Genomic DNA, 57,671 nt, shown 5'->3' with positions numbered 1-57,671 from the left:
CGGAGTGGCGCCGACTCGTCCTCGACGAGGGCCTGCCGGCCGAGCTGGAGCTGCGCAGCGAGGACTTCGGGCAACGGCACTTCATCGTGGCCGACCCGAACGGGGTACTGATCGACGTCATCACCCCGATCGCGCCCAGCTCGACCTATGCCGAGCAGTACGTCGGCAGCTGAGCCGGGTCAGGTGGCCTGGGCGAGGGTCACCGCGAAGAGGCCGTCGTCGTCGGTCCACCGGGCCTGCCCGGTGAAGCCGGCGGCGGCCAGCTCCGCGTCGACGTCCGCCGGACGGAACTTCGCCGAGATCTCGGTCCGCATCTCCTCCCCCGCCGCGAAGGTCAGATCGAGGTCGAGCACCCGGACCCGCATCGGCTGCCGGGCGCGCAGCCGCATCTCGATCCACCTCCGGTCCGGGTCCCAGACCGCGACATGGTCGAAGGCGTCCACGTCGAAGTCCGCGCCAAGTTCGCGGTTGAGCACCCGCAGCACGTTGCGGTTGAACTCGGCGGTCACCCCGGCGGCGTCGTCGTACGCCGGCACCAGCACGCCGGGGTCCTTCACCAGGTCGGTGCCGAGCAGCAGCCAGTCGCCCCGTTCCAACGCCGACCGCAGCGCGGCCAGGAAGGTGGCCCGCTCGGCCGGCAGCAGGTTGCCGATGGTGCCGCCGAGGAAGGCGACCAGCCGCCGGCCACCGGTCGGCAGCCGGTCCAGGTGCCGGGTGAAGTCGCCGACGATGCCGCGTACCCGCAGCCCGGGATAGGCGGCGGCGATGTCGGCGGTCGACTGCCGCAGCGCGCTGACCGAGACGTCCAGCGGTACGAAGGTGCCGAGGCTGCCGTGCGCGGTCAGCGCGTCGAGCAGCAGGCGGGTCTTCTCCGACGAGCCCGAGCCCAGCTCGATCAGGGTCTTCGCGTCGGTGAGCCGGGCGATCTCCCCGGCCCGGGCCGCCAGGACGGACCGCTCGGCCCGGGTCGGGTAGTACTCGGGCAGCCGGGTGATCTCCTCGAACAGCTCGCTGCCCCGGGCGTCGTAGAACCACTTGGGCGGCAACCACCGGGGTACGGCGGTGAGCCCGGTACGGACGTCCTCCCGCAGCGCCCGGTCCAGGTCCCGCTCCTCCAGGTATATCTCCAACGGATCCGCGGTCACCCGCACACTCCCCTCGGTCGACACCGCCGCCCCGTGCGGCGGGTCCTGGTTCGGTCCTGCCTCGACCGCCGCTCACGCCCGCCCGGTCGGCTCCGGCCGGACCGGTGACGTCTCACCCTGTGGTTGCATCGGCGTGAGATCGAGCCGGTTGGTGGTCGCCACCACCAGGTGACCGTCCGGGACCGGTCGCCAGCCCGGCCCGTCGTCCAGCGGCTCGGAACTGAGCAGCACCGATCCGTCGGCGGTCCGTACCGACAGCGCGTGCCCGACGGTGGTGGCCACCAGCAGGTGCCCGTCGGTGAACAGCAGGTTCAGCCGGGAACCGGGTGCGGCGGCGGCCACCTCCCGGACGGTCCCGCCGACCGCGTCGGCCGGGGTGGCACCGGCCCGCAGCCGGTGCCGTACCAGCGCCCAGAGCAGGGCCGCGTCGGTCGGGGCGTCCAGGGTCAGCAGGTCCCGGGTCGGCAGCCGGGCGGCGGTGGCCGCGACCGAGTCCGGCCAGCCGGCCACCGCCCCGTTCATGCTGAACAGCCAGGGTCCGTCGGCGAACGGGGCGGCGGCGGTCTCCACCACCGGCATGCCGACGGTGGCCGAGCGGACCGCCGCCAGTACCGCCCCGGAGACCGTCGTCGCGGCCAGCAGCGGCAGGGTGTCGTCGGTCCAGATCGGCACGGCCCGCCGGTAGCGCACCGGCGGGCCGTGCTGCGGGTACCAGCCGACGCCGAAGCCGTCCGCGTTCACCGTCCCGCCGCCACGCATGTCCCGGGGCGCCCAGGACTGCCGGAGCAGCGAGTGCGGCGGATCGACGAGCAGCGCGGACAACGGCAGCGGCGGGCCGAGATAGGCCAGGTGGCGGCACATCAGCCGACCCGGGCCCGCCGGCCGGCCGGTACGTCCCGCCCGGTCACGCGGTCTCGTCCGGCCGGGCGTCCCGGGCACACCGGAAGCCGCTGAAGATCTGCCGACGGATCGGCAGGTCCCAGTTGCGGAAGGTGCCCCGGCAGGCCACCGGGTCGGTGCCGAAGGAGCCGCCCCGGAGCACCCGGTAGTCCGATCCGAAGAAGACCTCGGAGTACTCCCGGTAGGGGAAGGCGGCGAACCCCGGATAGCCGAGGAACGGGCTCGCGGTCCACTCCCAGACGTCCCCGATCAACTGGTGTACGCCGAGCGGTGAGGCGCCCGCCGGGTACGCCCCGACCGGTGCCGGAGCCAGGTGCCGCTGTCCGAGGTTGGCGTGCTCCGGCGTCGGGTCCTCGTCGCCCCACGGATACCGGCGGGACCGGCCGCTGACCGGGTCCCAGCGGGCCGCCTTCTCCCACTCGGCCTCGGTCGGCAGCCGCTTGCCGGCCCAGGCGGCGTACGCCTCGGCCTCGTGATAGCCGACGTGCACCACCGGCTCGTCCGGCACCAGCGGGGCGTACCGGCCGAACCGGGTGCAGCCCCAGCCGGTGCCGTCCCGCCGCCAGTGCATCGGTGCGGTCAGCCCGGCCGACGACCGGTGTTGCCAGCCCGGACCGCTCCACCAGCGCGGATCGGCGTAGCCGCCGTCGTCGACGAAGGCGAGGTACGCCGCGTTGGTCACCGGCGCCGCGTCGATGACGTACGCCGGCAGGTCGACCGGGTGCCCGGGACGCTCGTTGTCCAGCGCCCACGGGTCGGTCGAGGTGCCCATGGTGAACCGGCCGGCCGGCACCAGCACCTCGGCACCGACCGGTCGGACCGAGGGCGGCGGCGGGGGCGCGGAGAGCACCGGCGGACCGGCCCGGAGTTGGTGGGTGGCCAGCATCGTCTCGTCGTGCTGCTGCTCGTGCTGGGCGATCATGCCGAACGCGAACCCGTCGGTGACCAGTCGACGCCCCTCGAACCGGACGCCGTCGAGCAGGTCGAAGACCTTGTCCCGGACGGTGCCGACGTACCGCCGGGCCTCGGTCGGGCCGAGCAGCGGCAGGGCCGGCCGGTCCTTGCGGGGGTGTTTGAACGCGTCGTACAGCTCGTCGATGTCCTGCCGCACCGGCGTACGGCCGCCCACGTCGCGCAGCAGCCACAACTCCTCCTGGTTGCCGATGTGCGCGAGGTCCCAGACGAGCGGGGACATGATCGGCGAGTGCTGCCGGACGAGGTCGTCGTCGTCGACGGCCTCGGTGAGCCGGACACTGCGGTCCCGGGCCCGGCCGAGTTCGGTGGCGATCCGGTCGCGCAGCGACTCGGTCGGCCGGTCGTCAGATCGGACGTCGGTCATCTCGATCCCTCCCGCACGGCGGTCAGCCGCCGCGCCACGATCCGGGTGATCTCCTCGCGGGTCGCCGGGGGCAGACCGGTGCGGTCCAGCGACCGCAGCGCGAGGTCGAGCAGGGTGTCGGCGGCGTTGCCCAGCAGCGGGTCCCGCAGCCCGCTCCGGGCCGCCTCGGCCCACCGGCCGGCGACCGGTTCGCAGGCCGCCCGGGCCTCGTCCCGGGTCCGGTCGTCGCCGAGCAGGGCGGCGAGCACTCCGACCGGGGCGATCCACTCCCCGCCCGGCTGGGCGTCCAGGTAGCGGATCTCCAGGTAGCCACGGGGGCGTACCGGCGGGAACAGGGTGCTGAGGTGGTAGTCGAGGTCGTCGGTTGTCGGCGACCCGGGCAGCGCACCGGCCAGCCAGTCCCGGAAGGTGATCCCGGCCGGCACGGTCCAGTCCCCGCCGTCCCGGCGTACGCAGAGCAGTGGGGCGGCGAGCGCGTACCGGACCCAGGCGTGCACCGGGTCGGCCGAGCCGCTCGGCGGTGACCAGGCCGGACGGGTCCGGGCCGGGTCGATGTGCTGCCAGGCGGCCATCCGGGCGGAGGCCCAGCCGGTGTCCCGGCCGGCGTGCCGGCGGGCGGTGGCGAAGGCGGCGAGCAGGGGCGGGCCGAACGCGTGCGCGGCGGCCCACCGGTCGACGAACTGGTCGGTCGTACCGGCGTCCAGGCAGACCTGGAGCCCGGCGGTGCTGTACATCATGGTCCGGCCGGCGCTGCCGAGCCGGTCGAAGGCGCACCGCATCGCGCGGTACCTGGGGGTGTCGACCACCGGAGTCGGTGGTCGGTGCGGGTCGATGCCGGTGTCGCCGAGAACGAGGCCCTCGGCACCGAGCAGCTCGGTGAGGTGGGCGATGTCCGAGGTGGTGGTCTCGTGCAGTTCGGCGAGGGAGCGGCAGGGGGCGGTGGAGAGTTCCACCTGGCCGCCGGGCTCGACGCTGACCGTGCCCGAGCGGGGCAACGGTAGGGCGGAGCTGGCGGGATCGAGGGTGGTCGGGGCGTGCGGTCCGAGTGCGGAGCGGAGCCGGGCCGGGTCGGCCGGTCGGCTCGGAACGGCCGCGTCGTGCACGGTCCATTCGAGTTCTACACCGCTGAGCGTGGGTGGGCCGGTCTTGAAGCAGATCTTCGCGACGTAACCCTCGGCGTCTTCCACCGCGCGCAGGATCATGCCGCTGTCCAGGTCGGACGGCATAGCTGCGGGCCTCCCTCCGTCGGGAACCGACTCTCCTTACCCCTTTTTCCGGAGCCCAACCTCCGGCGAGTTCCAGGGGCGCACTGTTACATAACTTGCTCGGCATATTACTGAGTTGGTATGTTCGCGGTCATGGCCACTGCGTTCGAGGTGCTCGCCGAGCCGGTCCGGCGACAGATCCTGGACCTGCTCCGGGAGCGCCCACGGTCGGTCGGCGAGCTGACCGAGCAGCTGGGGCTGACCCAACCGGGCACCTCGAAACACCTGCGGGTGCTGCGCGACGCCGGGCTGGTCCGGGTGCGCCCGGAGGCGCAACGTCGCTGGTATGAACTCTGCCCCGAACCGCTCGCCGAACTCGACGCTTGGCTCGCACCGTACCGATGGATGTGGTCCGGTCGGCTCGACGCGCTTGAACGGCATCTGAACACCATGCCATCCGGGTCCGACACTTCCGCCGGTCCCGCCGGCCACCAGCAGATCGACCCCGAATCCGAGGAGTTGCCGTGACCGAGAGCCTGGAGACCGTGCACGGCCGCCAGATGCTGCGCATCGAACGGCGGCTGGCCCATCCGCCGGAGAAGGTCTGGCCCGCTGTCACCGAGCCGGAACACCTGCGCGAATGGTTCCCCGCCGAGGTACGCCTGGAGCCGCGCGTCGACGGGTCCATCACCTTCAGTTTCGGCTCCGGTCCCGACGCGCCGCCGGATTCGGTCGGCCGGATCAGCGCGTACGAGCCGCCCCGGCTCTTCGCCTTCACCTGGGAGGACGATCTGTTCCGGATCGAGTTGCACCCGGACGGACCGGGTTGCCTGCTGGTGTTCAGCCACGTCTTCGACGACCGGGCCGGCGCGGCGAGCTTCGCCTCCGGCTGGAAGCTCTGCCTGGACGCCCTGACCGGCATCCTGGACGGCCGGCCCGTCGACCCGACCCAGCGCCCGTCCGGCCGGCTGCACGAGTCGTACGTCGAGCGGTTCGGGCTGGCCGACGGTGTCGCTGAGGAGACCGGGAACGGCTGGCGGGTGCGCTTCGAGCGGCAACTGACCCGGCCCGCCGAGGCGGTCTGGGCGGCCCTGACCGGCCAGTCGCCCGATCTGCCGGCCCAACTCGGCGCACCGCCACCGGCCGGTTTCACCACCGCCGAGTTCCCGGCCGGGCCGATCACCGCACTCGACCCCCCGACCCTGCTGGAGTACGCCTGGGAAGCCGACGGCGCGTCCGCCGGCCGGGTCCGGTGGGAGCTGACCCGGGGCACCGGGCACGGCGCCCGGCTCGTACTCGAACAGACCGGCCCGGCCGACGCGGACGGCGCGCGGGCGACGGCGCTGGCCGCCTGGCGGGCCCGGATCGAACCGCTGGCCCGGCAACTCGCCGAGGAGGCCGACCGGCTCACCGAACAAGCCGAATGAGCGGGCCGGGCCGGACTCGGCGCGACACCGGTTCGATAACGGGACGGAGGGTAACGGCCCGCTCGGCTTGACACCATGCTTGCAAATATGTGCACTTGTGACACTCCGCTCCAGCCGGCATCGGTGCCCGCTCAGCAGTCCAACCGGGCCGGCCACCACCGTCACGGGGAGGCACGATGGCACGACACGCAGGCAGGCCCGGCACAGATCTCCGGCTCGACCGGCGCCGGCTACTCGGGCTCGGCCTCGCCGCCGGAGCCGCGCCGCTGCTGGGCGCCTGCGGCGGCGCGTCGACCACCGGCTCGGACGAGGAAGGGGCGATCACCTTCCTCTCCACCCAGTTCACCCCGGTGGAGGAGCGGCAGCGCTTCGAGCAGATCCTGCGGGACCGGGTCAAGGGCGGTGCGGTCGCGTACAACACCGTCGAGCCGAACGTCTTCTCCTCGACCATCACCTCGCAGGTGGGTGCCGGCCGGGTCCAGGTCAGCCTGGCCGGCGGGCTGCACGGCGACTTCGCCCCGCACGCCGACAAGTTCGAGAACCTCGACGACCTGGCCGGCAAGCTGGCCGACCGGAGGATCCCGACCGACCTCGCCGACCTCGGCAAGCTGTCCGGCGGCGCCACCACCTACCTGCCGTGGATGCAGGCGTCGTACGTGCTGGCGGTCAACAAGCGGGCGTTGCAGTGGCTGCCCAGCGGCGCCGACGTGCAGAACCTGACGTACGACCAGTTGCTGACCTGGGTCGGCGACGCCCGGCGGGCCAACGGCAACAAGCCGGTCCTCGGCCTGCCCTGCGGGCCGAAGGGGCTCTACCACCGGTTCTTCCAGGGCTACCTGCTGCCGAGCTTCACCGGCGGCCAGATGACCACGTTCCGCAGCCCGGCGGCGGTGCTGGCCTGGCAGTACATGGTGGAGTTGTGGGCGCAGACCGCTCCGGCGTCCACAAACTACGACAACATGCAGGAGCCGCTGCAACGCGGCGAGGTGCTGATCGCCTGGGACCACGTGGCCCGGCTGGTGAACGCCCCGGCCGACAAGCCGGACGACTGGATCATGGCGCCCGCGCCGCGCGGCCCGCAGGGGCTCGGCTACCTGCTGGTGGTGGCCGGCCTGGCGATCCCGAAGGGTGCCCCGGACGCGGACCGGGCCCGCCAGGTGATCGAGACGCTGACCACCCCGGACGTCCAACTCGAGGTGCTGCGCCGGAACGCCTTCTTCCCGGTGGTCGAGGCCGCGCTGCCGACCGACCTGCCGCCGGCCGTGGCGCTGGAGGCCGAGGCGGTACGCCGGCAGCAGGACGCCCAGGGCGCACTGCTCGCGCTGCCGCCGGTCGGGCTGGGCGCCAAGGACGGCGAGGTCTCCCAGATCTTCAAGAACTGCTTCAAGGAGATCTGCCTGGACCGCCGGCCGGTGCAGCAGGTGCTGGACCGGCAGGCCCAGCAGCTCAACGCCATCCTCGACGAGGTGAAGGTGCCGTGCTGGCGGCCGGACCCGGTGGTGGCGGGGCAGACGTGCCGGGTGCAGTGACCACCGCGCCGGACCCGGCGCCCACCGAACCGAAGACGACACCGGCCCGGCCGAGCCGCCGCCGACGGCGAACCCGGGTACCGACGGCGGCGTTGCTGGTCGCCCCCTCGGTGGTGTTCCTGGCCGCGCTCTTCCTCTGGCCGATCGTCGTCGGCGTCGGGCAGGCGGTCACCGGCACCGACGGGCCGACCCTGGCCCACCTGCGCCGGATGGTCGACGACCCGTACTTCTGGACGGCGACCCGGAACACCGCGCTGCTGATCGTCGTACTGATCCCGTTGCAGTTCGCGTTCGCGCTGACCATGGCACTGCTGCTGCGGGAGCGGCCGAGGCTGGCGTCGTTCTACTTCTACGTCTGGTGCGTACCGCTGGCGATCAGTGATCTGGCCGCCGGGCTGGTCTGGCTGTCGATCTTCGCCGACCGGGGGTACCTGAACTCGGCGCTGGCCCACCTCGGGCTCGGCGACGGCTACGCCTGGCTGTCGTACGACAACCAGACGACGATGTTCGTCGCCGTGCTGCTGGCCGAACTGTGGCGGGCCACCTCACTGGTACTCGTGATCGTGGTGGCCGGGTTGCAGAACATCCCGCGGGACTACGACGAGGCGGCGGCGGTCTTCGGCGCGACGTACTGGCAGCGGCTGCGCCACGTCATCCTGCCCCAGTTGCGGCCCAGCCTCCAGGTGGCGCTGATCCTGCGTACCATCCTCGGGTTGCAGACCTTCGCGGTCGCCCAGGCGCTCACCGGCCGGAGCTTCCCGCTGCTGGTCGGCGAGACCTACCAGTGGTACGTGACGTTGCAGAACGAGCGGGTCTCGGCGGCGATCGCCCTGGTGATCATGCTGATGTCGCTCGGCACTGCGGTCGTCTACCTGCGGGTGCTGCGCGATCCGGCAGCCACCGGCGGCGAGCGGTGAGCCGGCTGCGGGCGGCCCGGCGCCGCTCGATCGCGATCCACGTGGCCTGCGTGGCGGTCACCCTCTTCATGGGGCTGCCGATCTACCTGATCGCGCTGGCCGCGCTCTCCAGCCGGGAGTCACTGAACCGGTTCCCGCTCGCCCTGCTGCCCACGGAGCTGTCGACCGAGACGATGCGGGTCTTCCTGGACAGCACCGGAGTGGTCGGCGGCTTCCAGAACTCGGTCGAGGTGGGCCTGATAAGCCTGGCGCTGTCGCTGGCCCTCGGGGTGCCGGCCGGCTACGCCGTGGCCCGGTACGCCTTCCGGGGCCGAGAGCCCTACCAGCTCTTCCTGCTGCTCACCCGGGCGCTGCCGATCGTGGTGCTGTCGGTGCCGCTGGCCCGGGTGTTCCTGGCCACCGGGCTCTACGACACGACCTACGCGGTGGCGCTGCTGCACACCGCACTGGCGCTGCCGACCACCGTACTGATCACGTCGGCGATCTTCGTGGCGGTACCGGTCGAGCACGAGGAGGCGGCGATGGTCTTCGGAGCCAGCGCGCCGAGGGCGTTCACCCGGGTCGTACTGCCGCAGGCGCTGCCCGGGATCGCCGCCGCCGCCATCTTCACCTTCGTCACCTCCTGGAACGAGGTGCTCGGCGCGGCGGTGCTCACGCTCAACCGGCGTACCCTGCCGGCCCAGGTGCTCTCGACGCTGGCCGACTCGCCGTTGGCGTTCCGGTTCGCCGGGGGCTTCGCGCTGGTGGTGCCGGCCCTGGTCTTCATCGCGTTCATGCGCCGCTACCTGTTGAACATGTGGGGAACCACGATCCGCTGAGAGGAACGAGCGTTGGCCGAGATCGTGTTGCGGAACCTGGTGAAGACGTACCCGGGCACCCGCTCCCCCGCCACCGACGACATCAGCCTGGAGGTGCGCGACGGCGAGTTCCTGGTGCTGGTCGGGCCGAGCGGCTGCGGCAAGACCACCCTGCTGCGGATGATCGCCGGGCTGGAGACCCCGGACTCCGGCAGCGTGCAGATCGGCGGCCGGGACGTGACGGAGCTGCCGGCCCGGCTACGCGGGCTGTCGATGGTCTTCCAGTCGTACGCCATCTGGCCGCACATGCGGGTCCGCCAGAACATCGCGTTCGGGCTGGCCATGCGGAAGACGCCGAAGGCGGAGATCGACCGGCGGGTCGGCGAGGCGGCCGAGCTGCTGCACCTCACGGACTACCTGGACCGCTATCCGGCGCAGCTCTCCGGTGGGCAGCGGCAGCGGGTCGCGGTGGCCCGGGCGATCGTCACCGACGCCGACGTGCTGCTGATGGACGAGCCACTGTCCAACCTGGACGCGCTGCTGCGGATGGAGTTCCGCACCGAACTGAAGCGGATCGTCGGCAAGCTCGGCACCACCACCGTCTACGTCACGCACGACCAGGCCGAGGCGCTCTCCCTCGGCGACCGGATCGCGGTGCTCCGGGAGGGCCGGGTCGCACAGGTCGGCCCGCCGCTGGAGGTCTACGACAGCCCGGCCGACGAGTTCGTCGGCGGCTTCCTCGGCGCCCCGCCGATGAACTTCCTGCCGGCCCGGGTCGACCGGGCCGACGGCCGGACCCGGCTGCGGATCGGCGACCGGTCCACCGCCGCGCCCGCGACGCTGGGCGACCACCCCGGCGACGAGGTGACGGTGGGGGTCCGGGCGGAGAACATCGAGGTCTTCGACGCCGACGGTCCGGACCGGCTCGCGGCCCGGGTGGAGGTGGTCGAGCCGACCGGGGCGGCTATCCTGCTCACCGTCGACCTGGCCGGCCGGCAGCTCAAGGTGCAGGCGCCACCGACGTTCCGGATCGGTCCCGGTAGCCCGGTTTGGCTCGCCGTCGACCCCGAGCGGCTGCGCTGTTACGACCCTGCCGACTCGAGCGCGATCACCGTTTCCGGCTGAGCGGGCGGGGCGCGCGGCTGGGCCGCCGGAACGGTCGCGCGAGCCTCCGGGTACGCTGGCCCGCGGCGCCCACCGACCACCGAAACGCTGTCGCCACCACGATTGCGTACGAGGCTCACCGGCTGGGTACGGTGTGCACGTGCTGGAATCCGGAGTCCTGCTGGGCGGGCGCTACCGTCTGGACGAGCGTGTCGCCACCGGTGGAATGGGCGACGTGTGGCGCAGTACCGACGTGGTGCTGGGGCGCCGGGTCGCGGTCAAGGTGCTGCTCCCCTCGCTGCTGGCCGACCCCGACTTCATCGCCCGGTTCCGCGCCGAGGCCCGGATGCTGGCCACCCTGCACCACCCGGGCATCGTGCAGGTCTTCGACTACGGCGAGGACGAACTCCCCTCCGGCCGGACCGACTACCTCGTCATGGAGTACGTCGACGGCGAACCACTGTCGGCACGGATCCGCGAGGACGGACGACTGAGCGTCGTCGACGCGATGCACGTGGTGGCCCAGGTCGCGCAGGCACTGCACGCCGCCCACCTGGGCGGGATCGTGCACCGCGACGTGAAGCCGAGCAACCTGCTGGTGCAGGCCGACGGCACCGTCCGGCTGCTGGACTTCGGGGTCGCCCGCTCGGTGGACATCACCAGCATCACCAGCTCGAACGCGGTGCCGGGCACGGCGCTCTACATGGCGCCGGAGCAGGCCAGCGGCAAGCCCGTCTCGGCCGTCACCGACGTCTACGCGCTGGGCGCGGTGGCGTACCAGTGCGTGTCCGGGCAGCCGCCGTTCACCGGGGACAACCCGCTCCAGGTGGCGGTGAAGCACCTGCACGAGGATCCGGATCCGCTGCCGGCCGACGTACCGGAGCGGGTCACCGAGCTGATCATGCGGGCGCTGGCCAAGGACCCGGCCGACCGGTACGCGGATGCGGCCGCCCTGGCGACGGCGGCCCGGGCCGCCGCGAACGACCCGGAGGTGGTCGCGGCGGGGGCGATCGCCGGGACCACCGGTGGCGTCATCGCCCCGGCGCAGCCGACCGCCGTCACCGGGCTCGGCGTCCGGCCGGCCGGGGCGGCTCCGGCCGGCGGCGCAGGCCCGGCGCGCGGGCCGGACACCCTGACCGACAACCCGGTGGTGGACCCCGGCGACCGGGACCGGGACCCGAGCCTCGGCGTCCTCACCCTGGCCGGGGTCGCGGCCGTGATCGGGGTGGGCGCGGCGGTGGTCGCCGCCGTGATCGCGTTGAACATGGACGACGAGGTTCCGGCGACGAACGGGCCACCCTCACCCACGCCGAGCAGCAGCGTGACGGTGGAGGCGGAGATTTCGGAGCAGCCGTCCGCGAGCGTGCCGAGCGGGCAGCAGACCCCGCCGCCGCGCCCCCGGGACAGCCCTCAGCCGCGCCCCACCGCCTCGGCGACGCCGAGCCGGACCCCCGACACCGACCCGACCACCGAACCTCCGGAGACGTCGGCGCCGACCAACCCGCCGCAGAGCAACCCGCCGACCGGTCCGGGCGAGCCGCCGCCCACCGGCGGACCGGCGGACCCGGGCAGCGGCTGAACCACAGCTCGTACGCACTGTTGGTAGCCTTATCGCTACCTTCGGTGCGGCGATCGACGCTGTTCGGACGACACCAGCAAATACTTCCCTTTATCCCCGTTTCCAAGGTGATCAACGATAAATCATCCTAAGGTGTGCACGACGTCGTCGAGGCACGTGGGAGCCCGGATGAGCAGGGAAAAACTGGTTGTCGTCGGTCAGGGGTACGTCGGTCTGCCCCTTGCGATGGCGGCCGTGGAGTCCGGACTGGACGTCGTCGGACTCGACCTCGACACCGACCGGGTCAAGCGGCTCGGCAGCGGGCAATCCTTCGTCGAGGACATCTCCGACCTCCGGCTCGGCGCGGCCCTGGCCACCGGTCGCTACCTGCCGACCAGCGACTACACCGACGCCCGGGGCTTCGACGTCTGCGTGATCAGCGTGCCGACACCGCTGCGGGACGGCGTACCGGACCTGAGCTGTGTGGAGCAGGCCGGCACGGCACTCGCCCCGTACGTCCGACCCGACTGCACGGTGATCCTGGAGTCGACGACCTATCCCGGTACCACCGAGGAGCTGCTCCGGCCGCTGCTGGAGGAAGGCAGCGGGCTGCGCAGCCCGGACGACTTCCACCTCGGCTACAGTCCCGAGCGGATCGACCCCGGCAACCCGGTCTGGCGACTGGAGAACACCCCGAAGGTGGTCTCCGGGATGGGCCCGGCCGCGCTGGACCGGGTGGACACGTTCTACCGCCGGATCGTGCGGCAGACCGTACCGGTCGACTCGACCCGGGTCGCCGAACTCACCAAGCTGATCGAGAACACCTTCCGTCAGGTCAACATCGGGCTGGTCAACGAGCTGGCGACGTTCAGCAACCAGCTCGGCATCGACATCTGGCAGGCCATCGACGCGGCGGCCACCAAGCCGTTCGGGTTCATGTCGTTCCGCCCCGGCCCGGGGATCGGGGGCCACTGCCTGCCGATCGACCCCTGCTACCTGTCCTGGCAGGTGAAACGCCGCCTCGGCCGACAGTTCCGGTTCGTGGAACTGGCCAGCGACATCAACCACGCCATGCCGGAGTACGTGGCCCAGCGGGTGATGGCCGGGCTGAGTACCCGGGGTCGGCCGCTGCGCGGCGCGCGGCTGCTGATGATCGGGCTCGCGTACAAGAAGAACACCGGTGACCTCCGGGACTCCCCCGCGATCGACCTGGCCGGCCGGTTGCACGCGCTCGGCGCCCGGATCAGGGCGGTCGAGCCGTACGCCGATCCCCGGCACGTGCCGACCGACCTGGCGATGGTCGAGTTGACCGAGGACGAGGTCCGGGACGCCGACGCGGTGCTGGTGGTCACCGACCACGACGGGCTCGACTACGACATGATCGTCAAGACCGCCCGGTACGTCTTCGACAGCCGTGACCGCTGCCGGGGCCCGGTCGTCGAACGCCTGTAGCCGCCTCGCTCGCGGTACGCGGAAAGAACACCTGCCCGGTCGGCGGAGAGGTCAGCGGACCCGGGGTGATACCTGCCCGGTCGGCGGGGAGGTCAGCGGGCCAGGGTGCCGGCGGGTTCGGCGTACTCGGTCGGCCAGCAGCCCCGGGCCATCGCCAGCCGGTGGTAGAGGTCCCGGGTGGCGGCCACCAGTCGGGGCGTGCCGAACGCCTCCCTGGTCTCGGTCAGCGCCGCCCGACCCATCCGGTCGCGCAGCTCGTCGTCGGCCAGCAGCCGCAGCACCGACCGGGCCAGTCCGTCCACGTCCCCGCGGTCGCAGAGCAGCCCGGTCCGGCCGTGCCGGACCACCTCGGCGGTACCGCCGACGTCGGTGGCGACCACCGGCCGGCCGGCGTGCCCGGCCTCGATCAGTGCCAGCGGCGTCCCCTCGTGGTCCGAGGTCTGCAACACCAGGTCGGTCGCGGCGTAGACCGTCTCCAGGTCGGCCCGCCAGCGCAGGAAGGTCACGTCGAGCCGGTCGGCGACGGCCGCCGCGACCGTCTCGGCCAACTGGTCGCCCTCACCGCAGACGACGAAGTGGACGTCGGCGCGGGTACGCCGGACGGCTCTGGCAACCGCGAGCATCTGGTCCGGTCGCTGCACCGGACCGAGCGGACCGACGTACGCCACCACCGGCCCGGCGGCGGGCAGTCCGAGGGCCTGCCGGGCCTGGTCCGGACCGGGTAGCGGCGACAGGCTCGCACCTGGCGGCATCACGGTGTACTGGTCGGGGCGGCCGATCGAGGCGGCCAGGAGTTCGTCGCGGATCCGGGCACCCACCGCGACCAGGGCATGACTGGTACGGGCCAGCGTTCGCTCCGCGCCGACCACCAACTGGCCGGCCACCGGGGGCAGCGACCCGGACACCGGATGGGTGTGGAAGGTGTGCACCCGGATCGGCACCCGGCAGATCACGGCCGCGATCCGGCCCAGCACACCGGCCCGCAGGTCGTGGGTGTGCACCAGATCCGGCTGGAAGTGCCGGGTCTCCGCGATCAGCGCGGCCAACGCCCGGACGTCGTCGACCGGCCGGACCGGACGCCGCAGCGCCGGCAGCATCCGGACCGGTACGTCGCTGGCCCGCAGCCGGCGGTAGTCCCCGGCCCCCGGCTCGACCGGGCCCGCGTAGAGCCGTTGCTCGAAGCGGTCCGGGTCCAGCCCGCGCATCAACGCGCCGACCTGCGGCGCGGCCTCGCCCACCGACATCCGGGAGATGATCCGCAGCACCCGAAGCGCTCGCATGACCAGACCTTTCGCGCATCGCGGCGCGCCGATCCCGGGGGACCGGACACGCCGAAATATCCCTTAAGCCCGTTATACGGCAATATCCGGGTTCAGGCCGATGATCCGGCAGATTGGAACGTCGACTATGGCCGGTCGGTCGAGGCCGGCTCGGCGCCCGGCGTCGGGTGGGACCGGGACGACTCAGACGCGTTCCAGCACCACCACCGGGATCTGCCGGGGCGCCTGCTCGGCGTACGTCCGGTAGGTCGGGAAGATCCCGGCCATCAGCTCCCAGAGCCCGGGGCGTTCGGCGGGATCGGCGACCCGGGCCCGGGCGACGAACCGGTCGGCCCTGACCTGCACCCGCACCTCGGGATCGGCGACCAGGTTCAGGAACCAGTTCGGGTTCTGCACGGCGGCGCCGTTCGAGGCCACCACGACGTACCGGTCGCCGTCCCGCCCGTAGATCAGCGCCGTCCGGCGCAGCTCGCCGCTCTTCCGGCCCCGCGTGGTGAGCAGCAGGGTCGGAAAGCCGTTGAAATCGTGTCCCTGCGCACCGTCGGTCTCCAGGTAACGCCGGATGTGCGCGCCGACCCAGCCAGTCGGATTGTCCCGCACCCCGTCCCGGTCACCCTCTGCCGTGGTCATCTCCGTCCGTCCCTCCGCCGCTGTGCCGAACCGTCGTGGATGGTCAACGTAGTGCACCTTTCTCCGGCTGACCGACCCCTCGGCCCCCGTCGACGGGTACGGGAAGCGGCGCGAAGTCGGCCGCGTGGTCGATCGCCCACTCCCGGAAGCTCCGCGCCGGCACCCCGGTCACCTCCTGCACGGTCCGGGTCACCGGCTCCGGCTCGGTCACCAACCCCGCCCAGTACGCGAGCGCACCGTCCAGGAAACCGGCGTCGCCCCAGCGGTCGCGCAGGTCCTGGCGTACCTGCTCGACCGGGATCTCCACCCACTGCACCGGCCGACCGACCGCCTCGCCGATCAGCCGCACCTGCTCCGCCTGGGTCACCGGCTCCGGCCCGGTCAGCACGTACTTCCGACCGGCGTGCCCCGGCTCGGTCAGCGCCCGTACCGCCACCGCCGCGATGTCGCGCTCGTGGACCAGCGACCGGGCGGCGTCGCCGTACACCCAGCGGACCTCCCCGGTGGCCCGAATCTGGTCCGCCCACTCCAGGGTGTTCGCGGCGAAGCCGCCGGCACGCAGGAAGGTCCAGGTCGAACCGGACCCCTCGATCAGCCGCTCGACCTCGCCCCAGAAGCCGTTGCGGTCCGGCTCCTGGTCGTCCCGGACGTTCATCGCCGACAGGTAGACGACGTGCCTTCCCGGCCCGGCGAGGGCGTCCACCACCGCCGGCGCCCGCTCGGCGTTCACGAACGGCCAGAGCAGGAACACCCCGTCGACCCCGGCCGCCGCCTCGGCCACGGTGTGCGGCTCGGCGAGGTCTCCCCGGTACGGAGTCGCGCCGTCCGGCAGGTCGGCCCGGTCCGGGTTCCGAACCAGGGCCCGGACCTCGGCACCGACGGCCAGCAGCCCGGCGACCACCTCCCGGCCCACGTTGCCGGTGGCACCGACGACCAGGATCGCCCGCTTCTCGCCCATCTCACATCTCCCCTCGGCACGGCACGGCCGGTCGGCTGCCCGCCGCTCCGGCCCGGATCCCGATGCGGGACCGCCGCCCCAAGGCTCGGACTTAAACAAAGGTTCAAGTCAAGCTAGTCTCGGCCGGGTGGACAGACTTTCCCGGCGCGCAGCCGGACGACCACCGCGCTACCAGCGGACAGCCGGACGACCAGTGCGCTACCGTCCGCCCGCCGCACGACCGCTGCGATACCAACGGGCAGCCGGGCGACCACTGCGCTACCGGCGGGCAGCCGGATGAACGCTCCGCCACCCGGGGGCAGCCGGATGACCACGCTGTGCTGGCGGGCGGAGGGATGACGACGGCGCTCCCCTGGCAGGCGGAGGAGCTCACCATCGGCGAGCTGGCCGAGCGCAGCGGCGTACCGGCGTCGGCACTGCGGTTCTACGAGCGGCAGGGGTTGATCGGCAGTCGGCGCACCTCCGGCAACCAGCGGCGCTACCACCGCAGCACGCTGCGCAAGGTCGCCTTCATCCGGGCGTCGCAGAGCGTCGGCATCCCGCTGTCGGTCATCGGCGAGGTGCTCGGCTTCCTGCCGGAGAACGTCGCGCCGACCCGGGAGTTCTGGCTACGCGCCGCCGAGTGCTGGAACGCGGAACTGAACGGTCGGATAGCCCGGCTGGAACGCATGCGCGACCTGTTCACCGAGTGCGTCGGCTGCGGCTGCCTCTCCTTCGAGCAGTGCGGCCTGGTCAACCCGCAGGACGTGCTCGGCAGCCAGGGCCCGGGGCCGCACCGCCTCCGGTGACACACCCGGCCCCGAGGGTCGGGCGCGGCGCGGAGGTGGGGAACGGCGCGGAGGTGGGGAACGGCGCGGAGGTGGGGAACGGCGCGGAGGTGGGGCACGGGGTTGGCGCTGGCCACGCCGCCGTCGACGGGCCTGGCGTTTGCGCCTGAACGGGCGGTGGGTATCAGTGCGGCAACACCCCGGCGGGCCGGGGCCGGCACCGCTTCACCAGCGGCCGGACACCCCCGCCGGGTCGATCCGCATTCCACCCCCGAGGAGGCTCTCATGCGTTACGGATCGATAGGCGGCGTCATCGTACTGATCTGGCTGATCATCGGCGCGCTGGCGGCCGGGCAGCGCGGCTACTTCGACCGGAGCAACGACAACTGTGCGGAGGTCGGCACCACCATCGTGACGGTGATCGCCGGTCCGCTGAACTACATCGGGCTGAACCCCGAGATCGAATGTGACGTGCCCGAGCCCTCCCGGTGACCTCGGCCCGTCAGCGAGCCGGGACGGTCCGGTCGACGGTGTCGACATCCCCCACCGCGTCCGGGTCGGCGGCCACGTCGAGGTCGCCGGCCGTCTCCGGCTCGTCGGCGGCGAGGTCGAGCTGCACCGTGGCGATCTCCCAGGCCCGCAGCGGAAGCCGTACCGTCCCGTCGACCTCGACCGGCAGCACCGCGCCGGGCCGACCCAACAGGTCGGCCCGGCGCGCGGCGCGGATCGGCCGGCCCGCGCCGAGGACGGCCGCCGTGTCGGTCGGATGTTCCGCCACCACCCGCACCTCGACCCGCCCGTCCCGGTCGCGGACGCTGGTCAGCACCACCCCGGCGCCGGTCACCGAGAGGCCGGTCCGGGCCGGCGGCAGCGGGCCGCCGGCCGGGCCGGTGCCGGCGAAGGTCAGAAACCCGTGCCGGTACGCCTCGGCCGCCTCCGGAACCCCCGCCGTGTGCCACTCGCCCCGGAACGGCAACAGGGCGAACTCGGCACTCCGCTCTCCCCGGCACTGCGCCGACGGTGTCGGCACCTGCGGGCCGGCCGGCTCGTCCCGCATCGAGTTCCGGTTCCGGGACAGCATCCCGACCGACCGCAGCAGGGTCAGCGCCAACTCCCGGCCGCCGTCGACCAGCTCGTACTCGCTGGGCTGGGTGAGCAGCACCGCCAGCGAGCCGCCGACACCACCGGCCGCCACGTAACCGGCCGCCGGATAGGTCGGCAGCGGCACCTCGCCGAAACCGCCCTCGCTGGTCAGCCCGCGCGCGACGACCGCGAACTGCCCCTGCGCGTACGACACGTCGGCCCGGGACGGCAGCGGCAGGTGTGCCCGTACCCGATGGTCCTCCGACCGGTTGTCGAAGCCCACCGTGACCCGGACGAACGGCTCGCCAACCCGCAGTTCCAGCCGGGTCGCCACGGTGACCGACTCGGTACGCACCGACCGGACCCCCGCCGTCACGTCCGCGTCGACCGGCCACCGATAGGTACGCAGCACGTCCAGTACCGCCGTCACCGGCCCCCCGTGCACGATCGCGGTCCGCACCGACTGTGGCTTGTCGACGAGGACGTCCGTTGCCGGCGGCGCGTAGTTGTAGCTGTCCCCCACGTCGCCACCGTCCACGATCCGGCCGAGCCCGCCGACCCGCAGCCCGTCCGGGGTGTGCAGCCCCAGCGTTCCGTCGTCGGCCACCTCCACCCGGAGCAGCCCGTTGTCGAGGACCCGTCCTCGGGCGAGGGCCGGCCGGCGCTCAGGCAGCCCGGCGGATGCCGCAGTGTCGGCCGGCACGGGCCGGGCAGCGGGTGCTGCGGTGTCGGCCGGCACCGGTAGGACGGCGGCTGCGGCGGTGACGGTCGGCACCGGTGGGACGGCGGCTACGACGGTGTCGGCCGGTACCGGCCGGACCGTGGTCCAGCCCAGCGCGGGCACCTCGACCAGGGCGGCGACCGTCGCACGGGGCTCGGCGACGATCCGCACCCGCCAACGCCGTTCCGGCCCGGCCGTCGCCTCGGCCAGCGCGACCCGCACGTCGGCGAGGTCGAACGACTCGTCCCCGTGCCGGGCGACCTGGAAGGTGAGCGTTCCCGGCTGGGCGGTACGGCCGCCGGAGCCGGCCGGGCGGGGCGGCGAGACCGACCAGCTCGTGATGTGCTGCCCGTACAGTTCGACGCCGTGCACCCGGGACAGCACGACGGAGAGGTCGATCTCGTCGTACCAGTCGTCGGCGAGCAGGGTCGGGGCGACCGCGAGCCGCTGGGTGGCGACAGCTCCACCGTCGGCGGTACGCAGCGCCACCGGGGCTCCGGCGGCGGGCAGTGACACGTCCAACCGGACCAGGGCGGTCCGGGGACGCGGCGTCGGGTTGAAGACCGCGTAGCCGTCCCGGGGTACGGCGGCGGCGTGCGCGGCACCGACCAGGTCGTACACCGCCCGGCCGAGTTGTTCCGCCTCGGCGATCCGGGTCGCCACCTGATCGGCCGTCTCGTCGCAGCCGCAGCCGGTCACCGAGTCGTGGCAGCTCGCCTCGATCAGCCGGATCCAGGCCATGTCCAGGAAGCGCTGGGCCGAGCGGTCGTACCAGAGGGTGCGCAGCGGTTCGGCGTACCGCTCGACGCAGCGCTCGGCCCGGCCCATCGCCTGCTTCAGGTGCGCCCGTACCGAGTGGACCCCGGGCAGGATGTTGGCCCGGGCGTGCGAGCGGAGTTCGCCGCGTACCTCCGGCAGGCCGGCGACCCCGGTCGGCTGGTCCGCGAAGTACTCGGTCAGGGTGCCGAGCCGCAGTCGCAGGCCGGTCCGCTCGGCCGCCTCGGCCAGCAGGTCGGGGGTGGCGGCGGCCGGGGCGCCGTGGTCGGCGCCGTACATCGCCAGCATCGGGGACGTGTCGCCGGCCGGCCGCCAGGCGGCGAGCCGCTCCGCCAGGTCGGCGGCGCGCCGGGCCACCAGTGCCGGGTTGTCCACCAGGCCGGCGGCGTTGCCGTAGCCGCCGTACAGGTATTCGGTCCGGATCGTCGTGCCGTCCGGTGCCGTCCAGGCAAAGGCGGAGCTACGCACCCGGTCCGGCACGCCCCGCCAGACGCAGGCGTGCGCCAGCCCGGCACCGGCCAGGATCTGCGGCATCTGGGCGACGTGCCCGAACATGTCGGGCAGGTAGCCGACCGGCATCGCCGCACCGAACCCGGCTGCCCGGCGCAACCCCAGCTCCAGGTTGCGGACGATGTTCTCGCCGGAACAGAGGAACTCGTCCAGCAGGATCTGCCAGGGGCCGACCGCGAGCCGGCCGTCCGCGACCAGGGCGGCGACCTGGTCCCGCCGCTCGGGGCGTACCTCCAGGTAGTCGTCGACGGCGGCGAGTTGGCCGTCCAGGGTGAACCGCTGGCGCGGGTCGCGTTCCATCCGCTCGAAGACCTCGTCGAGCAGCGCGACCAGGCGGAGCCGGAAGCGCTGGAAGGGCTCGTACCACTCCCGGTCCCAGTGGGTGTGCGGCACCACCACGATGCTCGCCGGTACGCCCGCCCCGGCCCGCCCACGTCCGTCCGTCGTCATCCGGTCGCCGCCTCTCCGCCCACCGCCGATCCGGTCAGTGCCCCGAACCGGCGGACCACCTGCTGACTGGTTCCGATGTCGGCCGTGCCGCCGGCCAGCCCGGTCCGCGGCGGTGTGCCGGCGGTGACCATGGCGTGGAAGGCGACAAGTTCCCGCTCGAATCCCGAGCCCGTCTCCTGGTACCCGACCCGGCGCTCGACACCGCCGGTCCCGTCGCGCACGGTCAGCGTGCTCGGCAGGTCGAGCCGGTACGGCGTCGGGAAGACCAGCTCCAACGAGCCGTTGGCGTGGTGCACGGTCACCGTCTCCCGGTAGCCGGGGTAGTCCGGGAGGTGGAGCCAGCGGATGCCGTACCGGCCGCCGGCCAGAAGCCCGCCGCTGACCTCCACCGACGGCTCCTGCCCGGCCGGCGGGTCGGCCGGCCAGAGCGCCACGTGCTCCACGGTGGACGGTGCACCGGTGAGCAGCCGGAGCAGGGACAGGTCGTGCGAGACGCTGTTGATCATGATCTGGTAGAGCGCCCGGACCTGCCGATCCGCCCCGACCGCCCGGAGCAGCAGCTCGTCGGAACGGTCCCGCAGCACCCGCACCCGCTCCGGATCCACGTCGGTCGGCGCGGGTCCCAGCCGCTGCGACGCGAGCTGCGACTCGCCGCTCGGATGCAGCACGGTCACCTCGACGGCGTGCACCGCCCCGGCGCCACCGATCCGGTCCAGCCGGCGGGCGAGTTCGGCCACCGCCGGGTCGTACTGCTTCATGTAGCCGACCATCAGCCCCGCGCCGGTCCCGGCTCCGGCGGCGGCCAGCTCGGCGGCCTCCGCCCGGGTGTAGGCGAGCGGCTTCTCGCAGAACACCGGTACGCCCCGACGCAGCGCCGCCGCCGTCAACTCGCCGTGCGAGCCCGAGGTGAGCAGCAGCAGCGCGTCGAAGCCACCGGCGTCGAGCAGCGCGGCGCCGTCGAGGTACCGGTGCCGCTCCGGTACGCCGTACCGCCGGCCCAGCTCGTGCCCACGCTGTGCCGACAGGTCGGCTACGGCGGCCAGTTCGAAGAGGTCACGACGGCGTTCCAGCACCGGCAGGTGCACCGCCTGGGCGATCACGCCCAGCCCGGCCACCGCCACCCGGAGCCGCTCGCCCCGGCTCACCGCACGCCCAACCCGCGCAGGTACGCCCGGTTGGCCCGCTGCTCGGCCAGCATCCCGGCCACGTCGGCGCGACCGGCCGGAGCGTCCTGCTCCACCACCAGCCAACCCTCGTAGCCGATCTCGCGCAGCGCCGCCAGCACTCCGGCGACGTCCACCCCGCCGGCACCCAGCCGGCAGAAACCGCCGGCCGCCACCACCTCGGTCAGCCCGCCGCCGCTCGACCTGACCCGGCGGTGCGCGGCCATGTCGCCGTCCTTGACGTGCACCTGGCGGATCCGGCCGGCCCAGCGACGTACCGCCGCGACCGGGTCACCGCCGGCCAGCCAGAGGTGCCCGGTGTCCAGGCAGACCGAGACGTCGGTCAGCTCCAGCAGCCGGTCCGCCTCCTCCGCCGTCTCCACGTCGGTGCCGAGGTGGTAGTGGAACACCGGTTCGAGCCCCCGGTCCCGGCACCGGTCCGCCGCCCGCTGCACCCGGCCGGCGAAACCCGGCCAGGCTTGCGCCGGCAGGGCCAGCCCGGGATCGTGCGGCACCCCCGGCCGGGCCATCCGGGCCGGGTCGGCCGAGCAGGCCAGAGTCGGCCGGGGCGCGAACCGGGGATCGTCGACCGGTACGGCGGCGAAGACGTCCAGCGCCGCGTCCAGGCCGGGCAGGTCGGCCGTGAACCCGTCCGGGTCGGCGAACCGGAGGTCCACCCAGCCGCCGGCCAGGCCGAACCCGACCCGGTCCAACCGCCGGGCGAGCCGGTCACCGGTACCGAGAAAGCCGATCGGACCACTGTCGATGCCCCGGTAACCGGCCTCGGCCAGCCCGTCGAGCAGCTCGTCCGGGCCGAGTGGCGCCGCCTCCGGGGCGTAGATGCCGAAACTGACCGGTGCGTTCGCCACCCGTACCGCGTCGTCGAGTCCCGGGGTTACGAGGTCAGGGTCGTCCGCCGTCACGCGCACAGCGCGACCACCTCCGTCCGGTACGACTCCAGCAGGTGCAACCCGTCCGCCGCCGGCAGCAGTACCCGGTCGCCCCGGAGCACCTGCCGAGCCCCGTCGGGGCGGACCAGCACGGTGCCGTCGGCGTCCAGGGCGAGCAACTCGTCGCCGAGCCGGAGCAGCAGCGGCGCGTCCGGCCCGCCCGACACAGCGGTACGCCCCGCCGCCAGCCCGGCCAGCAGTGCCTCGCCCGCGCCACCGGCCGGTACGTCCACCGGCTCGGCCAGCACCCAGGTGGTCGGGGTACCCACGGCCACACCGTCCCCGGGCCGGTGGAAGTCACTGCCACCCACCGGTACGACGTCCGGCCGCCACGCCTGCGCCCAGGCCAGCGGTGCACCCCAGGTCCGATCCCACCACCCCGAGTGCCACACCTCGGCCAGCCGGGGCCGTACCCGCAGCGGCTCCCGCCAGGCGCAGTCGGCGGCGAGCGGATGGTTGATCGAGAGCAGGCCACCGGCCTTCTCCGCCGCCGTCACCCACTCGTCGGCGGGTGCCCGGAAGTCGATCCAGCCGGTCGGGCCGAAGACGTTGGCGTGTCCCCGGTCGGTGGTCACCTCCTGGCCCGGCAGCAGGGTGACGCCGTACCGGGCGCTCGCGGCGGGCAGCTCGGCGTGATGGCTCACCGTGTTGTGGTCGGTGACCGCGAGGAAGTCCAGCCCCTGACCGGCGGCGAGGGCGGCGAGTTCGGGCACGGTGCCGGTACCGTCGCTGTGCACGGTGTGCGCGTGCAGGTCACCGGCGAGCCAGCGCAGCCCCTCCACGGTCGGGACGGCGCGTCGGGGACGGGACTCGGGCCGGGCCGGTACGGCGGCCGGTGCCGGTGGCGCCGGCCGGGCGGTGGTGGTGCCGGCGGTCAACACGAAGTCCAGCCCGTCCGGCGGGATCCGGTGCAGCCGGAGCAGCACCTGCCACTCGCCGGGTTCCAACTCGCCGGGCAGGTAGCCGGGGGTCGCCCAGTCGGCGGCGACGGTGAAGCCGTCCCGGGCACCGCCGGACCAGCCCCGGAACCCGGCCGGGCCCTGGCAGCCGAGGTCCAGCACCCCGACGGTACGCGGATAGTCGAGCCGTACGGTCAGCCCCGCCGTGCCGGGCGGCACCATGACCGGCAGCGGCCGGAGGATGCCGGCCGCCCGGTCGTCGAGGGTCCACCGCCCCCGGTGGGTCGTCACCCGCTCGCCCACTGCGCACCCCGATCCGCTCGTCCGTCCTCCCGGGCCGACGATGGCGCCGACCCGCCCGCCGTACCGCTAGGCCGGCCCGCCCGCCGCGCCGCTGCCCGCCGCACTACCGGCAACCGCGCCGCCGGCCGGAACACTGCCGCCGACCGGGCTGTCCGTGACTGAGCTGCCCGTGACTGAGCTGTCCGTGACCGGGCTGTCCGTGACTGGGCTGTCCGTGACCGGGCTGTCCGTGACTGAGCTGTCCGCTGCCGGCCCGACGGCGTGCGCGGGGTCGGTCGTCGCGCCGGCCGGTTCGGTCGCGTGCAGCAGTTCGCCGTTCCGATAGACCAGTGAGCGGCCGTCGCGGGGCACCGCCCAGCCGGTGCTGCCGATCGCCGGCTCCCGACCCTCCGGGACCACCACCTGGAGCCCGGCACCGGCGGCCCCGTCCGGGCCGGGCAGGTCCAGCGAGACCAGCGAGCTGCTGCCGAGGTTCTCCACCACCACTACCCGACCGGCGAGCGCGCCCGGCACCGGCGCCGGATGCAGGTCGAGATATTCGGGGCGTACCCCGTAGACCACCCGGTCGCCGTCGGCGACCAGGGCCCGGACCGGCGCGGGCAGCGGCAGCCGAGCCCCGGCGACCAGCACCGCGTCGCCGGCCACCTCGGCGTCGAGCAGGTTCATCGGGGTCGAGCCGATGAACCCGGCCACGAAGGTGTTGGCCGGCTGCCGGAACACCTCGACCGGGGTACCGACCTGGCGGATCCGGCCGCTCTCCAGTACCGCGATCCGGTCCGCCAGGGCCAGCGCCTCGGCCTGGTCGTGGGTGACGAAGACACAGGTCACGCCCAGCTCCCGCTGAAGCCGCTTGAGGAAGGTCCGGGCCTCCAGCCGGAGCCGGGCGTCCAGGTTGGAGAGCGGCTCGTCGAGCAGGAACACCTGCGGGTGGCAGGCCATCGCCCGGGCCAGCGCCACCCGCTGCTGCTGGCCGCCGGAGAGCTGCCCGGGGCGCCGGTCGAGCAGCCCGGTCAGGCCCAGCTCGGCGGCGGTCTCGGTGGCCTTGTCGTGCCGGGCCGCCCGGGGCACCTTCTTGATCCGCAGCGGATAGCCGATGTTCTCCTCGACGGTCATGTGCGGAAACAGCGCGTAGTCCTGGAAGACCATCGCCACGTCCCGCCGGCCCGGCTGGAGGTCGGTCACGTCCCGGTCGCCGATCCGCACGGTGCCCTCGGTGGCCACCTCCAGCCCGGCGATGGTACGCAGCAGGGTGGTCTTGCCGCAGCCGGACGGGCCGAGCAGGGCGAAGAACTCGCCGTCGGCGATGGCCAGGTCGAGCGCGTCCAGCGCCCGGACACCGCCGGGATAGACCTTGCCGAGCCGGTGCAGGGTGATGGCGGCCATCAGCGCTTGATCCCTCCGTGGAACCGGAAGCCGTACCGGCTGCTGACGAAGACGAACATGAGCACCACCGGCAGCGAGTAGAGCAGCGAGAAGGTGGAGAGCAACGCCAGGTTCGCCTGGCCGCCCTCGGTGTAGAGGGTGTACATGATCACCGCTGCCGGGGCCTTGTCCGGGTTGCGCAGCAGCAGGAACGGCACCAGGAAGTTGCCCCACACGTTCGCCACGGCCCAGACCGCCACCGTGGCCAGACCGGGCCGGACCATCGGCAGCACGATCTGCCAGACGATCTGCACCGGACTCGCCCCGAAGACCCGGGCCGACTCCTCGTAGGAGGTGGGGGTGCCGTCCATGAAGTCCTTCAGGATGAAGATCGCCGCCGGCAGCAGTCCACCGCTGAGGATCAGGATCACGCCGAGCCGGGAGTCGATCAGGTTCAGCCGGAAGGCCAGTTCGTAGAGCGGCACCATGGTGGCGGTACCGGTGACGATCGAGGAGAGCAGCAGCAGGCCGTAGAGCAGCGCGTCCCGGCCGGGCACCCGGACCCGGCTGAGCGCGTACGCGGCCAGCGCCGCGAACGTCACCACCAGGACCGCCGTACCGCCGGAGAGCAGGATCGAGTTCCACAGCGACCGGAGCGCGTACGGGTTGTCCAGCAGGGCCCGGAAGTTGTCCAGGGTGAACTCGGGCAGCGAGGTGGTGATCGTCGGAGTCCGGTCGAACGGTGCGGTGGCCAGCCAGAGCAGCGGAAGCGCGAAGAAGCCGAGCACCAACGAGACGAAGGTGTAGCGGCCGATCTGCGCCAGCCCTCCCCGCCAACCGATCGTGCTTCCAGGGCCGGCCGTTGCCGGACGGGGCGGCGTCGCCGGGCCGGCCGTCATCGCCGGGCCTCCCGCCGCTGTCCCAGGGTACGCAGGTAGACCAGCGCGATGACCAGGTTGATCAGCAGCATCAGGAAGGAGATCGCGGCGCCGAAGCCGAGTTCCCCGCCGGACAGCGCGATCTTGAAGACGTACACCGGCAGGATCTCGGAGCGCTGCTCCGGGCCGCCCGCCGTGATCAGGAACGGGGTGAAGTCGTTGAACGTCCAGAGGCTGATCAGCAGCAGGTTGGTCAGCACGTGCCCCCGGATGCGCGGGAAGACCACGTCCCGCAACTGCTGCCACGTCGACGCACCGGCCAGCCTGGCCGTCTCCAGATGCGACGGCGGCACGTTCTGCAACGCGGCGCCGTAGAGCATCATCGAGAACGCGGTGCCCCGCCAGGTGTTGAACAGGATCACCGCGAGCATCGGGTGGTCGAGCAGCCAGGCCATCCCGGGCGTGCCGAGCAGCGCGTTGAGGGTGCCGGCGTCCCGGTCCAGCAGCGCGATCCAGAGGAACGCCACCACCGAACTCGGCAGGATCCAGGCCAGCAGGACCAGCGCCTCCACCAGCCGGCGTACCGGCCCGTGCCGGTCCCGTAGCGACCAGGCGATCGCGAAACCCAGCCCGGCCTGGCCGAGCACCGCCGACCCGAAGACGAACTGGAGGGTGAGCCAGAGCGAGGTGCGGAACCGCTCGTCGCCGAGCGCGGCGGTGTAGTTGTCCAGCCCGACGAGCTGCGGGTCGGCGGCGGCCAGCCCGGTCAGCCGGTAGTTGGTGACGCCGAGGTAGATGGTCCAGAGCGCCGGTACCACCAGGAAGAGCACGATCAGCACCAGGCCGGGCAGCACGAACCCACCCGCCAGGGCCCGGCCGAGCCCGGCGGCGTCGGCGCGCCGGGCCAGCGGCGTACCCGGATCGCCCGGAGCCGCCGCCGGCCCGCCGGTCGCGGTCTCCGGCTCAGGAGGTGACGTTGTCCGCGCCACCGACCAGCCCCGCCAGCTTCTTCTGGTAGTCCGCCGCCGCCGCGTCCGGCGCCTTCCCGCCGACCACCGCGGCGGTCGCCTCCTGGATCGCCACCGACACCTGCGGATAGACCGCCAGCGGCGGGCGGGCGGCGGTGATCGGCAGGACCTTGCCGGCCACGAACTTCAGCATCGGGTCGCCGGCCAGCACCTCGTCGTTGACGTCGGTCCGGGCGGTGATCCGGGGTACGTCGCCCAGCTCCGCCTTCACCGCCTCCGCCGAGTGCATGAAGCTGAGCAGCTCGAACGCCTGGATCGGGTACTTCGAGTGCGGGTTGAGCGTCCGCACGCTGCCGCCGGACATGCTGACGAAGTCCTGCCCCCGGATGCCGGCGCCGGGGTTCTTCGCCGGGATCAGCGCGTAGCCGACCGCGCTGTCCCGGTCGGCCATCTTCGCGATGCCGGCCTTCGGCTCGACCACGCTGCGCCAGAAGTAGTCGCCCTCGGCGAGGATGCCGATCTTGCCTTCGGCGAACCGCTGGAACGACTTGTCCCGACCCTTCGCCTCCTGTTGCAGCAGCGGATCACCGAGCCCGCCCGCGTAGACCTTGGCGTAGAAGTCGAGCATGTCCCGGGTGGGCTGGGTCGCGCCGGTCCACTTTCCGGCCGTGTAGACCTCGCCACCGGCGCCGGCCAGCAGCGGCAGCGCGCCCTGCATGCTGGTCGCCTCGCCCATCGCCGTACCGGCGTTGAGCTGGATCGGGGTGACGCCGGGCAGGGCCTTGAGTTTGGCACCGGCGTCGAGGATCTCCTGCCAGCTCCGGGGCTGCCAGTCGGCGGGAAGCCCGGCCTGGGCGAAGAGCTTCCGGTTGTAGTAGAGGACCCGGCCGTCGGTGCCGATCGGGATGGCGTACCGCTTCTCCTCGAAGCGGCCGAGTCCCTGCACCGCCTCCGGGATCTGCGCCCAGCCGTCCCAGGAGTCGGTCTCCGCCCCGGCCACCTCGGACAGTGGGTTGAGGTAGCCGGCCTGGGCGAACTCGCCGACCCAGATGCCGTCGATCGAGATCACGTCGCCGCCGGAGCGGGCCCGCAGGTCCAGCGCCAGCTTGGTCTTGTACTGCTCGTCGTCCACCCCGCTCGGCACGAAGGTGACCTTCGCGGTCACTCCCTTGGCCTTCTGCGCCTCGACGAACCTCGGGATCACCCAGTTCTGGATCCACTCGGCACTGCGGGAGTTCTTGCCCCCGGCGATCGCGTTGTCGGTGATGGTCAGCGTGATGTCCTTCGCGTCCCGGCCGGCGGGCTCCGAGGAGTCTCCGCAGGCGGTGGCCGCCAGCACCACCGCCGCCGCCACGGCGAACGCGCACACCGCGCGGCTGCCCGTCGGTCCGGTCCGCCGACCCCACCAGGGTCCGCGCCGTTCTGACATGTCTGCCTCCCTTCGTCGATGATCGATATCGAAGGAGTCCACCTTTGGCAGAATGTCATGACAGCCTGACGACGTAAATAGATCTCCTCGAAATCCACCGGCAACCTGGGTAACGGGCCTGACCTCGCCGCCAGCGCCGCTCGACCGCACGCTGCGGGCCGCACCGGGCGGTGGGGGGGCGGCGTACTCGCCGCGCGCGAGGAACCACCCGGTCGCCGCCCACCCCTCGGCCACGCAACCAGCGCACGGCGCGATCGGCGCGAGGTGTAGTCGGCGCGAGGCGTGGTCGGCTCTGAACCACGACGATCCGCACCGGAGGTCCGTGCGGAATGGTCGGCGCGAGATGTGGTCGGCGCGCGGGACGGTCGGCGCAAGGCGTGGTCGGCGCGCGGGATAGTCGGCGCAAGATGTGGTCGGCGCGAGGCACGACCGGCGGACGATCCGGAACAGATCCCCGCCAACCAGCATTGATTCGTGCATCCGGATATAGCTATATAGATGATTTTCATTTGCCTGTGGGCCCTGACATTTGTCATAGGTACCCGTGCACGACGCACCTTGGGGGATGACTTAACACACTAGTAACACCTCGGAGCCGACCAGGAGACTCGGATGCATCGATGGAGCACGGTCGCCCAGGGACCACCCGAGGAGCCGACGATGGACGAGAGATACGACGCCTACTGCGCGGTCGATCCGCTGTTCTACGACTCCCTCAGCACCACCGCCGCCACCACCGCCAGCGGGTACGCCGCCGCCGACCGGCCGGTGCCGGACGGCTGGCAGCGGGAGCCGAGCGACGACTGGCTGGTCTACGGTCCCGAGGACGGCACGCTCCCCCAGCAGGGCTGGAAGATCCACGTCTCGGCCTGTCTGGACAACGCCGAGCGCATCCTGGACAGCGTCTTCGACTACTGCGTACCCCGGGGCATGTCGTTCAAGTTCCTCCGTGGTCCGCGAATGCTGCTGATGCGCAACTCGAAGTACGCCCGGCGCGGCTCCAGCGGCAAGTTCGTCACCATCTACCCCCGGGACGAGGCCGAACTCGAACTGGCCTGCAAGGAACTCGCCGAGCGGCTGACCGGCGAGGCGGGGCCGTACATCCTCAGTGATCTGCGCTACGGCGCCGGCCCCGTCTACGTCCGGTACGGCGGCTTCGCCGCCCGGTACTGCGTCAGCGCCGACGGACAGGTGGTACCCGCGATCGAGGACGGCACCGGCACCCTGGTACCGGACCGGCGCGACCCGGTCTTCCACGTACCGGACTGGGTGAGCCTGCCCGAGTTCCTCGGCCCGCACCTCGCCGCCCGCAACGCGACCACCACCACCGACCTGCCGTACCGGATCGAACGGGTGATCCACTTCTCCAACGGCGGCGGCCTCTACGTCGGCCGGGACACCCGCACCGACGCCCAGGTGGTGCTGAAGGAAGCCCGCCCGCACGCCGGGCTGGACGCCACCGGCACGGACGCGATCACCCGGCTGCACCGCGAGGCCGAGATGCTCCGCCGACTCGCCGACGTTCCGGGGATCGCCCGGGTGCACGACGAGTTCGTCCTCGGCGACCACCACTTCCTCGCCCTGGAGTTCGTCGAGGGCCGCGCGCTGAACAAGCTGATCGTCGAGCGGTACCCGCTGGTCGACGCCGACGCCACCCCGGCCCAGAAGGCCGACTACACCGACTGGGCACTGCGGATCCACGCGCAGGTGCAGCGGACCGTCGATGCGATCGCGGCAGACGGCGTCGTCTACGGCGACCTGCACCTGTTCAACATCATGGTCGGCCCGGACGACCGGGTGACGCTTGTCGACTTCGAGGTCGCCGCGCCGGTGGCCGAGGCGAGCCGACCCGCGCTGCGCAACCAGGCATTCGCCGCGCCGCGTGACCGGACCGGCCTCGCCGTCGACCGGTACGCCCTGGCCTGTCTCCGGCTCGCTCTGTTCCTGCCGCTGACCCAGATGGTCCGGCTGGCCCCGGCCAAGGCGGCGCACCTCGCCGACGTGGTCGCCGCGCACTTCCCGGTGCCGCGCGACTTCCTGGACGCGGCCGTCGCCGAGATCACCGGCAGCGCCCACCCAGCCGAGACGACGCCGCAACCGGTGCCCGAGACGACGCCGCATCCGGTGCCCGGCACGGCGCCCTATCCGGTATCCGGCACGGTGGCGCATCCGGTACCCGGGGCCGACGACTTCGCCGCCGACCGGACGGCCTGGCCACGGCTGCGCGACCGGATCGCCGGCGCGATCCTGGCCAGTGCGACGCCGGAGCGCGACGACCGGCTCTTCCCCGGCGACATCGACCAGTTCCGCACCGGCGGCCTGAACCTCGGGTACGGCGCCGCCGGCATCGTGCACGCACTGCACGCCACCGGCGCGGGCCGGTTCCCGGAGTACGAGGACTGGCTGGTCAAGCGGGCCCTGCACCCGGAGTCCGGTACCCGGTGCGGCTTCTACGACGGACTGCACGGGGTGGCATACGCCCTGGAGCACCTCGGCCGGCGGCAGGACGCGCTCGACGTACTCGACATCTGCCTCGGAGAGCCCTGGGAAGAACTCGGCGAGGACCTGGTGAGTGGGCTCTCCGGCATAGCGCTCAACCTCGCCGAGATGGCCGGCCGGACCGGTGAACCGACGTTACGGCAGGCTGCCTGGCGCGCCGCCGAACTGGTCACCGACCGGCTGACCGACGGCGCCGGTGCGCCGGCCGGAGGCGATACCGCCGGCAGCACCGGCGCCGGGGCGCAGATCAGCGGCGGGCAGCACCCGTACGCGGGACTGACCCGGGGGCGTACCGGTCCGGCCCTGATGTTCCTCCGGCTCTACGAGCTGACCGGCGACACCGGGCTGCTGGACCGGGCCGGCGACGCGCTGCGGCACGACCTGCGCCGGTGCGTACTGCGGCCGGACGGGGCGCTGGAGGTCAACGAGGGCTGGCGCACCATGCCCTACCTGGCGCACGGCAGCGTCGGCATCGGTTTGGTACTCGACCAGTACCTCCGGCACCGGCCGGACCCGGAACTCGCCGAGTCGGCGGGTGCGGTCCGGCGGGCCGCCCGAGCGCCGTTCTACGCACAGTCCGGACTCTTCGCCGGTCGGGCCGGCATCATCGCCTACCTGGCCGCCAGGTCGGCCGGCGGCAGTGGTCGGACCGGCACGGAGACGGTCGTCCAAGCCGAGGGCGAGGCGGCGGAGCGGGACGACGACCGCGCCGAACTGGACCGCCAGGTGGCACGGCTGGCCTGGCACGCGCTGCCGTACCAGGGCTTCCTCGCCTTCCCCGGCGAGCAACTGCTGCGGCTGTCCATGGACCTGGCCACCGGAAGCGCGGGCGTGCTGCTCGCCACCGGGACGGCCCGGCACGACGAGCCGGTGACGCTGCCCTTCCTCGCGCCGCTGACCGGCGCGACCAGACTCCCCTCGCTGCCGCGAGGGGCACATCGGACCGAACAGTAAGGAGGAGGTGAAACAACCATGGCGCTTCTGGACCTTCAGGGGATGGAGCTTGCCGACCGCACCGGTGGGGGCGGCGGTGGCGGCGGTAGCCGCGCGAGCCTGCTGCTGTGCGGCGACAGCTCGCTGTCCGTGACGACCTGCGACTGATCAGGTCAGCATCGGGGCCCTGGGTGGGCAGACGTCCCCACCCAGGGCAACCCGTGTCGACAGGAGGGTGGAACGCGTGGCCGCCGACGGGAACCGGCTGCTCCGGCAGGCGATCACGTACGGCGGCGGCTGGACCGTCGCCCTCGGCGCCGCCGCACTACTCGGTGCGGCGGCCGAACTGTTGTTGCCGGCCGCCCTGGGACTGGCCGTGGACGCCGCACTCGGCGACGCGGACCCGTGGTGGCCGCTCGCCGCCTGCGGGCTGGTGGTGCTGATCGTCGCCACCGACACGCTGAGCAGCCTGGCCAGCGGTGCCGGCACCGCCCGGACCACCGCCCGAATCCGGCACCGGCTGCTGCGCCACCTGCTCGCGCTCGACCCGCGCCGCGCCGCCCGCCATCCGGTGGGCGACCTGGTCGGCCGGCTCGTCGGGCAGGCCGCCGACGCCGGCCAGGCCGGCAGCACCGTGGTACTCGGGCTGGCCGCCGCGCTGCCCCCGCTGGGCAGCGTGGTGGCGCTGCTGCTGCTCGACTGGCGGCTCGCCGTCACCTTCGGCGCCGGACTGCTGCTGCTCGCCGTCGGCCTGCGCGCCTTCGTCGGCGACGCCTCCGCCGCCGCGGCCGGCTATCTCGGCGTACAGGGGCGAATCGCCGGGCGGCTGGCCGAAGCGTTGCACGGGGCCCGGACCATCGCCGCCGCCGGTACCGTCCGGGCCGAGATCGACCGGGTACTCGCACCGCTGCCGCTGCTGCGCACGCACGGCGACCGCACCTGGACCGCGCTGGCCCGGGCGTCCGGCCGGACCGCCGCGATCGCCCCGCTGCTGCAACTGACGATCGTCGCGGTCGGCGGCTGGTCGGTGGCGGATGGCCGGCTCACCCCGGGACAGCTCTTCGCCGCCGTGCAGTACGCCGCGCTCGGTGCCGGGCTGGGCAGCGTCGTCGCCACCCTGAACCGGCTGGTCCGGACCCGGGCCGGGGCGGAACGCGTCGCCGCCGTACTGGCCGAACCGGTCCGGTCGTACGGGCCGGCGTCGCTGCCGGTCGGCCCCGGCCGGCTCGTACTCGCCGGGGTGACCGTGTACGCCGACGACGGGCGACCGGTGCTGGACGCAATCGACCTGCGGGTACCCCCCGCTGCCACGGTCGCCGTCGTCGGCCCGTCCGGCGCCGGCAAGTCGACCCTGGCCGCCGTCGCCGGCCGGCTGCGGGACCCGGACGCCGGAGAGGTACTGCTGGACGGGGTTCCGCTGCGCCGGCTGAGCCGGTCCGCGCTGCGGCACGCCGTCGGCTACGGCTTCGAGCGTCCGGTGCTGATCGGCGACACGATCGCCGAGGCGGTCGCGCTCGCCGCCGTCGCCGACACGGTCGCGCTGGACACCGTCTCCGCCGCACTCCCACCGGGCTCCGCCACCGACCCCGTCGCGCTGGACACCGTCTCCGACCCGGTCGGGCTGGAGACCGTCGCCGCCACACTCACGCCAGTCTCCGCCAACAACGCCGACGCGCGGCCCGGCCCGGCCACGCCAGGCTTCGCCAGCGTCGCCGACGCGCGGCCGGACGCCGACGCGCCGGACTCCGCTGCCGGCACGGCCGCGCCGGGCCTCGGCGCCGACGGGCGACTCGACGCCGGCCGGCTCGTCGGGCTGGCCCGGGCCGCCGCGATCGACGAGTTCGTCGAGCGGTTGCCGGACGGCTACCACAGTCGGCTGGACGCGACACCGATGTCCGGTGGCGAGGCGCAGCGGCTGGGGCTGGCCCGGGCGCTGCCCGCCAGTCGGCTGCTGATCCTGGACGACGCCACGTCCAGCCTGGACACCGCCACCGAGCACCGGATCGCGGTGGCGGTCGCCGCGCACCCGGATCGGCGTACCCGACTGGTGGTGACCCACCGGATGGCCACCGCCGCCGGCGCCGACCTGGTCGCCTGGCTGGACGGCGGCCGGCTGCGCGGAGTCGGCGCGCACCGGGAACTCTGGCGGGACCCGGAGTACCGGGCGGTCTTCTCCGCGTCGATCCCGCCCCAGCCGGAGCCGACGGACAAGTCGGCGGCGAAGTCGACGGCAAGGTTTATGGACGAACCGCCGGACAAATCGGTGGACGGGTCAGCGGACGGGTCAGCGGACGGGTCAGCGGGGGAACCCGTCGACGAGCCGACGGGGGAACCCGCGGCCGAGCCGGTCGAGGCGCTGCGGTGAGTGCCGTCGTCCGGTACACCGCCGCCGCGCTGCGCCGCCGGGCCCGCCCGCTCGGCCGGCTCGCCGGCTGGTCGGCGGCCGAGGCGCTGCCCGCACTGCTCGCCGGCTACCTCACCGCCCGGGCCGTGGACGACGGCTTCCTGGCCGACCGGCCGGGCACCGGGCTGGCCTGGCTGGGCGTACTGGCCGTCGCGGTCGGGATCGGCGCGGTCGGCACCGCCCGGGCGTACGCCTGCCTCGGCGACGTCGTCGAGCCGTTCCGCGACGAGTTGGCGCGACGTGTCGTCTCCGGTGCACTGAGCCGGTCGACCGCTGCCGGGGCCCGGCCGGAGAGCACGGCGGTGGCCCGGCTGACCCATCAGGTGGAGATCGTCCGGGACACCTTCGCCGGGCTGGTGATGGTGGTCCGGGGATTCCTGTTCACCGCCGGGGCGGCACTGTTGGGGCTCGTCTCGCTGACTCCGGTGGTGGCCGGGGTGGTCGCCGTACCGCTGGTCGCCGGGCTGGTCCTGTTCGCCGTCGCGCTGCCGGCGATGGTCGCCCGGCAGCGCGACTACGTACGCGCCGACGAACGGCTCGGCGAGGCGGCCGGCGGCGCGTTGACCGGGCACCGGGACGTGGTGGCCTGTGGTGCGCAGGAGATCGTCGCCGACCGGGTGGGTCGGCAGGTGGACCGGCAGGCACGGGCCGAACGGGCGCTGGCCCGGATGGCCGCGCTGCGCAGCCTCAGCCTGGCGGTCGGCGGCTGGCTGCCGCTGGCCGTACTCCTGCTGGCCGCGCCGTGGCTGGTCCGGCGCGGCCTGACCGCCGGTGCGGTGCTCGGCGCCCTGGTCTACGTCGCCACCGGGCTCCAGCCGGCATTGCACGCGCTGGTGCAGGGCGTGGCCGGCGGTGGCCTCCGGTTCGCCGTCACCCTGGACCGGATCCTCACTGCCACCACACTCCCGCCGCGCGAATCCACCGCCAGGGCGGGCGCTCCGGGGGACGGACCGGCTCCGGCGGGGACGTCCGGGTGCGGGCCGCCGGGGTCGACGACCGGGGCGGCCGGCTGCCCGCTGGCCGAGCTGCGCGGCGTGACCTTCCGGTACGGCCCACAGGCTCGCCCGGTGCTCGACGACTTCGACCTCACGCTGTCCGAGGGGGCACATCTGGCGGTGGTCGGGCCGAGCGGTGCCGGCAAGTCCACCCTGACCGGACTGCTGGCCGGACTGCTCCCGCCGCAGGCCGGTACCGTGCTGCTCGGCGGCGTACCGGCCGGCGGCGCGGACCCGGCGGCCCTGGCCCGGCACCGGGTGCTGATCCCGCAGGAGGCGTACGTCTTCGCCGGCACACTGCTGGAGAACCTGCGCTATCTCCGGCCGGCCGCGCCGCCGGACGAGGTCGACGCGGCGGTACACCGGCTCGGCCTGGCACCGCTGGTACGTCGGCTCGGCGGTCTGACGGCGACCGTGCACCCCCCGTCGCTCTCCGCCGGTGAACGGCAACTCGTGGCGGCGGTACGCGCCCACCTCTCCTCCGCGCGGCTGGCGATCCTGGACGAGGCGACCTGCCATCTGGACCCGGTGGCCGAGGCGACGGTCGAGGACGCCTTCGCCTCCCGGCCGGGCGCGCTGGTGGTGGTCGCCCACCGGATCAGCTCGGCGCTGCGCGCCCGCGAGGTCCTGATCCTCGACGGCGGTTGCCCGCTGCGGGGACCGCACGACGAGTTGCTGGCCCGGTCGGCGACCTACCGGGAGTTGGTCGGGCACTGGCGCGGGCCGCAGGACCGGACGCATCGGACCGACGCAACAGGCGGTGGACCCGTTCCCGCCGAGGCGGCCAATAGATAGAGTGGCCTCGATGGCAGCCACGCACGTTCTCGGGCTCAGCGCGCTGTCGCACGACGCGGCGGCCTGTGTCGTCCGGGGCGACGAGATCCTCTTCGCCGGTCACGCGGAGCGCTACTCACGCCGCAAGAACGACCCCGAGTTGACCCCCGGGCTGCTCGCCGAGGCCCTCGCCTGGGGCCGCCCGGACCTGATCGCCTGGTACGAGCGTCCGCTGCGGAAGAAGCTCCGACACGTACGGGCCGGGCAGTTCCGGCACGCGGTGGCAGTCGACGACCTGCCCCGCCGGTACCTGTCCCGGCTCGGCCTGCCGGAGCTGCGCGGAGTGCCGATCCGGTACGTGGGACACCATCACTCGCACGCGGCGGCCGGACACTTCACCAGCGGGGAGCGGCACGCCGCCGTACTCACCGCCGACGCGATCGGGGAGTTCGAGACGCTGACCCTCGGCGAATACCGGGACGGCGCCTACCGGGTGCTCGCCCGCTGCCGCTATCCGCACAGCCTCGGGCTGCTCTACAGCGCCTTCACCCGGCGCTGCGGCTTCACCCCGAACGAGGAGGAGTTCATCGTGATGGGACTGGCCGCGCTCGGCCGGCCCCGGTACGTCGAGCAGCTCAAGGCGGACCTGGTCGAACTCACCCCACCCACCTTCCGTCTCCGCCGCAACGTGCACCGGGGCATCGGGGACTGGCAGCCCCGGGCCGATCCGGCGGACCTGGCGGCGAGCATCCAGGCGGTGACCGAGGAGATACTGCTCGGGGCGGCGCGCTGGCTGCGTACCAGGGTCGACGCGGCGACGCTGACCGTGATGGGTGGACTGGGCCTCAACTGCGTCGCCAACGAACTGCTGGCCCGGCGGAGCGGCTTCGACCGGGTGACCCTGCTGCCGAACCCCGGGGACGCCGGGTCGAGCCTCGGCGCGGCGGCAGCGGTCCTAGGTCACCAGCTCAACTGGACCGGACCATACCTCGGCACCCTGATCGACGGCGGGTACCCGGTCGCGGAGTTGGCCGGGGCGCTGGCCTCGGCGGGCGTGGTGGGGGTGGCCCGGGGCCGCGCCGAGTTCGGTCCCCGGGCGCTGGGCAACCGCTCGCTGTTGGCCGACCCGCGCGGCCCGGACAGCCGGGACCGGGTCAACCGGGTGAAGGGGCGGGAGCCGTTCCGGCCGTTCGCCCCCGTGGTCCGCCAGGAGGTCGCCGCACGGTACTTCGACATGCCGGTCGGCGCGTCGCCGTACATGCAGTTCACCGCCCGGTGCCGCGATCCGCTGGCGTTTCCCGGGATCGTGCACGTGGACGGCACGTCCCGGGTGCAGACCGTGACCCGCAAGCAGCATCCGGGGCTGTACGACCTGCTCGGCGAGTACGAGCGGCGGACCGGCTGCCCGATCCTGCTGAACACCAGTCTCAACCTCAAGGGCGAGCCGTTGGTCAACGACGCGACGGACGCCCGCCGGTTCAGCGACCGGACGGGTGTGCCGGTGCTGTAGCCGGGCGGCCGTGATCGTGCTGTAGATCCGGGCGGCGTGCTCGTGCCGTGGCCGGATCGGCGTGGTCGTGCGGTTGCCGGGGGCGAGTTCGGTCAGTTCGGCGTGGACGGTGGGTGGTAGACCCCGTGCCATCAAGGCGTTCGTCCCGGCCCGGACACCGCGCCAGGGCTGACCAGGCGACCACCCCGGGCGGGCCGGCCGGTGACGCTCCGGCCCGCCGCCGGCCTACCCGGAACCGAGGTGGACCCGCCGCGCGGTCAGATCCACCCCCGCTCCCGGGCGATCCGGATCGCCTCGATCCGGGTGCGGGCGCCGGTCTTGCCGACGATCCGCGACAGATGGTTACGTACGGTGCCTGCGGAGAGGGAGAGCTTGCTGGCGATCTCCACCACCGGCCATCCCTCGGCGGCGATCTCCAGCACCTCCACCTCCCGTTCGGTGAGCGGATGATCCCGACTGAGCGCCGCGACCACCAGGTCCGCGTCCACCACCGAACCACCGCAGGCGAGCCTGCGGACCGCCTCGATCACCCGTTCCGGTGCGACGTCGCTGCCGAGGAACCCGAGGCGCTGGCAGTGCAGCCGCAGCGCGTTCCCGAGCACCCTCGGCCGGCGTGGGTCCACCAGTACCAGTACCGGAGGTGGTTCGGACGGCGCGATCCCGTTGGCGAGTGCCCCCGCCCCGAAGAACTTGACGTCCGCGACAGCCACGTCCGGACGCTGCATCCGCATCGCCGCGCCGATGTCCTCGGCCCGGTCGACCTCCGCGACGACCTCGATATCCTCCTGAGTGGTCAACACGAAGGCCAGGGCGCCACGGATGAGAGCGCCGTTCAGCGCGAGCAGCGTTCGGATCACGTTCCCCCCTGCAACTTGTCATCGCTAGATCACCCCGCGTGAACATTCAAACACGAGTGCGTCCGGCACGCCCGCCGAAGCGACCGGGGCCGGCGGTGCGGGTCGGGCATCGGCGACGCCCGCCCGGCCCAGGTACCCGTCGATCGGCGGAAATCACTCAGATCCAGCCCGCACGCTGGGCCTGCCGGACCGCCTCCAACCGGTTACGCGTCCCCGTCTTGCGCAGGATCACCGAGAGGTGGTTACGCACCGTGCCGTGCGCGAGGAAGAGCCGGCTGGCGATCTCCTTCAGCGGCAGCCCTTCGGCGACCACCCGCAGCACCTCCAGTTCCCGGTTGGTCAGCGGACTCTCCGGCGGGTTCAGCGCGGCGACGGCGACGGCCGGGTCGAACACCCGCTCGCCGAACGCCACCGCCCGGACCAGCCGGGCCAGCTCCGCCGGTGGCAGGTTCTTGTCGACGAAGCCCCGCGCACCGGCCCGGATCGCCCGTTGCAGCGCCTCCGGGGTCAACTGGACACTCAACGCCAGCACCGCACTGCCCGGCGCCTCCGCGCCGAGTTGGGCCAGCACGTCGAGCATGTCGGCGCCCGGAAGGTCCATGTCGACCACGACCACGTCCGGTCGGCGCCGTCGGGCGACCTTCACCAACTCGGCGGGCTCGTGGAGGTCGGCCACCACGTCCAGGTCCTCCTCACTCGACAGCATCGCCCGCAACGCCCCCCGTAACAAACCCATCTCCTCCACGATCACAATGCGGATCACGAGGTCACTCCGATCTCGGTACACAGACTCAGCGACAACCCCGGCATCCGGCGGGTGCCACCCGACCGGAGCGGATCACGAGCACGATTGGGTACGGCACCGTCGGTCGGGCCCGGCACCTCGACGGGTACGGCGACGCCCGGTGCACCGACGGTGGCCTCCACCGGGCGCCCACAGGGCACCGGACAGCCACGGCGGAGTGAAAGAGCGACCGTGGATACGGCCGCCGCCCCGGGATCAGCCAGGCAGGGCCGGTACGCCGGGCCAGCGGCCGGTGGGCTCGACATCGCCGTGCGGAGAGATCGACCGAAATCGCGCGGCCGGCTGCCAGCCGGCCGTGGCCGGCAGTGTGGCGACCGGTCCGCTGCCGGACGGTGGCGGTCCGGCCTGCTGGGTGCCCGGACCGGTGTCGACGGGTGAGTACGGGGTGGACGGGGCCGTGGAGTCGGTGACCCCGGCGATCGCACGTACCGCCCCCGGACGGCGCGTACCCGCCGCACCGTCGGCGTCGCCCACCGGCAACTGCCGCAGCGACGCGGGCGACCCGGGCAGCACGGTGAGAACCGAAGCCGACTCGGTGTCCCCGGCCAGGTCCGGTAACGGCACCGGTGGCTGTGCCTCGACGTGTGCCTGGGCCGGGTCGACCGGTTGGCGGGCCAGCACCCGCGGCGACGGCGAGTCGGGATCACGTCCGGACGGCGCCTCACCGACCAACTCCGGCACGGTCCCGACCACGTCCGGCACGGTTCCCATCACGCTCGGCACGGCCCCGATCAGGTCCGGCACGGACCCGACGACGTCCGGCACGGTCCCCACCACACTCGGCACGATCCTGACCACACTGGGCACGGCCCCAACCACATCGGGCACGACCACCTTCGGCACGACACCGACACCCTGCGGCACGATGCCGACCGCCGACGGCAGCCGGTCGACCGCCGCCGGAATCCCGGTCGGCGCGCTCGGAAGCCCGTCCACCACTGTCGCTGCGCCGGCCTGGACGTCCGGCACGGCTCCGGTCACGGCGGAGACCCCGGCCGCCGGCACGACCGGGGACCCGGTTTCCCGGACCGGGATGGTCGGGTTCCGCACCGTTCGGTGCACGGCATCGGGAATCCGAGCCGGCCGGGAGGCCGAGCCGTCGCGGTCCGCGCGGGAGCCAGGGGTACTCCGCTCCGGGGCGGTCGTCGCCCGGCCACGCTCCGGGCGGCCGGCCGGCCTCGTCTCCTCTGGACGCGATGCCGGACGAACCCGGTCTGGGCGGGACGCCGGACGAGCCCGGTCTGAGCGGGTCTCCGCTTGTGTCGCTTTACGAGGCAACTGAACGTGATCGTCGAGCAGTTCGGACAGCCCTGGCGCGACCGGCGCGGCCACCGAGCCGAGCGGCTGCGGCCAGGCACCGGGGGCGGTCCGGTCACCGGCCAGCGCCGGGCCGTCCAGCAGGGTCAGGAGGAGGTATCCAGCCAGCGCAGCGCCGCTGAGCAGGGCGAGTCGGATCAGCAGTCGGACGGCTCGCGTCGCGGGGGCCGGCGGCACCGGACCCGGCACTCGCCGTACTGCTGACACCACGGCCATGTCGCGAAAGCGCTCCTCGGTTAGGCGGACAGGAACGAAAGCGTAACGCAGTGTCTATCACGTCGCACTCGACGACGGCCCGTCGGCTCGCGGACGAGGCGCAGGGAGTACCGGTTCACTCACGCTCCTCACCCGCCGGCAGGCCGCCGGGCCGAGCCCCGTGCACCCCCGCCACCGGCCGACCGCCCGGGACAGCGCCTCCCGGGCGGTCGGCTCGCCGAGCGTGGAGGAGCCAACCACTGGTACCGGTCGCCGAACCGTCGCCGACGACCGGCCGCCGAGCAGCAGTCGAACCGCCGAACGTGAGTCCCGGCCCGTCCGCGCCCACAGCGGACCCTCCTCGGGTCGGCCGGGGCTGGCTATCGTGGGCGGATGACGGCACCCCGCCCACCCGCGCTGCCCGTCGTGCAGTTCCGGAGCCGGGCCGGGAGCATCGACCTCGGCTGGGGACATCCCCATCCGGCGGCGCTGCCGGTCGACGCCTGGGCCGAGGCGACCCGTGCCGCGCTGCGCCGCTACGGCGACGCCGCGCTGACCTACGGCCACGCGACCGGCCCCGGGCCGCTGATCGAGTGGTTGTGCGAGCGGCTGGGCGAGGTGGACGCCGCCGCACCCGAGCCCGGCCAGGTGTTCGTCACCGCGGGCGCGTCGCACGCGCTGGACCTGGTCTCGTCCGTCCTCTGCCGACCGGGCGACGTCGTACTGGTCGACTCCCCCACCTACCATCTCGCGCTGCGGGTGATCGCCGACCACCGGGTCGACACCGTGCCGGCCCCGGCCGACGAGGACGGGATCGATCCGGCCGCCACCGCCGAACTGATCCGGGCGCTCACCCGACAGGGCCGACGGGTGGCCATGCTCTACCTGGTACCGACGTTCAACAACCCGACCGGGCGGTCGCTGCCGGCCGAGCGCCGGGCCGCCCTGCTGGCAGTGGCCGCGCACACCGGGGTACCGGTGGTGGAGGACGACACCTATCGGGAACTCGCCTATCCGGCTCCGGCACCGGCCTCGCTGTTCAGCGGTGCCGAGCCGGGCACCGTGGTCCGGATCGGGTCGGTCGCCAAGAGTGTCGCGCCCGGACTGCGGCTCGGCTGGCTCACCGCCGCACCGCCGGTCGTCCGGGCGGTGACCGAACGGGGCTATGTGGACAGTGGTGGCGGGGTCAACCATGCCAGCGCGCTCGCCCTGGCCGAGTTCGCGGCGTCCGGGGCGTACCGGCGGCATGTGGAGTCGATCCGGGTCCGATACCGCCGGCAACGCGACGCGCTGGTCGCCGCCGTACGCGCGGAGTTGCCGCAGGCCGGCTTCGTGGTACCCGACGGCGGCTGGTTTCTCTGGCTGCGGCTGCCGGACCCGTACGACGGCACCGAACTGCTGCCGTACGCGGAGGCGGCCGGGGTCGGCTACGTACCGGGCCGGGTGTTCTTCGTCGCCGACGGCGGGCACCGCCACCTGCGGCTGTCGTACTCGATGTTCGATCCGGAGACCCTCGCCGAGGGGGTACGCCGGCTGGCCGGCGCGTACCGGACGGCCGGACTGTCGACGCCGCTGCCGGGCTGACCGACCGTCCCGAAGACCGGTCCGGGACTTCTCAGTTCCGGCGGTCGGAGCCGGTGAGTCGACGCAGGGCCGGGCCGACCTTCCACCTCGCCATCCCGGCGAGGTCGCGGGCGTGTTCGAAGACGTCCGGCGGGGCGGCGCCCCGGGCGACGGCGCGGTCCAGGTCGTGGCCGCAGCGCACCAGCAGGGTGTCGAAGTCCCGGCGTACCGGTTCCAGCAGCTCGTAGCCGAACGCCCGGTACTGGCGGGCGAAGAGTGCCCGGTACGGGCGTACCCCGTCGCCCAGTCCCGACCCGGACGCCATCGGCTGTCTCGGCCGGTCCCGGACGTACTCCGGCAGCAGGTCGGCGTAGGCGTGCCGGAGGATCGACGGCCGCCGCCCGTCCCGCGTCTTCAGGTCGGCCGGCAGCCGCAGCGCCAGCTCGACCAGGGCGGGGTCGAGGAACGGCAGCCGGGCCTCGACCCCGTGCCCGAAGCCGGTCCGGTCCAGCCGTTGCAGCCCGGTACGGCCCAGGTTGCGGATCCGGTGCCGGAAGAGCCGACCGACCGCGTCCGGCCCGACCTGTTCCGCCCCCGGGTGGCGGCCGAACAGGTCGTCGGCACCATCGCCGGTGAGTACGACCCGGACGCCGAGGTCGCGGACCCGCCGGAACAGCGGTACCGAGATCACCGCGTCGATCAGGTCGGCGTACTCGGTCAGCTCGGAGATCCGGATGGCCGCCCGGATGTCGTCGAGCCGGATGTCCCGGGGCTGCGCCTCGATCACCTCGTGGTGCACGCCGAGGTCGGCGGCGAGCCGACGGGCGCACTTGACGTCCTCGCTGTCCGGGGTGCCGATGGTGAACGCCACGCAGTCGTGGTGCGACTGCCGGACGTGCAGCAGGGCGAGGGTGCTGGCCAGGCCACCGGAGAGCAGTACCCCGACGGTGAGGTCGGTGTCGGTCCGGACCCGTACGCTGTCCCGGACCGCCGCGCGGACCAGCTCCGCCGCCTCAGCCGGATCGCGCAGCGGCGGCTGCCCGGCACCGACCCGGGCCAGGTCCAGGTAGGACACCACCTGCGGCCCGGTGGCGGCGTCGCCCCAGCCGTGGTGTCCGGGTGGCAGCTCGGAGATTGCCGCGCCGACCGGCACCAGCGCCTTGACCTCCGAGGCGAGGTGTAGCCGGCGCAGGTGGCGGGACCAGTAGAGCGGTCTCGCCCCGAGCGGGTCGCGGGCCAGGTAGAGCCGTCCGGTGGCGGTGTCGACCAGCGCGAACGCGAACTCGCCGCGCAGCCGGGTGACGGCCTCCGGCCCCCAGGCCAGGAACGCCTCCAACACGACTTCGGTGTCGCTGTCGGTGCGCAGCGGCCGGCCGAGCCGGAGCAGCTCGGTGGCGAGTTCCCGGTGGTTGTAGATCTCGCCGTTGTAGCAGAGCAGCCATCGGCCGTCGGCGGAACACCAGGGCTGTACGGCGCGTTCCCGGTCCACGATCCGCAGCCGCTGGACCCCGGCGAGCAGGTCGGGGCCGAGCCGGGTCTCGGCCAGGTCGCCGCGCGGGGTGAGTTCCGCCAGCATCCGGTGGAAGGTGCGGCGGTCGGCGCCGGGGCCGAGAACGAGGACGATGCCGGACATGCCGCTCAACCTCCCAGTGCGGTCAGGAAATCGCGCCGGAGCCGGGTCGCGGCGCGCGGGCTGACACAGAGGTGCCAGGTCTGACCCTCGTCGATCACGTTGACGTCGCCCCAGCCCTGCCGCTCCCGAAGCAGCGCGGCGAGCATGCCGGGCGCGTCGAACCGGCGGAGCCAGGACATCTCGATGTCCATCGCGTACCCGAGGCAGTGCCCGCTGGGCAGCATCGCGGCGTACCCGAGCGCGCGGAGCCGGTGCTGGTGCTCGAGGCTGCGGGCGAGGCTGGTCACCCGCAGCGGGGAGGTCGGTGCGGGGCGACGCCGGGCGAGGTCCACGGCGAGCTGGTTCAGCAGTGCCACCACCTCGGGCCGGGTACGCGTGGTGCGCGGCCCGACGCCGGCCGGTACGACAGCCGGGCCGGCCGGCGGTGTCCGGTGTGGCCGCACCCGGTGCCGTACCGCGCGGGTCGCACGGCCGAGCAGGTGGCCGGCCGGCCGCCGGTAGCGGAACCGGAGCAGGTCGGTGCGGCGCAGCGACTCGAGGTCGACCAGTTCCGCCGAGCTGTGCAGGGCCGCGTCGGTGGGAAATCCGGGCAGGTGTCCCCACCACATGACGTCGATCCTGGAGAGCAGGTAGATCCGGATCAGTCCGGCCAGGTCGCGGGCGGTGCTGCGGTTGTTCGGCCGGTAGTCGCGGATCTCCCGGACGAGCCGGGTGACGGCTTCGGCGGTGCCGCCGGGCAGGGCGCCGAGCACCGGGGTGAAGTCCGGTCCGGTCAGCCGGTCCGCCAGGGTCCGCTCCAGCCCGGGGAGGTCGTCGCGGCCGGTGCGGCCGACCACCTCGGCCAGCAGTTCCGGCACTGCCGCCCGGTATCCGACCAGTTCGGACAGGGATGCGCCGCTGCGGGGACCGGGGCGCCGCAGGCCAGGCCGGATCGGTGATCCGACGTCCCCGGCGACCTCTTGGCTGGGCATGTCCGGTCTCTCCCAGTGCGGCGTGATCCCCCGAATAACACTGCCAGTTTTGACCGTAACACCCGGTAAACCAGAAAAAAGCCCATTACCTCGGACTTGCCGGGCTCAGCGATGACACGTCCTCGCCTTTCGGTCGGCTCGACCATCAGGGTGCCGGCGACCGGGAACGACATCGGGCTGCCCTTCCCGGGTGGCAGGGCACGCACGGCGAGCCGACCTCGAAGTGGCCGAGCGGCACCGGCTCGCCATTCACGCTCTTCTACACCGTCTACCTCTACGACCGGGGTTCGCCGACTTCTGGACGGGGTACGGGTCCGCGCTGGTCTGGATGGGGGCCGAGCCGGGGTACCCGGTGCGGCGGCCCGGGACGGACTGAGTAGGGGTACTCGGGACTCGGCGGAGCCGATGGTGGAGAGTCGGGGCATGACCGAACGGCAGTTGGCACATCCCCGGCACACTCCCCTCTGGATCGTCGGACTCGCCGCCGGCACCGCGCTCGCGTACTGGGCCTTCCTCGGCTGGGACCAGCAGAAGGAGACCGACCCGGTGACGGGCGCGCAGACCGGTCCGTACTCGGCGTGGCAGGTCGTCGGCCTCGTGGTGGTGCTGGCCCTGCTGGTCTTCGAGACCGGGCGCCGGGGCCGGCCGTGGCTGGCCGGTACCGTCGTGCCGGCGGTGCTCACCGTCGCCTTCTCGGTGGACGCGGCGACGGATCCGGACAGCGACGGACTGTGGGTGATCGGTGCGGCGCTGGTGGCGCTCGGTTCGGTGCTCGGCGCCGGGCTGCTCGCGGGGCTCGGCGCCTACCTGGGCCGGCGCTCGCGCCTCCGCTGAACCGGTCCAGGGTCCGGAGATACTCGACGCGGTGACGTACCTGACCTGAACGCAACGGGTCGCGGCGGTGAGTACCGAGGCCGCTGCGGAGATCCGTACCGGGGACGGCGCCGGCCGGCGTACCCCTCCGGTGGTGGGCCCGGTGGTCCGGGCCCACGTGCGTGCTACGGGTAATACGGTCGTGCTACCGGTAATACAGTGTCGTGCGCTAGCGGAGGAGCCCGACCGGCTCGCCGTCGAGCAGCGGGTCCGGCTCGATCCGCCGGATCATGTACTGCGCGGTGAGGGTGTCCACGCCGGTGCCCCGGGCGCTGTTCGGCCGGTACGTGACCGTCGCCGCGAGCGCCGAGGCGGCCTCGACCACACCTGCCCGCCAGGTGCCGGACCGGTAGACCCAGACCGGGTCGGTGGGCCGGTAACTGGCGGTGGAGTCGATCTCGGCCGGGTCCCGTCGGTGCGGATCCACGTTCGGTACTGGCATGTTGTCACTGCCCTCCTGACTCGGCACCGGGTGTCGTCTCGATCAGTTCACGGGGTACGGCCGGCTCGTCGGGGACCGAGCCGGCCGAACTGCTCAGCAGGCCGCGCTGCGCCTGGGCCGGGACGTACCGCGCGAGCGGTCCGGCGCAGCCGGTGGCGTCGGCGTCGGCCGGGGCGAGCCGGGCCCGTTGGGTCTTCACCCGGTACATCGCGGCGTCGGCGAGGTTGAGCACCTCGGCTAACTGCACCCGGCCGTGCACCGGGGCCAGCCCGATCGAGGCGGTGATCCGGAGATCGCGCTCGGCGACCTGGATCGGCGCGGAGAGCAGCTCCGCGAGCCGTCGGGCGGACTGGTGCAGCCAGCGCCCGTCGGCACGGGTGCCGGCGAGCAGGCCGGCGAACTCGTCACCGCCGAGCCGGGCCACCACGTTGTTTCCCGCGTACGCCGCGAACCGCCAGGCCACCGCGATCAGGACCTGGTCCCCCGTGGCGTGCCCGAAGCGGTCGTTTATCTGCTTGAAGTCGTCGAGGTCCAGGACCACCGCGACGAGCGGCGGCCGGCCGGGATCGGCGACCAGCGCGGCACCGATCTGGTAGAAGGCCCGCCGGTTGAGCAGCCCGGTCAGCGGGTCGTGGGTGGCCGCGTGCCGTTCGGACTGGAGCTCCTCGCGGAGCCGGACCACCTCCGCCTGGGCCATCCGGACCCGGCCCCGCATCTTCCAGGCCGCGCCGAGGCCGGCTACCGCGGCGGCGCCGGCCGCGAGGGTGAAGGGATCCACGATGCCGTGTCCCCTCAGGAGGCCTGGCTCGGGAACGGGTCGTGGGCCGGACCGACGCCGTGTCCGAAGCCCGGTAGCCGAGGGTTTCCGGTTACTGTCAGTGATCGAAGTTCGCGTACGCCAGCACGGGCCGAAACCGAGTCGTTGCGATGCGTTGGCGACCATCTGCCCAGGCAGGCAGGCATACCAGCGATCTTGCCTGGTCCCCGACGCTTCGGTTGCGCTGGCAACGGTTCCCCGCCTCCATCACGAAAAGTGAACAAACGGACACACCCTTACCGCGCTATCATGCTCGCTGTCAGGTGCAGACGCAAGAGCGAATGCACGTGCAGATGGTCATGCAGTGATGACCTGACGCGGTGCCACGCACCGTCACGGCTGAGGACGCGTCCACGGGGAGGAATCAGTACGCAGTCGGGCCTACGCGACGCCCACCGCCCCCAGCCCTCCGGGAACTCCAGAAAGACTGGCGATGATTCAGACGTACAACGGCATGTCCACCGGTGAGTTGCCGGCCCTCGCCTGGCAGAAGAGCCGGCGCAGCAACCCGAGCGGGAACTGCGTCGAGATGGCCCAGTTGCCGGGCGGCGCCGGGATCGCCGTCCGCAACTCCCGGGACCCCGACGGGCCGGCGTTGATTTACACCATGGACGAGATCACCGCCTTCATCCTCGGTGCCCAGGACGGCGACTTCGACAACCTGATCCGCTAGCCGGCGGCGCCACCTCCGGCGTGCGGTACGCCGGCACACCCGTTCGCCACCATCCCGACCCGCTTCCGCGATCCCGGCTCCGACGACGGTCGAGAAAAATAGCGCGTTGGGTCTACCCTCCTCACCGTCAAGCCATGGCATGCTTACCGACGGATTTGGGCCCAGCCCTGGATGGGCTGTGTCGAGCATGTGGAGGCAGCACGTGACGATGGCTCCATCCGGCCATGGTTCCGTCCCGGACGGCGAGGTCGCCGACGGCGCACCCATCGTCGACGACGGGCCGGTCTTTGCGGGTGGAGTCGCCGACCCAGGCATGGCCGGCGGCCCCACGGTGCTGCGAATCCTGCTCGGCAGTCAGTTGCGCCGGTTGCGCGAGGCCAGAGGCGTCAGCCGCGACGACGCGGGCTGGGAGATCAGGTCGTCCGGATCCAAGATCAGCCGGATGGAGCTGGGCCGGGTGGGATTCAAGGAACGCGACGTCGCCGATCTACTGACCCTCTACCAGGTGACCGACGAGACGGAACGGGACGCACTGCTCGCCCTGGCCCGACAGGCCAACAACCCCGGCTGGTGGCACCGGTACGGCGACGTGCTGCCCAACTGGTTCCAGTCCTACCTCGGGCTGGAGGCCGCCGCCGCGCTGATCCGGGCGTACGAGGTGCAGTACATTCCCGGCCTGTTGCAGACCCGGGACTACGCCCGTGCCGTCGTGCTGCTCGCCCACGACGGGGCACCGCCGGACGAGATCGAACGCCGGGTCGAGCTGCGGATGGACCGGCAGAAGGTACTGACCCGGCCCGGCGCACCCCAACTGTGGGCCGTGGTCGACGAGGCGGCGCTACGCCGGCCGATCGGCGGGATCGACGTGATGCGCGGCCAGATCGAGCACCTGATCGAGGCCGGCCGGCTGCCCAACGTCACCGTCCAGGTGATCCCGTTCCGGGCCGGCGGGCACGCCGCCGCCGGGGGTGCGTTCAGCCTGCTCCGCTTCCCCGACCAGGAACTCCCCGACGTCGTCTACATGGAACAGCTCACCAGCGCGCTCTACCTCGACAAGCGCGACGACGTGGACTACTACGCCGCGGCGATGGAACGGCTCTGCGTCGAGGCCGTCTCGCCGACCGACACCCCGGCATTCCTCCGCGCGGCCCTGCACGACCTCCACTCCTGACATCCATTAGGAGCATCCCACCTACCCCGGCAACCTCGCCAGGTTCGGCGCTCCGACCGGCCTGCCGGCGCGGGATGGGCCACACTACCGGTATGAGTTCCCGCCGCCTCGCTGGCGCCGTCGCCCTGGTCACCGGGGCGTCGTCGGGCATCGGCGCGGCCGCCGCCCGCCGGCTGGCCGGCGCCGGGGCACGGGTCTTCCTCAGTGGTCGTGACCCCGACCGGCTCGCCGCCGTCGCCGCCCAGTCCGGCGGTACGGCGATCCCGTGCGACCTCACCGACCCGGACCTGACGACCGAGCTGGCAGGACGGGTACTCGACGTCGCCGGGCGGGTCGACATCCTGGTCAACAACGCCGGTCAGGGCTTCGCCGGTCCGCTCACCGAGATGACCGACGCCCAGATCCAGGCGCTGGTGGCGGCAAACCTGACCGCCCCGATGCTGCTCGCCCGGGCGGTGCTGCCCGGAATGCTGGCCCGGGGCAGCGGCCGGCTCGGCTTCGTCGGCTCCATCGCCGGCCGGCTCGGCGTACGCGAGGAGGCGGTCTACGCGGGTACCAAGGCCGGGCTGAGCGTCTTCGCCGACAGCCTGCGCAAGGAGACCACGGGTCGGGGCATCGTGGTCACCGAACTCGTCCCCGCCGTGGTGGACACCCCGTTCTTCGCCCGCCGTGGCCGGCCGTACCCGCGCCGCCGTCCCCGGCCGGTGCCGGCGGAGCGAGCCGCCGACGCCCTGCTCACCGGCATGCTCGCCGGCCGGCACGAGGTGTGCCTGCCACGCTGGATGGTGCTGCCGATCGCGGTCCGGGCCACCCTGCCGGCCACCTACCGCCGGCTCTCCGACCGGTTCGGCTGACCCGCCGCACCGACCGGCCCGACACCGGGACCACGCCCGGCCCGATCCCGCACCGCTCAGTTGGCCCGGACCGCGCGGATCGACTCGCGCAGCGAGGACATGGTGGCGAGTACCGCTGTCGGCTCGTACCCACAGTGCGCCATGCAGTTGGCGCAGCGGTCATCCCGCCCCCGGCCGTACGCCGACCAGTCGGTGGTCTCGACCAACTCCCGGTACGTCTGCGCGTAGCCGTCGCCGAGCAGATAGCAGGGGCGCTGCCAGCCGAAGAGCGAGTACGACGGGATGGCCCAGGCGGTGCAGGGGAAGTCGACCTTGCCCTCCAGGAAGTCCAGGAAGAGCGGCGAGTGGTTCAGTCGCCACTTCTTCCGACGTCCCTCCCCGAACGCCTTCCGGAACATCGCCCGGGTCTCCGCCACGCCGAGGAAGTGCTCCTGGTCCGGCGCCTTGTCGTAGGCGTACGCCGGGGAGAGCATCATCTGGTCGACGCCCAGGTCGTCGTTGAGGTAGTCGAGCACCTCGATCACCGTCTGCGGGGTGTCGGTGGAGAAGAACGTCGTGTTGCTGGTGACCCGGAAGCCGCGTCGCTTCGCCTCCCGCACCGCCTCGACCGCCTCGTCGAAGACGCCCTCCTTGCAGACCGAGGCGTCGTGCCGCTCCCGCAGCCCGTCGATGTGCACCGCGAAGGAGAAGTAGCGGGACGGGGTGAACTTGTCCAGCTTCTTGCGCAGCAGCGCCGCGTTGGTGCAGAGGAAGACGTACTTGCGGCGCTTGACGAGTTCGTCGACGAGCTGGTCGATCTGCGGATGCATCAGCGGCTCGCCACCGGCGATGGAGACCATCGGCGCCCCGCACTCCTCCATGGCGGCCAGCGCCTGCTCCACCGGCATCCGCCGCTTCAGCACGTCCGCCGGATGCTGGATCTTGCCGCAGCCGGCGCAGGCGAGGTTGCAGGCGAAGAGCGGCTCCAACTCGACCAGCAGCGGGAAGTAGGTACGCCGACGAAGCTTCTGCTCCATCAGGTAACGGCCGACCCGCAGGCTCTGGCGCAGTGGCATCCCCATGGTCAGCACCCCGTTCCGGTCGGCCGGTCGATCGGCGCGCGGCGATCCCGCGCGACACTGCGCGAACTGGTCCCCGTCATGGTGTTCGGATCTCCTTGGGAAGGGTGAAATGCACGTCCTCGGTCCGGGTGGTGTGCTCCCGTACCGCGCCGGCACCGAGCCCGGCCAGCGCCGCCACGGTCTGGTCGACCAGCCGGGGCGGCGCCGAGGCACCGGCGGTCACGCCGATCGTCCGAGCCCCGGCGAGCCAGCGCAGGTCGACCTCCTCGACGTCGTCGACCAGGTACGCCGGGGTGCCCCCGCGCTCGGTGACCTCCACCAGGCGCCGGGAGTTCGAGGAGTTGGCCGAGCCGAGCACCAGTACCACGTCGGCGACGGCGGCCACCTCGCGCAACGCCGCCTGCCGGTTGGTGGTGGCGTAGCAGATGTCGTCCGAGGCCGGTCCGGTCAGGGCGGGAAACCGCCGCCGGAGTACGTCGAGGACGCCGGCCACCTCGTCCACGGCCAGGGTGGTCTGCACCAGGTACGACACCCGGTCCGGGTCGGCGACCTCGATCCGCTCCGCGTCCCGTACCGACTCCACCAGGGCGATCCGGCCGGGCGCCTCGCCGAGGGTGCCCTCGGTCTCCTCGTGCCCGGCGTGCCCGATCAGCAGCACGGTGTTGCCCCGGCCGGCGAACCGGCGGGCCTCGCTGTGCACCTTGGTCACCAGCGGGCAGGTCGCGTCGATCACCGGCAGTCCCCGGTCGGCGGCGGCGGCCCGGACCGCGGGCGCCACCCCGTGCGCGGAGAAGACCGTCGTCGCGCCGTCCGGGATCTCGGTCAACTCGTCGACGAAGACCGCGCCACGGGCCTGTAGGTCGTTGATGACGTGCAGGTTGTGCACGATCTGCTTGCGCACGTAGACCGGTGGGCCGTGCCGGTCCAGCGCCTGCTCCACCGCGCTGATCGCCCGTTCCACCCCGGCGCAGAACGACCGGGGCGACGCCAGCACCACCTGGCGGGCGGTGGTCGCCGCCGCCCACTCCCGCAGGGCCGGACCGAGCTGTGGCAGTACCCGCAGCGCCGCGATCACCCGGCCGAGCGTCGCCGGACGGTACAGCGGATGCGGCGGCACGTCGGCGACCACCCGGACGCAGGCGGCGGGGCGACCGGCGGCACCGGCCAGCAGCGCCGCCGACTCGGTGTCCACCGCGATCGCCCCGGTGGCGGCCAGCCTGGTCCGGTCGGCGCCGTCGACGATCCGCCGGCTGGTCACCACCGGTCCGAGGTGGACGGTCAGGCCGCGTCGGCGCAGTGCCGCCGCGATCATCGGGGCGGCCGGGCAGGGCAGCGGGGCGCCGCCGACCACACCGGCCCGACGTACCTCGGTGGCCACCACCACGTCCCCGGTGCGCAGGCTCGGCACCAGGCCACCGGCGATGCCGGCCACCGCAAGCGCGGCGGTGTCGCGGTAGCCGGCGGCGACCCGGGTGGCCCGGGCCGGTCCCCGACCGGTACGCCGCAGCGGTGCGCCCGGCGGCAGCCCGCGCCGCAGCGCGAGGGCCTCCGCTCGCATCGGTGCGAACAGCACCCAGTTCCCGACGCTCAACTCGACCCTCCCGGGTCACGCGACACCCGACCGGCGTGCTCCGGGTCGCGGGACAGCCCTTCGGTGTGCTCCGACCCACCAACGTGCTCCGGGTCGTGCAGCAAAGCCTCGGCGTTCTCCGACCCACCGGCGTGCGCCTGGTCGTACAGCAGCCCTTCGGCATGCTCCTCCGACCCACCGGCGTGCTCCGGGTCGTGCAGCAGTCGGCCGAGGGCGCTGACCGGGAACACCAGGCGGTAGAGGTGGTAGTTGATGTAGAAGTCGCCGGGAAAGCCGGTACCGGTGAACTGCGGTTCGTCCCAACCCCCGTCCGGGCGCTGGGTACGCACCAGCCAGTCCACCCCGCGCCGGACCGACGCCGTGTCGTCGGAGCGGGCGGCGTGCAGGGCCAGCAGCGCCCACGCCGTCTGCGAGGCGGTGGAGTCGCCCTGCCCGCGCCAGGCCGGATCGCGGTACGAGCGCATGTCCTCGCCCCAGCCGCCGTCGGCGTTCTGCCGCCGGTGCAGCCAGCAGACCGCCCGGATGATCCTCGGGTCGTCCCGGCGTACCCCGGCGGCGACCAGCGCCGGCACGACCGCGCCGGTTCCGTAGACGTGGTTGGCCCCCCAGCGGCCGAACCAGGAACCGTCCGCCTCCTGGTGGCGCAGCAGCCACGCCACGCCCCGGCGGACCGGGATCGAGCCGGCCAGGCCCTCCGCGCAGAGCGCCTCCACCACGTGCGCGGTGACATCGGCGCTGGGCGGGTCGATCACCTCGCCGAAGTCGCAGAACGGCAGGTCCCGGGCGATCGCCCGGGTGTTGTCGGCGTCGAACGCGGCCCACCCGCCGTCGGCGGACTGCATGCCCAGCAGCCAGCCGACGCCACGTTCCATCGCCGGCCGCAGCGCCGGATGCGCGCCGGCCCGGCGCAGCGCCAGCAGTACCTCGGCGGTGTCGTCGGTGTCCGGGTAGAGATCGTTGTCGAACTCGAACGCCCAGCCGCCGGGAGCGAGCCGGGGCCGGCGGACCGACCAGTCGCCGGGGACCCGGATCTCCTCGGCCAGCAGCCAGTCGGCGGCGGTGGTCAGTGCCGGATGGTCGGCCGGTACCCCGGCGTCGGCTAGCGCCACCATCGCCAGTGCGGTGTCCCAGACCGGGGACTGGCACGCCTCCAGCCGGCGTACCGGGCCGTCCGGGGTCTCCTCCCGGACGGTGAACCGCTCCAGCCCGGCCAGCCCGCTGCGCAGCACCGGATGGGAGAGCGGATAACCGAGCAGGTGCAGCGCGATCAGCGAGTACACCCACGGTGGCTGGATGCCGCCCCAGGATCCGTCGGCCTCCTGCCGGGCGATGATCCACTCTGCTGCGCGGCGCAGCGCGTTGCGGCGTACCGGGCCGATCGGGCGGCGCTCGTAGCCGCGTAGCGCCCCGTCGAGGCGGTGCATCCAGCGCGCCTTGCGACCCGGCGTCGCCGACTCCGGCGCCAGTCCGGTACGCAGTTCGCCGAGCGAGAAGCCGAGCGGGCGTACCGGGCGCAGCGCGCGTACCACCGACAGTGGCACGATGGTCTGCCGGGCCCAGCAGGCGAAGTCGTAGACGTTGAGCGGAAACCACGACGGCAGCAGCACCATCTCGGGCGGGATCGCCGGCAGCCGCTGCCACGGCCACTCGCCGAACAGCGCCAGCCAGAGGCGGGTGAAGACCCGGCTCCGCTCGATACCGCCGCCCGCGAGGACGAACTCCCGCGCCCGGCACATGTGCTCGGCCTCCGGCAGGTCGCCGGCCAGCCGCAGTGCCGCGTACGCCTCGATGGTGGTGGAGAGGTCCCCGGGCCCGCCGTGGAAGGTCGCCCAGGCGCCGTCCGCGCCCTGCTTCGACCGGATCCACCGGGCCGTCGGCTCGGTCTCCACCTCGGTACGGATGCCCAGGAACTCCCGCAGCAGCAGGTCCTCGGCCTCCATCGTGACGTTGGTCTCCAGCTCGCCCTGCCACCAGCCGCCCTGCTCCTGTCGGGACAGCAGCAGGTCCCGGGCCCGGCCCAGCGCCGCCTCGGCGGTGTCCGGGGCGTCCTGTCCACCGTCGCCGGTGTTCGTCCCACCGTGTCGGCCGCCCGTCCCACGGTCCCGGGTGCCCGTCCCACCGGCTCGGGTGCCCGTCCCGACCTCCGTGGTGCCGGTGCGGACGCCGCCACGCGGCTCGGTCGGCGCGGCGTCCGCCGTGCCGCCGGCCGGACTTCCACCGCTGGTGGAGACCGTCGAACCCATCAGTGGTCCCGCCCCGTCATGAAGTGTGCGATCGCCACCAGGTCGGCGTGCACGTCGGAGCGTTCGACCGCCACCCCGGGCTCGCCCAACTGGTCCAACTCGGCCAGCGCCTCGGTGAGCAGCCGGTCGGCCTGCTTCTCGGTCCAGTCCCGGGCGCCGGTCTCCTCGATCAGCTCGGCGGCCAGGCCCAGGTCGGCGGCGGAGAGTTCGCCGGGGCGGGCGTACAGCTCGGCGAGCTGCGCGCCGGCCGGACCGCCCGAGGTGAGCGCCCGGACCACCGGTACCGACTTCTTCCGGGCCCGCAGGTCGGACAGCACCGGCTTGCCGGTGACCGCCGGCTCGCCCCAGATGCCGAGCAGGTCGTCGACGAGCTGGAAGGCCAGGCCGAGCCGTTCGCCGTACCGGGCCAGGCCGTCGACCAGCGCCGCCGGGGCGCCGCAGAGCACCGCGCCGAGCGTCGCCGAACAGGACAGCAGCGCCGCCGTCTTGTCCCGGGCCATCCCCAGGCACTCGTCGAGGGAGACGTCCGGGCGGGACTCGAACGCCACGTCGGCCGCCTGCCCGGCGATCAGCCGGCGGATCGCCGTGTGCAGGGTCGCCAGCCCGCCGCGTACGTCCAGTTCGGAGTCCTCGGCCAGCACCTCGTCGGCGAGGCTGAGCAGGGCGTCGCCGGCCAGGATCGCCGGCCCCACGCCGAACGCCGCCCAGGCCGTCGGCCGGTGCCGACGCTCCAGGTCACCGTCGATGACGTCGTCGTGCAGCAGCGAGAAGTTGTGCACCAGTTCCACCGCGACCGCCGCCGGCAGTCCCCGGCGTACCGGCTGACCGGCGGCCTGGGCGGAGAGCAGCGCCAGTGCCGGACGCAGCCCCTTGCCGCCCCGTCCGACGGGCTCGCCGTCGGCGTCCCAGTAGCCCAACTGGTAGCCGGCGACCAGTCGGGTACGCCCGTCGATCCGATCCAGCGCCGCCCGGATCTCGGGCTGGACGAGTTCGTCCACCTGGGCGAGAACGCTGGGCAGCATCACCGTCATGTCGTCTCCTCGCTGCGCTCGTCGTCACCACGACGTGGACGACCGAGCCGCTCGATGCCCACGCTGCGCTCGGTCCTGCCGGTGCCTCCGTCGGCCGGCGCCGCCGACCCGAGGTGGGCGAGTACCACGTCGGCGGCCCGGTGGCCGCTGCGTACCGCGCCCTCCATCGTGTCCGGCCAGCCGGTGTCGGTCCACGCGCCGGCCAGGGCCAGTCCGGGCGAGCGGGTCCGGGCCGGCGGGCGGGCGCTGCGGGTACCCGGCCCCTGCCGAAACGTCGCCCGTGGTTCGCGGGTCACGAACGCGTCCCGGACCCGGGCCTGCCGGGCCGCCGGGAAGAGTTCGCCCAGCGCGCCGAGGTAGGTCCGGACCAGCTCGCTCGCCCGGATGCCCAACACCTGCTCGGCGGCGGAGATGGAGACCACCAGGTACTGGCCGGAGCCGCCGGCCGGAGTCCGGTCGAAGACCCACTGCACCGGCGTGTCCAGCCCGGCGGCGAACTCCAACTCGGTGACCCGCTGCTGGTAGTGCACGTGCACGTTGACGATCGGCGCGGCACCCAGCCGGGCCCAGCGCGCCCGGTCCGGAGCGGCCTCGGCCGGCACCAGCCTGGCCGCCTGCGGATGCGGCACCGCTAGTACCACCGCGTCGGCCGTCAACTCGACACCGTCGCCGGAAACCTGGTATCGCCCCTGGTCGGTACGGATCTGCTGGACGCGTACCCCGGTGCGGACCGTCGCCCCACGCTGCCGCAGCAGTACGGCGGCCGGCGCACCGTGCAGTTCGGCCAGTGGTGCGGTCGGCCGGCCGAGGTCGGCGGCGTCGGCCCGGTCGAGCAGCCCGGTCCGGAAGACCCGGGCGGCCAGCGCCAGCGAGGCCCGTTCCGGCGGGGCGTTCAGCGCGGCGGTGCAGATCAGTTCCCAGAGCCGGGTCACGGTCGGCTCGTCCTGCCCGTGCGCGGCGAGCCAGGCGCCGAAGCTGACCCGGTCGGCGGCCGGGTCGTCCGGCTCGACCCGGCGCAGCGCCGCGGCGGCCCGGACCGCCGCCAGCCGTTGCCCGACCCGCAGCGGGCGGTAGTTCAGCAGCGCCGGCAGCAGGTGGGCCGGGGCCGGCAGCCGGCGGTTGCGGGCCAGCACGTGCGGCGGTCCGCCGACCCGGACGATCGGCACCGAGAACCCGTTCTGCACGGCGGCCCGGTCGGTGCTGCCGAGCCGGGCGAGCAGGTCGCGGTATTCCTGGTAGCAGCGGAGGAAGACGTGCTGCCCGGTGTCCACGGTGAGGTCGCCGCGCCGGAACGAGTAGGTGGCCCCGCCGAGTGCCGGACGGGCCTCCAGCAGGGTCACCCGGTGTCCGGCGTCGAGCAGCCGCACCGCCGAGGCGATGCCGGCCAACCCACCGCCGACCACGCAGACACCTCCGTCGGTCACGGTGCGCTCCGGGTCATCGCCCGCGCCGCGACGTACGCCTTCTCCCAGCCGGGCAACGAGACCCGGTGCCGGGTCACCGCCAACGGGTCGGCGACCATCCGGGACAGCAGCCGGTGGTAGATACCGGCCATCGCGGCGACGCAGGCGGCGCTGCGCCGGTCGAGCAGCGGCAGCAGCCGCAGCCCGGTCTGGTAGTAACGCTCGGCCCGGTGCGCCTGCCAGCGCACCAGCGCGGCCAGCCGGTCCGGTGCGTCGGTGAGCCCGCCGTCCGGGCCGAGGTCCAGGGTGCAGCCGAACCGTTCCAGGTCCCGGCGGGGCAGGTAGATCCGGCCGGCGGCCCGGTCCTCCACGACGTCCCGCAGGATGTTGGTCAGTTGCAGCGCGATGCCGAGGGTGTCGGCGAGTTCGGCCGCCGCCGCCCGATCCACCGACGGCCGGAGCGCGAAGACGCCGAGCGAGAGCCGCCCGATCGACCCGGCCACGCAGCGGCAGTAGCCGACCAGTTCCTCGAAGGTCTCGTACCGGGCACCCCGG

The 57,671-nt window shown here is 73.2% G+C and carries 48 protein-coding genes and 2 pseudogenes (2 of these 50 cut by a window edge); 21 read left to right on the top strand and 29 right to left on the bottom strand.

Annotated elements, in window-relative coordinates; all coding sequences use genetic code 11:
* Positions 1–173, top strand: the 3' end of a protein-coding gene (locus tag Pen02_RS11085; RefSeq protein WP_203865879.1) for a VOC family protein. Its footprint begins 262 nt before the window's first position; only the last 173 of its 435 coding nucleotides appear in the window; its start codon lies off the left edge, out of view; the stop codon is at positions 171–173.
* Between the two features lie 6 nt (positions 174–179).
* Here Pen02_RS11085 and egtD read toward each other — a convergent pair whose 3' ends face one another.
* The 4 genes from egtD to egtA form a co-directional block, all read right to left on the bottom strand.
* Positions 180–1,145: an L-histidine N(alpha)-methyltransferase gene (gene egtD / locus Pen02_RS11080; RefSeq protein WP_203865878.1), complete on the bottom strand. Its 966-nt coding sequence runs from the start codon at positions 1,143–1,145 to the stop codon at positions 180–182.
* A 72-nt stretch (positions 1,146–1,217) separates the two neighbouring features.
* A complete protein-coding gene (gene egtC, locus Pen02_RS11075; protein ID WP_203865877.1) occupies positions 1,218–2,006 on the bottom strand; it encodes an ergothioneine biosynthesis protein EgtC in 789 nt (262 codons plus the stop codon).
* Positions 2,007–2,049: 43 nt separating this feature from the next.
* The gene (gene egtB, locus Pen02_RS11070; protein ID WP_203865876.1) at positions 2,050–3,384 is read right to left on the bottom strand and encodes an ergothioneine biosynthesis protein EgtB; all 1,335 of its coding nucleotides are present in this window, start codon (positions 3,382–3,384) and stop codon (positions 2,050–2,052) included.
* On the bottom strand, positions 3,381–4,610 hold the full coding sequence (gene egtA / locus Pen02_RS11065) for an ergothioneine biosynthesis glutamate--cysteine ligase EgtA (RefSeq protein ID WP_203865875.1): 1,230 nt from the start codon (positions 4,608–4,610) through the stop codon (positions 3,381–3,383). The genes egtB and egtA overlap by 4 nt, the downstream gene beginning before the upstream one ends.
* Positions 4,611–4,742: 132 nt before the next feature.
* Between egtA and Pen02_RS11060 the strand changes: the two genes are divergently transcribed.
* The 8 genes from Pen02_RS11060 to Pen02_RS11025 all read left to right on the top strand — a co-directional run bounded on the left by Pen02_RS11060 (position 4,743) and on the right by Pen02_RS11025 (position 13,373).
* The gene (locus Pen02_RS11060) at positions 4,743–5,117 is read left to right on the top strand and encodes an ArsR/SmtB family transcription factor (protein ID WP_203865874.1); all 375 of its coding nucleotides are present in this window, start codon (positions 4,743–4,745) and stop codon (positions 5,115–5,117) included.
* Complete coding sequence (locus Pen02_RS11055) at positions 5,114–6,016, top strand: SRPBCC family protein (protein WP_203865873.1); 903 nt, start codon at positions 5,114–5,116, stop codon at positions 6,014–6,016. Before Pen02_RS11060 ends, Pen02_RS11055 begins: the two co-directional genes overlap by 4 nt.
* Positions 6,017–6,192: 176 nt before the next feature.
* Complete coding sequence (locus tag Pen02_RS11050) at positions 6,193–7,545, top strand: ABC transporter substrate-binding protein (protein ID WP_203865872.1); 1,353 nt, start codon at positions 6,193–6,195, stop codon at positions 7,543–7,545.
* Complete coding sequence (locus Pen02_RS11045) at positions 7,530–8,462, top strand: carbohydrate ABC transporter permease (protein ID WP_239140462.1); 933 nt, start codon at positions 7,530–7,532, stop codon at positions 8,460–8,462. The genes Pen02_RS11050 and Pen02_RS11045 overlap by 16 nt, the downstream gene beginning before the upstream one ends.
* On the top strand, positions 8,459–9,280 hold the full coding sequence (locus Pen02_RS11040) for a carbohydrate ABC transporter permease (RefSeq protein ID WP_239140461.1): 822 nt from the start codon (positions 8,459–8,461) through the stop codon (positions 9,278–9,280). Before Pen02_RS11045 ends, Pen02_RS11040 begins: the two co-directional genes overlap by 4 nt.
* Positions 9,281–9,292: 12 nt before the next feature.
* Positions 9,293–10,384: an ABC transporter ATP-binding protein gene (locus Pen02_RS11035; protein WP_203865871.1), complete on the top strand. Its 1,092-nt coding sequence runs from the start codon at positions 9,293–9,295 to the stop codon at positions 10,382–10,384.
* A 139-nt stretch (positions 10,385–10,523) separates the two neighbouring features.
* The gene (locus tag Pen02_RS11030) at positions 10,524–11,942 is read left to right on the top strand and encodes a serine/threonine-protein kinase (RefSeq protein WP_203865870.1); all 1,419 of its coding nucleotides are present in this window, start codon (positions 10,524–10,526) and stop codon (positions 11,940–11,942) included.
* Between the two features lie 168 nt (positions 11,943–12,110).
* Positions 12,111–13,373 (top strand): nucleotide sugar dehydrogenase, encoded by a 1,263-nt coding sequence (locus tag Pen02_RS11025; protein ID WP_203865869.1) that lies wholly within the window; start codon positions 12,111–12,113, stop codon positions 13,371–13,373.
* Between the two features lie 92 nt (positions 13,374–13,465).
* Here Pen02_RS11025 and Pen02_RS11020 read toward each other — a convergent pair whose 3' ends face one another.
* From Pen02_RS11020 to Pen02_RS11010, 3 genes are all read right to left on the bottom strand, one after another.
* The gene (locus tag Pen02_RS11020; protein ID WP_203865868.1) at positions 13,466–14,653 is read right to left on the bottom strand and encodes a glycosyltransferase; all 1,188 of its coding nucleotides are present in this window, start codon (positions 14,651–14,653) and stop codon (positions 13,466–13,468) included.
* Positions 14,654–14,836: 183 nt separating this feature from the next.
* Entirely contained in the window at positions 14,837–15,283 is a 447-nt protein-coding gene (locus tag Pen02_RS11015) for a nitroreductase family deazaflavin-dependent oxidoreductase (protein WP_203865867.1), read from the bottom strand.
* Between the two features lie 43 nt (positions 15,284–15,326).
* Positions 15,327–16,241 carry an NAD(P)H-binding protein gene (locus Pen02_RS11010; RefSeq protein WP_203865866.1) on the bottom strand — a complete coding sequence of 305 codons (915 nt, stop codon included), beginning with the start codon at positions 16,239–16,241 and terminating at the stop codon, positions 15,327–15,329.
* 335 nt (positions 16,242–16,576) lie between these two features.
* Between Pen02_RS11010 and soxR the strand changes: the two genes are divergently transcribed.
* Both soxR and Pen02_RS10995 read left to right on the top strand, forming a co-directional pair.
* Entirely contained in the window at positions 16,577–17,029 is a 453-nt protein-coding gene (soxR, locus tag Pen02_RS11005) for a redox-sensitive transcriptional activator SoxR (RefSeq protein WP_203865865.1), read from the top strand.
* Positions 17,030–17,293: 264 nt separating this feature from the next.
* On the top strand, positions 17,294–17,500 hold the full coding sequence (locus Pen02_RS10995) for a hypothetical protein (RefSeq protein ID WP_203865863.1): 207 nt from the start codon (positions 17,294–17,296) through the stop codon (positions 17,498–17,500).
* A gap of 10 nt (positions 17,501–17,510) precedes the next feature.
* Here the strand turns inward: Pen02_RS10995 and Pen02_RS10990 are convergent, their stop codons facing one another.
* The 8 genes from Pen02_RS10990 to Pen02_RS10955 form a co-directional block, all read right to left on the bottom strand.
* Positions 17,511–20,549: a glycoside hydrolase family 38 N-terminal domain-containing protein gene (locus tag Pen02_RS10990; RefSeq protein ID WP_203865862.1), complete on the bottom strand. Its 3,039-nt coding sequence runs from the start codon at positions 20,547–20,549 to the stop codon at positions 17,511–17,513.
* Complete coding sequence (locus Pen02_RS10985; RefSeq protein WP_203865861.1) at positions 20,546–21,694, bottom strand: Gfo/Idh/MocA family protein; 1,149 nt, start codon at positions 21,692–21,694, stop codon at positions 20,546–20,548. The genes Pen02_RS10990 and Pen02_RS10985 overlap by 4 nt, the downstream gene beginning before the upstream one ends.
* Entirely contained in the window at positions 21,691–22,641 is a 951-nt protein-coding gene (locus Pen02_RS10980; protein WP_203865860.1) for a sugar phosphate isomerase/epimerase family protein, read from the bottom strand. Before Pen02_RS10980 ends, Pen02_RS10985 begins: the two co-directional genes overlap by 4 nt.
* Positions 22,632–23,864 (bottom strand): CehA/McbA family metallohydrolase, encoded by a 1,233-nt coding sequence (locus Pen02_RS10975; protein WP_203865859.1) that lies wholly within the window; start codon positions 23,862–23,864, stop codon positions 22,632–22,634. Before Pen02_RS10975 ends, Pen02_RS10980 begins: the two co-directional genes overlap by 10 nt.
* Before the next feature lie 66 nt (positions 23,865–23,930).
* Positions 23,931–25,247: an ATP-binding cassette domain-containing protein gene (locus tag Pen02_RS10970; protein WP_203865858.1), complete on the bottom strand. Its 1,317-nt coding sequence runs from the start codon at positions 25,245–25,247 to the stop codon at positions 23,931–23,933.
* Positions 25,247–26,125, bottom strand: coding sequence for a carbohydrate ABC transporter permease (locus Pen02_RS10965; protein ID WP_203865857.1), 879 nt, complete (start codon positions 26,123–26,125; stop codon positions 25,247–25,249). The genes Pen02_RS10970 and Pen02_RS10965 overlap by 1 nt, the downstream gene beginning before the upstream one ends.
* Positions 26,122–27,093: a carbohydrate ABC transporter permease gene (locus Pen02_RS10960; protein WP_203865856.1), complete on the bottom strand. Its 972-nt coding sequence runs from the start codon at positions 27,091–27,093 to the stop codon at positions 26,122–26,124. The genes Pen02_RS10965 and Pen02_RS10960 overlap by 4 nt, the downstream gene beginning before the upstream one ends.
* Positions 27,068–28,501, bottom strand: coding sequence for an extracellular solute-binding protein (locus Pen02_RS10955; RefSeq protein WP_203865855.1), 1,434 nt, complete (start codon positions 28,499–28,501; stop codon positions 27,068–27,070). The genes Pen02_RS10960 and Pen02_RS10955 overlap by 26 nt, the downstream gene beginning before the upstream one ends.
* 660 nt (positions 28,502–29,161) lie before the next feature.
* Here Pen02_RS10955 and lanKC point away from each other — a divergent pair.
* The 5 genes from lanKC to Pen02_RS10930 all read left to right on the top strand — a co-directional run bounded on the left by lanKC (position 29,162) and on the right by Pen02_RS10930 (position 37,616).
* The gene (gene lanKC / locus Pen02_RS10950; protein ID WP_203865854.1) at positions 29,162–31,954 is read left to right on the top strand and encodes a class III lanthionine synthetase LanKC; all 2,793 of its coding nucleotides are present in this window, start codon (positions 29,162–29,164) and stop codon (positions 31,952–31,954) included.
* Between the two features lie 18 nt (positions 31,955–31,972).
* On the top strand, positions 31,973–32,101 hold the full coding sequence (locus Pen02_RS10945; protein WP_203865853.1) for a SapB/AmfS family lanthipeptide: 129 nt from the start codon (positions 31,973–31,975) through the stop codon (positions 32,099–32,101).
* A gap of 76 nt (positions 32,102–32,177) precedes the next feature.
* Complete coding sequence (locus tag Pen02_RS10940; protein ID WP_203865852.1) at positions 32,178–34,298, top strand: ABC transporter ATP-binding protein; 2,121 nt, start codon at positions 32,178–32,180, stop codon at positions 34,296–34,298.
* On the top strand, positions 34,295–36,127 hold the full coding sequence (locus Pen02_RS10935) for an ATP-binding cassette domain-containing protein (protein WP_203865851.1): 1,833 nt from the start codon (positions 34,295–34,297) through the stop codon (positions 36,125–36,127). The genes Pen02_RS10940 and Pen02_RS10935 overlap by 4 nt, the downstream gene beginning before the upstream one ends.
* Positions 36,128–36,137: 10 nt before the next feature.
* On the top strand, positions 36,138–37,616 hold the full coding sequence (locus Pen02_RS10930; RefSeq protein ID WP_203865850.1) for a carbamoyltransferase C-terminal domain-containing protein: 1,479 nt from the start codon (positions 36,138–36,140) through the stop codon (positions 37,614–37,616).
* 257 nt (positions 37,617–37,873) lie between these two features.
* Here Pen02_RS10930 and Pen02_RS10925 read toward each other — a convergent pair whose 3' ends face one another.
* The 3 genes from Pen02_RS10925 to Pen02_RS10915 all read right to left on the bottom strand — a co-directional run bounded on the left by Pen02_RS10925 (position 37,874) and on the right by Pen02_RS10915 (position 40,259).
* Positions 37,874–38,473 (bottom strand): response regulator transcription factor, encoded by a 600-nt coding sequence (locus tag Pen02_RS10925; protein ID WP_203865849.1) that lies wholly within the window; start codon positions 38,471–38,473, stop codon positions 37,874–37,876.
* A 157-nt stretch (positions 38,474–38,630) separates the two neighbouring features.
* On the bottom strand, positions 38,631–39,224 hold the full coding sequence (locus Pen02_RS10920) for a response regulator (protein WP_275413567.1): 594 nt from the start codon (positions 39,222–39,224) through the stop codon (positions 38,631–38,633).
* 249 nt (positions 39,225–39,473) lie between these two features.
* A complete protein-coding gene (locus Pen02_RS10915; protein WP_203865847.1) occupies positions 39,474–40,259 on the bottom strand; it encodes a hypothetical protein in 786 nt (261 codons plus the stop codon).
* A gap of 924 nt (positions 40,260–41,183) precedes the next feature.
* On the opposite strand from Pen02_RS10915, the gene Pen02_RS10910 reads away from it, so the two are divergent.
* Positions 41,184–42,374 carry an aminotransferase-like domain-containing protein gene (locus Pen02_RS10910; RefSeq protein ID WP_203865846.1) on the top strand — a complete coding sequence of 397 codons (1,191 nt, stop codon included), beginning with the start codon at positions 41,184–41,186 and terminating at the stop codon, positions 42,372–42,374.
* A gap of 31 nt (positions 42,375–42,405) precedes the next feature.
* On the opposite strand, the gene Pen02_RS10905 is transcribed toward Pen02_RS10910, so the two are convergent.
* Both Pen02_RS10905 and Pen02_RS10900 read right to left on the bottom strand, forming a co-directional pair.
* Positions 42,406–43,986, bottom strand: coding sequence for an asparagine synthetase B family protein (locus Pen02_RS10905; RefSeq protein WP_203865845.1), 1,581 nt, complete (start codon positions 43,984–43,986; stop codon positions 42,406–42,408).
* Between the two features lie 5 nt (positions 43,987–43,991).
* Positions 43,992–44,957 carry a hypothetical protein gene (locus Pen02_RS10900; protein ID WP_239140460.1) on the bottom strand — a complete coding sequence of 322 codons (966 nt, stop codon included), beginning with the start codon at positions 44,955–44,957 and terminating at the stop codon, positions 43,992–43,994.
* A 423-nt stretch (positions 44,958–45,380) separates the two neighbouring features.
* On the opposite strand from Pen02_RS10900, the gene Pen02_RS10895 reads away from it, so the two are divergent.
* Positions 45,381–45,791, top strand: coding sequence for a hypothetical protein (locus Pen02_RS10895; RefSeq protein ID WP_203865844.1), 411 nt, complete (start codon positions 45,381–45,383; stop codon positions 45,789–45,791).
* 208 nt (positions 45,792–45,999) lie between these two features.
* On the opposite strand, the gene Pen02_RS10890 is transcribed toward Pen02_RS10895, so the two are convergent.
* Positions 46,000–46,272 (bottom strand): hypothetical protein, encoded by a 273-nt coding sequence (locus tag Pen02_RS10890; protein ID WP_203865843.1) that lies wholly within the window; start codon positions 46,270–46,272, stop codon positions 46,000–46,002.
* Positions 46,273–46,462: 190 nt separating this feature from the next.
* Positions 46,463–47,053, bottom strand: a pseudogene (locus tag Pen02_RS10885) (GGDEF domain-containing protein); the annotation flags it as partial.
* Positions 47,054–47,522: 469 nt separating this feature from the next.
* Between Pen02_RS10885 and Pen02_RS10880 the strand changes: the two are divergent.
* The 3 genes from Pen02_RS10880 (at position 47,523) to Pen02_RS10870 (ending at position 49,787) form a co-directional block, all read left to right on the top strand.
* Complete coding sequence (locus Pen02_RS10880) at positions 47,523–47,762, top strand: DUF397 domain-containing protein (RefSeq protein WP_203865842.1); 240 nt, start codon at positions 47,523–47,525, stop codon at positions 47,760–47,762.
* Between the two features lie 313 nt (positions 47,763–48,075).
* On the top strand, positions 48,076–48,933 hold the full coding sequence (locus Pen02_RS10875; RefSeq protein WP_203865893.1) for a Sco1979 family transcriptional regulator: 858 nt from the start codon (positions 48,076–48,078) through the stop codon (positions 48,931–48,933).
* Between the two features lie 92 nt (positions 48,934–49,025).
* Positions 49,026–49,787, top strand: coding sequence for an SDR family NAD(P)-dependent oxidoreductase (locus Pen02_RS10870; protein WP_203865841.1), 762 nt, complete (start codon positions 49,026–49,028; stop codon positions 49,785–49,787).
* Positions 49,788–49,843: 56 nt separating this feature from the next.
* Here Pen02_RS10870 and hpnH read toward each other — a convergent pair whose 3' ends face one another.
* From hpnH to hpnD, 7 genes and pseudogenes are all read right to left on the bottom strand, one after another.
* Positions 49,844–50,848 carry an adenosyl-hopene transferase HpnH gene (gene hpnH, locus Pen02_RS10865; RefSeq protein WP_203865840.1) on the bottom strand — a complete coding sequence of 335 codons (1,005 nt, stop codon included), beginning with the start codon at positions 50,846–50,848 and terminating at the stop codon, positions 49,844–49,846.
* Positions 50,849–50,924: 76 nt separating this feature from the next.
* Positions 50,925–51,881, bottom strand: a complete 957-nt coding sequence (gene ispH / locus Pen02_RS43205; protein ID WP_443678478.1) for a 4-hydroxy-3-methylbut-2-enyl diphosphate reductase — start codon at positions 51,879–51,881, stop codon at positions 50,925–50,927.
* A 90-nt stretch (positions 51,882–51,971) separates the two neighbouring features.
* Positions 51,972–52,406, bottom strand: a pseudogene (locus Pen02_RS43200) (phosphorylase family protein); the annotation flags it as partial.
* Between the two features lie 29 nt (positions 52,407–52,435).
* Positions 52,436–54,682: a squalene--hopene cyclase gene (shc, locus tag Pen02_RS10855; protein ID WP_203865838.1), complete on the bottom strand. Its 2,247-nt coding sequence runs from the start codon at positions 54,680–54,682 to the stop codon at positions 52,436–52,438.
* Positions 54,682–55,713, bottom strand: a complete 1,032-nt coding sequence (locus tag Pen02_RS10850) for a polyprenyl synthetase family protein (protein WP_203865837.1) — start codon at positions 55,711–55,713, stop codon at positions 54,682–54,684. Before Pen02_RS10850 ends, shc begins: the two co-directional genes overlap by 1 nt.
* Entirely contained in the window at positions 55,710–57,137 is a 1,428-nt protein-coding gene (gene hpnE / locus Pen02_RS10845) for a hydroxysqualene dehydroxylase HpnE (RefSeq protein WP_203865836.1), read from the bottom strand. The genes Pen02_RS10850 and hpnE overlap by 4 nt, the downstream gene beginning before the upstream one ends.
* Positions 57,134–57,671, bottom strand: partial view of a presqualene diphosphate synthase HpnD gene (hpnD, locus tag Pen02_RS10840; RefSeq protein WP_203865835.1) — the 3' portion only. 341 nt of this gene lie beyond the right edge of the window; 538 of the gene's 879 nt are visible here — the last part of the coding sequence; the start codon falls outside the window, past its right edge; it ends in the stop codon at positions 57,134–57,136. The genes hpnE and hpnD overlap by 4 nt, the downstream gene beginning before the upstream one ends.

This window comes from Plantactinospora endophytica (assembly GCF_016862915.1).
In the GTDB taxonomy this organism is placed as follows: Bacteria; Actinomycetota; Actinomycetes; order Mycobacteriales; family Micromonosporaceae; genus Plantactinospora; species Plantactinospora endophytica.
This window is presented reverse-complemented; position numbering and strand designations above follow the sequence as displayed.

Coding starts and splice junctions, on each gene's coding strand:
- lanKC (WP_203865854.1), top strand. CDS start 29,162: ATGGACGAGAGATACGACGCCTACTGCGCGGTCGATCCGCTGTTCTAC.
- Pen02_RS10955 (WP_203865855.1), bottom strand. CDS start 28,501: ATGTCAGAACGGCGCGGACCCTGGTGGGGTCGGCGGACCGGACCGACG.
- Pen02_RS10930 (WP_203865850.1), top strand. CDS start 36,138: ATGGCAGCCACGCACGTTCTCGGGCTCAGCGCGCTGTCGCACGACGCG.
- Pen02_RS10965 (WP_203865857.1), bottom strand. CDS start 26,125: ATGACGGCCGGCCCGGCGACGCCGCCCCGTCCGGCAACGGCCGGCCCT.
- Pen02_RS10890 (WP_203865843.1), bottom strand. CDS start 46,272: ATGCCAGTACCGAACGTGGATCCGCACCGACGGGACCCGGCCGAGATC.
- egtC (WP_203865877.1), bottom strand. CDS start 2,006: ATGTGCCGCCACCTGGCCTATCTCGGCCCGCCGCTGCCGTTGTCCGCG.
- Pen02_RS10870 (WP_203865841.1), top strand. CDS start 49,026: ATGAGTTCCCGCCGCCTCGCTGGCGCCGTCGCCCTGGTCACCGGGGCG.
- Pen02_RS10990 (WP_203865862.1), bottom strand. CDS start 20,549: ATGACGACGGACGGACGTGGGCGGGCCGGGGCGGGCGTACCGGCGAGC.
- Pen02_RS10905 (WP_203865845.1), bottom strand. CDS start 43,986: ATGTCCGGCATCGTCCTCGTTCTCGGCCCCGGCGCCGACCGCCGCACC.
- Pen02_RS11060 (WP_203865874.1), top strand. CDS start 4,743: ATGGCCACTGCGTTCGAGGTGCTCGCCGAGCCGGTCCGGCGACAGATC.
- Pen02_RS10910 (WP_203865846.1), top strand. CDS start 41,184: ATGACGGCACCCCGCCCACCCGCGCTGCCCGTCGTGCAGTTCCGGAGC.
- hpnH (WP_203865840.1), bottom strand. CDS start 50,848: ATGGGGATGCCACTGCGCCAGAGCCTGCGGGTCGGCCGTTACCTGATG.
- Pen02_RS10880 (WP_203865842.1), top strand. CDS start 47,523: ATGATTCAGACGTACAACGGCATGTCCACCGGTGAGTTGCCGGCCCTC.
- Pen02_RS11015 (WP_203865867.1), bottom strand. CDS start 15,283: ATGACCACGGCAGAGGGTGACCGGGACGGGGTGCGGGACAATCCGACT.
- Pen02_RS11020 (WP_203865868.1), bottom strand. CDS start 14,653: ATGCGAGCGCTTCGGGTGCTGCGGATCATCTCCCGGATGTCGGTGGGC.
- Pen02_RS10995 (WP_203865863.1), top strand. CDS start 17,294: ATGCGTTACGGATCGATAGGCGGCGTCATCGTACTGATCTGGCTGATC.
- Pen02_RS11010 (WP_203865866.1), bottom strand. CDS start 16,241: ATGGGCGAGAAGCGGGCGATCCTGGTCGTCGGTGCCACCGGCAACGTG.
- egtB (WP_203865876.1), bottom strand. CDS start 3,384: ATGACCGACGTCCGATCTGACGACCGGCCGACCGAGTCGCTGCGCGAC.
- Pen02_RS11050 (WP_203865872.1), top strand. CDS start 6,193: ATGGCACGACACGCAGGCAGGCCCGGCACAGATCTCCGGCTCGACCGG.
- Pen02_RS11025 (WP_203865869.1), top strand. CDS start 12,111: ATGAGCAGGGAAAAACTGGTTGTCGTCGGTCAGGGGTACGTCGGTCTG.
- Pen02_RS10900 (WP_239140460.1), bottom strand. CDS start 44,957: ATGCCCAGCCAAGAGGTCGCCGGGGACGTCGGATCACCGATCCGGCCT.
- egtA (WP_203865875.1), bottom strand. CDS start 4,610: ATGCCGTCCGACCTGGACAGCGGCATGATCCTGCGCGCGGTGGAAGAC.
- Pen02_RS10970 (WP_203865858.1), bottom strand. CDS start 25,247: ATGGCCGCCATCACCCTGCACCGGCTCGGCAAGGTCTATCCCGGCGGT.
- Pen02_RS10895 (WP_203865844.1), top strand. CDS start 45,381: ATGACCGAACGGCAGTTGGCACATCCCCGGCACACTCCCCTCTGGATC.
- Pen02_RS10875 (WP_203865893.1), top strand. CDS start 48,076: ATGGCCGGCGGCCCCACGGTGCTGCGAATCCTGCTCGGCAGTCAGTTG.
- Pen02_RS10850 (WP_203865837.1), bottom strand. CDS start 55,713: ATGACGGTGATGCTGCCCAGCGTTCTCGCCCAGGTGGACGAACTCGTC.
- shc (WP_203865838.1), bottom strand. CDS start 54,682: ATGGGTTCGACGGTCTCCACCAGCGGTGGAAGTCCGGCCGGCGGCACG.
- Pen02_RS10945 (WP_203865853.1), top strand. CDS start 31,973: ATGGCGCTTCTGGACCTTCAGGGGATGGAGCTTGCCGACCGCACCGGT.
- soxR (WP_203865865.1), top strand. CDS start 16,577: ATGACGACGGCGCTCCCCTGGCAGGCGGAGGAGCTCACCATCGGCGAG.